Raw genomic sequence first — 56404 nt, forward strand, 5'->3', positions numbered from 1 at the left:
CTGGAGAGCGAGTTGCGCAACAAGCATATCGACTGGATCTGCAACGCCAAGGTGGACAAGGTCGAGGCGGGGATGATGTACGTCACCGAGTACGACGAGAACGGACAGGAAAAGAAAAAGCACGAACTGCCCTTCAAGCACAGCATGATGCTGCCGGCCTTCAAAGGGGTGGATGCGGTGTTCGGGATCGACAAGCTGACCAACCCGCGCGGCTTCATCCTGGTGGACGAGCACCAGCGCAACCCGACCTATAAGAACATCTACTCCATCGGCGTGTGCATCGCCATCCCGCCACTGGAGCAGACCCCGGTGCCGACGGGGGTGCCGAAGACCGGTTACATGATCGAATCCATGGTGACGGCGACGGCGCACAACATCCGGGCGGAGCTGGACGGCAAGGAGCCCACCGAGAAGGGCACCTGGAACGCGCTGTGCCTGGCGGACTTCGGTGACACCGGGGTGGCGTTTTTGGCGATGCCGCAGATTCCGCCGCGCAATGTGCAGTGGGCGTCGCGGGGCCGCTGGGTGCACCTGGCGAAGATCGCCTACGAGAAGTACTTCATGCGCAAGGTGCGCAAGGGCATCAGCGAGCCCACCTACGAGCGCCTCACCCTCAAGGCCATGGGCATCATGCGCCTGAAAAAGTAAAAGGCCCCCCGGGCTCATTGAACGGCAGCGTGCTTGAGCGATACGCCTACGCTGCCGTAGGCCTCTTAATACGCTGGCATGACGCACGATTTCCGCGCTGCGCTAAGCGCGCTATCGCAAGAAGCTGAAACGGGTCGAGGGCGGCAAGCCCGAAGCCGTTTGGGCAAGGACGATAATTTGACGATGCACGATGGCATCCATCGAAAACGAAGACGAGCCGAAAAAATGACTTTCTCGAACGTCGGAGTTCACTGGCGGCGGGGAGCACGAGGCGTGATGCTCCTGCTGCTGAGCGGCATGGCCTGCCAGGTGGAGGCAGCGCCCAAGGCCGCGCCGGTTGCGAGCCCAAGGCCTGCCGCAGCGCGATCCCAGGCGCTCGGACTCGACCAGCTTCTCGAACTGGCCTACGCGCACAATCCCGATATCCAGGCCGCGGCCGAGCGCATCGGGCAGGCACAGGCGCAGGTGGCCGAGGCTCTGGCGGCATTTTATCCCAGGCTCACCGGCCGCATGGGCTATAGCTATTCCAATGACCCCGCCATGGCATTCTCCGCCATCGTGTCGCAAAGGCGGTTCAACAACGGCCACTTCCAGGACATCAACAATCCGGGCTTCGTGGAAAATTTCCGGCCGGAGCTGGTGGGCAGCATCTCCTTGTTTCGGGGCGGGCAGGATTACTACCGCAAGAAGGCTGCCGAACTGGGCGTCGAGGCGGCCGAGTTACAGCGTTCGGCGCTGCGCAATCAGCTCTCCGCCTCCGTGACCTCGGCCTACTATGCGGTGTTGGCGGCGCCCCGCCACGTGGAGGTCGCGCGCCAGTCCATCGAAGCGGTGAGTAGCGAACTTGAACACGCCAAACTGATGCACCGCGAGGGCGCTTTGTTGCGCTCCGACGTACTCTCCCTGGAGGTCCGCATGGCACAGGCTAGGGAGGCGGAGCTGAGGGCGCGCAATGCCGTGGTGCTGACCCGGTCGGGCCTGAAGACCCTGCTTGGCATGGGGGCCGGCGAACCCTTGGAACTGCGCGAGGCCCCGCCAGATGCGAAACAACCCGCCGCTGACGGCCTCGACGCGCTCCTCACCCAGGCTTTGGCGCAGAGGCCCGAGATGCAGGCGGCGGCGCGTCAGGTGGAGATGCGCGAAAAGGAACTGCGGGCCGAGATGGGCGGCCATCTGCCCCGGGTCAATGCCTACGCTGCGTATGGTCTCAACGAGCGTTCGCCGGAATTCAACTTCAACAAGGACAACCTGACCATGGGCATCAATGCGGAAGTGGATCTGTTCAGCGGCGGCGTCACCTCGGCGCGGGTCGAGGGCGCGCGCCGCAAGCTGGCCGAGGCGGAAGCCATCCGGGAGAAGACACGCCTGGAAATAGAGGACGAAATCCAGAGGGCCCAGGCCAGTCTGCAGGAGGCGCAGGAGCGCAAGCAGGTGGCGGAGGCCGCGACCTCCGCTGCCCTGGCTGCTTTCGGTCTGGTGCACGAGCAATATAGGGGCGGCGCGGCCACTGTCACACGCTATCTTGAAGCAGAGGCGGACCGCGGACAGGCGCAGATGCGTGACATCACGGCCGGCTTCGACGTACAGGTGGCGCAAGCCAACTTGAAGAAAGCCACAGGATTCTGGAAGTAGAAACATGAGCTCGGAACAGCACTCCAACACGCAGATGTTCTATGCCCTGGGTTCGATTGCGGGACTGATCCTGCTCCTGGTGTGGATGCAGGGCGGCTTTTCCTCCAAGACACCGCCCGGGACCGTCCAGGCTGCCGAGCGCGCGGCCCTGCCGGCCGGCGCTGGAAAGGCGAAGGTGGTCCGCCAGGACGTGGATGAGATCATGGCCTGGCCGGGCACCCTGAGCGCCCGCATCACGGCCCAACTGGCTCCAAAGGTTGCGGCACGGATTATGGAGGTCAAGGTTCATGCCGGCGATGTGGTTAAGACGGGCCAGGTGCTCGTCACGCTGGATGAGAGGGAACTGCAGTCGCGGCTGGCGCAGGCGCGTTCGGCTTTAGTGGCGGCCGAGGCGCAGGCCGTCCGTGCCGGCGCGGAAGCGCGGCGAGTTCGCAGCTTGTTCGACAAGGAAGCTGCCACCCAACAGTCTCTGGAGGCGGCTCAGGCGGCCGCGCGCACCGCTGAGGCGCAGGTGGCGGAAGCGCGCGCCGGGATCGGCGCGGCCCAGTCCCTGGCGGCCGAGACCGTATTGCGCGCGCCCTTCGACGGAGCTGTCGTAACACGTCAGCGGGAGCCCGGCGATATGGCCCTGCCGGGTACGCCTGTGCTGACCCTGCAGTCAAATCAGAAGCTTCGTGTGGAAGCAGCTATTCCGGCAAGCTGCGCCGATTCCGTTGCAGTCGGGCAAACGCTAGTCGCCCGGGTCGGCGAGCAGCGCGTTCCCGTCAATGTCGAGGAGGTGGCGCCGGCGGTGGATGAGGCCAGTCGCACGGTGCTGGTCAAAGCCGGGCTGGAAGGTCCGGCACAGGCTCAACCCGGCGCCTTCGTCTGGCTAGAACAGGCCTGCCAGCGCCGGAGTGCCTTGCTGGTTCCTATCGCCGCCATTTCCCGCAGCGGCCAGTTGGAAAGCGTGCGCCTGCTGGTGGATGGCCAGCCCCGCTTGCGGCAGGTTCGCATCGGTAAGCTGAATGACGGCATGGCGGAGGTGCTCTCCGGCCTCAAGGAGGGCGATCAGGTGCTGGTGGGGGCTGGCCGATGAGCAGGACGCGTGACACGCTTGAGCAACGGATCGGCCTGAAGGGAGCCTGAGATGACGACCGAACCGGTAAAACGCGGCTTCACCGCGGAGATCGTCCGCGTCTTCATTACCTCCAAACTTTCCCTGCTGCTGCTCATTGCCTCGCTTCTGGCGGGACTGGCCGCTCTGTTGCTGACACCACGCGAGGAAGAGCCGCAGATCGTAGTCCCGGTCGCCGATGTGCTGGTGCGCGCGCCGGGCGCCTCGGCCGAGGAGGTGGAAAAGCTGGTGGCCACGCCGCTGGAGTCGCGCCTGCGCGAGGTGGACGGGGTGGAATATGTCTATTCGGCGTCCCGCGAGGGCGAGGCCCTGGTGACGGTGCGCTTCTACGTGGGCGAAGACCGCGAGGACAGCCTGGTCAAAGTCTGGAACAAGCTGATGTCGAACCAGGACATCATCCCGCCGGTGGTCAAAGACTGGGTGGTCAAGCCGGTGGAGATCGACGATGTCCCCATCGTCACCCTGACCCTGTCCTCGGACAACCCCGTCTACGACGCTCCGGCCCTCCGCCGGCTGGCCGACGAATTGCGGGACAAGCTGGGCGTTGTCGAGGACACCGGCAAGATCACGGTCTACGGGGGGCAGCCGCGTCGCATCAGCATCTATCCTGACGCCGCGCGGTTGGCGGCTCATGGCATGAGCCTCCTGGAACTCATGCAATCCCTGGCGGCCGCCAATGTCAGCCTGCAGGCGGGGCGCTTCGATTCGGCCAACCGGGTGGTGCAGTTCGATGCCGGTCCCAATTTCCAGTCTGCCGACGACGTCGCTGGGACGGTGCTGAAGGCGCCCGGAGGATGGCCCGTGTACCTGCGCGATGTGGCCGAGCTGCGCGATGGACCCGCCGAGGCCGAGACCTATACGCGCATCGGCTTTGGACCCGCGGCAAAGGACAGTAAGCATGTTGGGGAGAGTTCGCCAGCTACGCTTGGAGACGAACGTCAAGCGGTGACCCTGGCGGTGGCCAAGCGCAAGGGCGCCAACGCGGTGGCGGTGGCCGAGGATGCCATAGGTACCGTTGAGGGGCTGTACGGCGAGCTGATTCCCGAAGACGTCACGGTGACGGTCACGCGGGATTATGGCGAGACGGCCAACCACAAGGTGAATGAACTGGTGAAGCATCTGTTCATCGCCATCGCCACCATCATCGTGCTGCTGGCGCTGGCGCTGGGCCCGAAAGAGTCCTTCATTGTGGCCCTGGCGGTGCCCATGACCCTGGGCGTGACCCTGCTGTTCGACCTGATGTTCGGCTACACCATCAATCGCGTCACCCTGTTTGCCCTGATCCTTTCCCTGGGATTGCTGGTGGATGATCCCATCGTGGACGTGGAGAATATCTTCCGTCACTTCCAGTTGCGCAAGGAACCGCCCCTGGAAGCAGCCCTGACTGCCGTGGATGAGGTGCGGCCGCCCACCATCTTCGCGACGTTCACCGTCATCGTGTCGTTCCTGCCGCTGTTCTACATCACCGGCATGATGGGGCCTTACATGGCGCCCATGGCTTTCAACGTGCCCATCGCCATGCTTATGTCCCTGCTGGTGGCGTTTACGGTCACCCCGTGGGCCAGTTACTACCTGCTCAAGAGCGAATATGGCAAGCACGGTGACGAGCCTTTCGACCTGAAGTCGAACTGGGCCTACAAATTGTACGACTGGTCCTTGGGCGGGCTGATCCGCAAGCCCGGCCGCGCCAAGCTGTTCCTGTGGGGCATGGTCATCGCCTTCGCCGCCTCGGCCATGCTGGCGGTGACCCGCGCGGTGCCGCTCAAGCTGCTCCCCTTCGACAACAAGAACGAGCTGCAGCTGGTGATCGACATGCCCCGCGGCACCACTCTGGAAGAGACCGATGGCGTGGCGCGCGCCCTGGGAGAATACCTGGCAACGGTCAACGAGGTCACGGATTTTGAAGCCTACGTGGGCCTGGCCTCGCCCATGGATTTCAACGGCATGGTGCGGCATTACTATCTGCGTTCCGGCGGGCACCTGGGCGAGATACGCATCAGCCTGCTCCCCAAGGAGAAACGCGAGCAACAGTCCCACCAGATTGCCCTGCGTATCCGTCCCGATGTGGATCGCATCGCCAAGCGCTTCGGCGCCAAGGTCAAGATCGTCGAGACGCCGCCGGGACCGCCGGTGCTTTCGACCTTTGTTGCCGAGGTCTACGGGCCGCTGGATGCCGATTACAACCATCTGGCCACGGTCACCGAAGGGGTGAAGGCGGATTTCGAGAAGATCGACGGTGTGGTGGATGTGGACGACCTGGTGGACGAGCCGCAGGACAAGGTCCGGTTCACCTTGGACCGTGCCAAGGCGGCCTTGCACGGCGTGAGCGTCAAGGATGTGACCGAAACCCTGAACATTGCCTTGGGCGGCGGCATGGGGGGTGTCGTCCATGCGCCTTCGGAACGCTTTCCGCTGGAAATCACGGTGCGCCTCTCGCGTGCGCAAAGGTCAGCGACCGAAGATTTGTTGGCGCTGCGGGTACGAGGTGCCGATGGTGTGCTGATTCCCCTCGGCGAACTCGGGAGCGTCCGGGATGAGCACGTGGACCGCGCCATCTACCATAAAAACCTGAAGCGTTTGAATTACGTGACCGCGGAGATGGCAGGTCGCAGCCCCGTGGAAGCGGTGTTCGACTACTGGGATATCGAGGAGGCAAAGCCCCTGCCCAAGGGTTACTCAGTGGATTTGGCCGGGGAAGGGGAGTGGAAGATCACCGTCGACGTGTTTCGCGACCTGGGGCTGGCTTTCGGCGCGGCCCTGCTGATGATTTACGTATTGCTGGTGGCGCAGACTGGTTCGCTGGGGATTCCTCTGGTGATCATGGTGGCGATACCGCTCACCATCATCGGCATCATGCCGGGCTTCTGGTTCCTAAACCTGTTTACCACGGACGTGGCCGGCTACGCCAATCCCATCCTGTTTACCGCGACCGGCATGATCGGCATGATTGCCCTGGCCGGCATCGTGGTGCGCAACTCCATCATCCTCATCGATTTCATCGAGCGACTGCGCGAGGATGGCAAGGAACTGGTGGAGGCGCTCATTGAGGCCGGGGCTACGCGCCTTCGGCCAATTTTCCTGACGGCGGGGGCCGCCATGTTCGGTTCCTTCGTCATTACCCTGGACCCCATCTTCGCGGGTCTGGCCTGGAGTTTTATCTTCGGCATCTTCGCTTCCACGGCCTTTTCTTTGCTTGTCGTGCCCGTGGTCTATTATCTCCTCAACCGGCCCGCCGGCGGCACTGCGTGATGTGAGTCCGCCAGGGACGGCAGATGGCGGCAGGGTGCTGAGCTTGAAGCTTACCCTCGATGAGGGGTTACCCGTCCCGGGCTTACACGAGAAGTCGATGTATGGCCTTTAGGCCGTGCCAGGCGGGCAGGCTACAGACATGGCTGAGTCGGTGGCATCGGTCGCAGCAGAGCGGGCAAAAAAATCCCTCCGACTGAACCTGCGGGCGGTGACGCCGGCAAGGGCAGATCGGAGGGTCGTTAGCAGTCTCACACCTACGAGGTCGAGCGCTATCGTCACACACCATCCCAGAGGATTAAGAAAACCGTTTTGGGACATCCTGGATGGAAGGAGTTCCCGAAAGACTTGGGCACAGTATAGTGATCGGGCAGGCGCGGCAGTTTGATCCAAATCAAGGTCAGGACAATTAGCGCTTGCTGATGGATCGGCGCGATGCCACCTCGCCTGCTCCGCGGCACCATTTCTACACGCAAGAGACCGTCGGGAAGGGACCCGGCGCATGAACGGCTTGCTTAGCTGATGGAAAGAAATGACGTAGAATGTGTTGGAAGCTCGTTGATTATTTCAATAATTAAAATAGTTGGGGACCTGCCTCCATGGACAAACTGACCAGCATGATCGTATTCACCAAGGTGGCCAAGGCGGGCAGTTTTGCCGCGGCCGCCAAGGAACTCGACTTGTCCCGCGCCATGGCGACCAAGCACGTCATGCAGTTGGAGAACAGTCTGGGCATACGCCTGCTCAACCGGACCACCCGCAATCTGAGCCTGACCGAAGTTGGGGTGGTGTACCTGGAGCGGTGTCTGCAGATCCTTGACGACATCGAGGAAACAGAGCTTGCGGTGACCCGTCTGCAGACGGAACCTCGCGGGACCTTGAAAGTGAATGCGGCGCCCTTCTTCGGCGCCTACCATCTGGCACCCGCCATCGCGGCCTACAACCAGGTCTATCCGGACGTGAACGTGGAGCTGGTGTTGCAGTCCGGCTATGTGGATCTGATCGAGGAGGGCTTCGATCTCGCCATACACCTGGACGATCTGCACGACTCCAGCCTGATCGCCCGCAAGCTCGGCGGTTCCCAGCGGGTCGTGTGCGGTGCGCCCAGCTATTTCAAGAACCGCAGCGTCCCCGAGACGCCCAACGACCTGAAACTGCACAACTGCCTGGTCAACTCCAGCATGCCGCCAAGGGATCAGTGGCAGTTTCTGGAATCGGAGACCGGCAAGACGACGGTGGTGAAGGTGGCCGGCACCATGGAGGCGAACGTGGCTGACGCCCTGCGCATCGCGGCGATCAGCGGGCTGGGCCTGGTGTTGCTGCCTACCTACATGGTGGGGCAGGACCTGCGCAAGGGTCGGCTGCAGGCGGTTCTCACCAACTTTATCCCCTCGCCCCTGGAAATTCACGCGGTCTACCCCCATCGCAAACACCTGTCTGCGAAGGTCCGTACTTTTGTCGACTTCCTCCACGAGCGTTTCCACCCCACGCCTTACTGGGAGGATTGGGCGCTGGAGCCCGGCGCTATGCGCGAGGAACCCTGAGGCGCGGATCGCCTCTAAGACAGGGTTGTTCAACAAACCTTGTCGGAGCTTGCATCACGATGACTCAGCACGATCGGAAAATGGCCGTGGTCAAGGAAATGATCGCCCTGTTCTGCATGTTGGCCACGGTTGGCGCGGCCTATCATGGCAAATTTGTCCCGGCGATGGCCTATGTGACCATCTTTCTGTTGCTGTACAACGAAAAGAAACTGCGCCGCTGGCTGCGACAGCGACGCTATTGACCGTATAATGCTTTCATGGCCCTTGAAGTTGAACGAAAATTTCTGCTTGGAAGCGATGCCTGGCGCCGAGAGGTTCAGCGCTCCGAGCGCTTGCGCCAAGGCTATCTGAACCATGAAAAGGATTGCTCCATCCGGGTTCGTACCTGCGGCGAGCAGGCCTGGCTGAACATCAAGAGCGTGACCATCGGCGCGCAGCGCCAGGAATTTGAGTACGAGATTCCTTTGGCGGATGCCTGCCTGATGCTGGATACCCTCAGCCGCAAACCCTTGATTGAGAAGGTACGGCATATCGTGCAGGTCGGCGGGCATACCTGGGAGATCGACGAGTTCGAAGGCGAAAATGCTGGATTGACGGTGGCGGAGATCGAACTGGAGCATCCGGATGAGCCATTCGAGCGACCGTCCTGGCTGGGCCAGGAAGTGACCGAGGATGTACGCTACTACAACACCTCACTTGCGCAGCACCCTTTCAAGGCCTGGGAGACGCAGGCGGCGGCTGGGCTGTCATGACGCTGACCCTGTTCATTGGCATGGTGCTGGTGATGATCGGCGCCGCTGCCGTGGTCGGATCCCGCCTGCCCAAGACCCATGTGGCTTCAAGCCGCATCCGCCTGCGTGCGAGCCCTGAGGAGGTCTGGTCGACCATCACAGATTTTGCGTGCCATCCCGATTGGCGTCCCGGTCTGAGCGCAGTGGAGCCGGGTCCTGAAGTGGCAGGGCATCCCAGTTGGTTCGAAGTGTGTGCCCGCAATATCCGCGTGCAGTTCGCCATGACCGAGAGCGACCCGCCGCGTCGCATGGCCACCCGGTTGGTGGGCGACAAATTGCCCATCAACAGCACCTGGGTGTATGAACTGCGGCCAGAGCGAGAGGGTACCGTGGTTACCATCACGGAGAACGATCAGATCTACAGCCCGCTTTTCAGGTTCTTTGCCCGCTTCATCATCTCGTATCACGGCACCATGGATGTGTTTCTGATTGCCTTGGCGCGCAAATTCGGCGAGACCGTTTATCCGGAGCACCTGAGCGCCAGGCAGGAGACCCCCTCCTAGACTCCTGAGGGATTCGCCGGCAATCCTGTGGACTTGCGGGCGAACGCTATCGGCATGAATACCACCCTGATCGGCATCTTTGCCTATATCCTGTTGCAACTGCTGGTCGGGGTGCTGGTCTCCAAGCGCATCGCGTCGGAGGACGATTACCTGCTCGCGGGTCGCCGTCTCGGCCTGGGGCTGGGTACTTTCACCGTGTTTGCCACCTGGTTCGGGGCGGAGACCTGCATCGGCGCTGCCGGCGCCGTGTATCGTACCGGTTTGTCAGGTGGCTCGGCCGACCCGTTCGGGTATGCGGCCTGTCTGCTGCTGATGGGAGTGTTGTTCGCCGTTCCCCTGTGGCGCATGCGCCTCACTACGCTGGCGGACTTGTTCCGGCTGCGTTATTCGCCGCGCGTCGAAAAGCTGGTCGTGCTGATGGTGGCCCCCACGTCGATCATGTGGGCCGGGGCGCAGATCCGTGCCTTCGGCCAGATCATTTCGGCCTCGTCCCAGTTCCAGGTGGACGCGGCGATTACGCTGGCGGCCGGTGTGGTCATCGTATACACCGTCTATGGTGGCCTGCTGGCGGACGTGGTGACGGATCTGGTGCAAGGCGTAGCCCTGATCCTGGGGCTGGTGGTCCTGTTTGTCGTGGTGATGCAGGCACAGGGGGGCGTATCCGCCGCGTTTGCGGCGCTTGAGCCCGCGCGGCTGAACCCCCTGGAAGGCAATGGGCGCAGCCTTATGGAGGTACTGGAGGCCTGGGCCATACCCGTAACCGGCTCCCTGTTCGCGCAGGAACTAGTGGCGCGCATCGTGGCGAGCCGGTCACCTCAGGTGGCGAGCCTGTCCAGCGTGGCGGGGGGCGCCGTTTACCTGCTGGTTGGATTGATTCCCGTGGCCTTGGGCCTGGTCGGGTTTCAAATGATGCCCGAGTTGCAGGAACCGGAGCAGATACTGCCACTGCTGGCGCAAAAGCATCTGGGCAGCGACTTGTATATCCTGTTTGCGGGCGCCTTGATCTCGGCGATCTTGTCCACCGTGGACAGCGCTCTGCTGGCGGCCTCCGCGCTCGTGTCCCATAACGTTGTGCTGCCCCTCGCCCGGGATGTTTCGGAAGCGGGCAAAGTGCGGATTGCACGGTACTGCGTGGTGTTGTTCGGCCTGGTGGCCTATTCCCTGGCCTTGGTCAGCGAAGGGGTGCACGAACTGGTCGAGCAGGCCTCCGCATTTGGCGGCGCGGGTGTTTTCGTGGTGGTGTTGTTTGCCCTCACGACCCGCGTCGGTGATTCGGTCTGCGCCACGGGTGCATTGATCGCCGGCGTCACCGCCTGGCATCTGGGGCGCTATGCCTTGAGCCTGGAGACGCCCTATCTGTTCTCGATGGCCCTTTCGGCGGCAACCTATCTTGTGCTGTTGGCGCGGGGCCCGATTTTCAAAAGTTCGTGAGCCATGTTTGATTCCCAAAAACTGTTGAAGCGCGGCGATTTCCTCAAGGTGGCCACGGTCTTTCAGGGCGGGCTGGTGGTAGCCGCTTATGTGCTTGCCTGGCTGGCGGATATCGACCCGTTGGCGCATCTGGTGATGGATTTTCGGGGCCTGCTGATTGGTCTGTGTGCCACCGTGCCTTTGTTTTTGGCGTTTCAGGTCTGTTACTGGCTGCCTCTGCCCGAACTCCGCCGGATCCGGCATTTCCTGCTGGAGAAGATGGGGCCGCTGCTAGACGCCTGCAGTTTGCGGGATATGACCTACCTGGGTCTGCTGGCGGGGGTGACGGAGGAGATCCTGTTCCGCGGCGTGTTGCAGCCGCTCATCGAGTCTTCCTGGGGTTGGGAGGCAGGTTTGATCTTCAGCAACCTGCTGTTCGCTGTTGCTCACTGGATTACGCCCGTGTACGCCTTGCTGGCGGGGCTGACCGGGCTTTATCTGGGCTTGGCGATGGATTTCGGCGGTGAAAGGAACCTGTTGATTCCTATTGTAATTCATGCCGTGTACGACATGCTGGCCTTCGTCAAGGTGGTGAGGACCTATCGGGAAGGCCACAGCGCCGCCTTTTAGGGCGCGCCTGGCGCGTTGAAAAAATGACTAGGGCCGGAGGGGATGGGACAGATAGAGCAGAAAGTGAGGGAGGTTTTGTGTAGCGGATGTGGGAATGATGCTGTAATGCCGGACCCTAGTACTCCAGTCGAAGAGGTTATGCACTGACTATGATCCAAGTTGCGTGCCATGCAAAAACTTATATAGATTTCATATGAGTAGAATCTACCCGACTGATTGCGGCGGCGCATTTGGAGGCATTTCACCCAATGACTAGGCGAAACCCCTCAGAATCGAGCTGGATGCAGAAAAATCAGTATGTTGCAGGAGCTGCACGGCGTCATGGCGGCGCCCTGGTGTTCAGTGAGCGCGATGCCGAGGGTGTTCTGGAAGTGGTGGATGCCTTCGGCGTGCGGTCATTGCACTTCGGCACCTCGCCGCGTCAGAGCGCCATGGCCCTGGACAATCCGGAGCGTCTGGAACTCGCCTATGTCCGTGCCATGCTCGCGGCCCTGATATTTGTGCCCGTGCCGCATCGGGTCTTGCTGCTCGGCTTGGGCGGAGGCTCTCTCGCGCGATTTCTGATCTCGCAGTTCGACCAGTGCTCTGTGGATGCGGTGGAACGCCGACCCGGTGTGGTCGACATTGCCAGGACTTATTTCGGCCTGCCCCGCGATGCGCGCCTGAGCATTGAAGTGGCGGAGGCGGTGGAGCACACGGAATCCCTGGCGCGGGTGCTAGAAGCGGCCTACGACTTGATCCTAGTGGATGCCTATGACCATCAGGGGATGGACTCATCCGTCAACGCCGAGGAGTTCTTTTCCGCCTGTGCTCGCCTGCTGCGTCCGACCGGCGTGGTGTCCATCAATCTGTGGGGTTCGCACAATGCCAGCCTGCGGCAATCCACCGACCTGTTGAAGCACTGTTTTCCGGGCAAGGCCTATCGCCTGCCGGTGCCCAACAAGGGCAATGTGATCGGTCTGGGGCTTGGCAGGGAACTGCCCAAGCCGGACCCTGTCATGCTCCTGCCCAGAGCCAAGGCGCTGGAAATCCAAATGGGTATCGAGATGCCCTATTTTCTGCGGAACCTGAAGAGCCTGTGAGCCGCCGGCGGGCCGCTGATCTGATCCTCAGGCGGTCATGCGCCTTAGAAACTCTCCCATGACCGCCTCGTAGAGTTTATCGCCCAGCACCTCATCCTCGATGCCAGCGTCGATGTTGGGGTTGTCGTTGATTTCGATGACATAGACACCGCGCTCATTCTGTTTCAGGTCGACTCCGTAGAGCCCATCGCCAATCAGGCGCGCGAGGCTGACGGCCACTTCGACCACGGGCGCCGGAACGTCTTCGACCCGCCAGGTCTTGAAGCCGCCTTCGATGGTCTTGCCCGAAGCGGAATGCTTCACCACCTGCCAGTGCTTGCGCGACATGAAATATTGGCAGGCGAACAGTGGCTGGCCGTTGAGTATGCCGATGCGCCAGTCGAACGCAGTAAAGAGGAATTCCTGGGCAAGGATCAGGTCCGATTCGCGGAACAGGTTTTCGGCGTGCAATTTGAATTCGCTGGCGTCCTTGGCTTTCACCACTCCGCGGGAGAAGGATCCGTCGGGGATCTTCAGCACCAGGGGAAAGCCCAGTTCGCGCGGCGGTGCCAGCTTGCCGCCCTTGTGCAGAATCGTGGTGCGGGGGGCCGGAATCTGATGCGCGGTCAATAGTTCTGCGAGATAGACCTTGTTGGTGCATTTCAGAATGGAGTCCGGGTCGTCGATGACCGCCATGCCTTCGATCTGCGCTTTCTTGGCGAAGCGGTAGGTATAGTGGTCGATATTGGTGGTCTCGCGGATGAACAGGCCATCGTATTCGGCCAGGCGCACGTAGTCCTTTTTCTCGATCAGTTCCACGTTGATGCCCAACCGCTTCCCGGCGCGGACGAACTTCTGCAGCGCCCCACGGTTGGAGGGCGGCATGGCCTCCCTGGGGTTGTGGAGGAGCGCAAGGTCGTAACGGGCCGCGTTGCGCGCGCGCGGCGTGCGCCAGGGCTTGCTGATGTAGCCGGAAAAGGCCTCGATAAAGAACGCTTTGCGCTCGCCCTTGACCCAACCATTGAGATGCATGGGCTTGACCCGCTCCACGTGCCATTTACCCTCGAAGCCGAACTCGACCTTGAGCAGCGGACAGCGGAACAGGTCGAACAGCTGGCGCGCCAATTCCTGCATTTCCGGATGCTCACAGCGTCCGAAGAAGATGGGCAGCTCGAAATTCTGCTCGGGTCCTGCCGCATGGCTCTTGAGGCTTTTCTGGATCAGGCCTTCGAGGTCCTCGATGTTGAGACTGTAGATGGACTTGCTGCTGAGGTTGGTGATGGTCTTGACGCTGGGAATCACCTTATGGCTGCGCGGCTCTGCCAACAGCGAGCAGAAATAGCCGGTGCTCAGGTAGGTGTAACTGCGACACAGGTTGATGACGCGTGTGTCCCTGGTTTTCAGGTACTCTGCCTGCGACAGGTAGTCGCGGGCCGTGACCACCTGCACCGGTGGAAAATCGGCCTGCCAGTCCTTAAGGCTTTCGACGACGACGATATGGTTGGCCATGAGCGGGTTCAGTGACGGGATGTGCTTGGGGTCGGTCTGGCGCGGATGATGACGACGGCCTTCTGGCCGGTCTTGCCATAGCGGGCCATGCGCTGGAAATCCTGCTTGAGGATGGGCAGGCAGATGCAGTCGGTCAGGGTCTTGCCGGCGCTGCTGTCCACATAGGGATCATGCACGTAGACATAGCGCTCGTCGTAGCCGGTAATTACCACCCAGTGCGGAAATTTCTCCTGATACATCCGGTAGGAGCTGATCAGCACCAGTGGGATGCCGCCCTCCTCCATCTTGGCTTGCAGGTCCGAGATGTTGAGAGCCCCATACACAAGCTTGACCGGCAGCCCCTTGAGTTCTTCCACGAAATCCTCCTGCACCAGGCTGATGACCACGCGCTTCTCAGGGTCGCGGACCGAATTGATGAACAGGGCGCCGTCATCGTTGACGAAGACTTCCACATCGAAGTTCCGCTTGAAGGCGGACAGGGCCAGGCCGTAGGGGCCGCAGCCGCCGTGACCGGAGGTCATGAACACGGTGGTGGATTCGCGCCAGATGCGCAGTTCCAGCTTGCGGTCCAACTCCAGTTCCGGGCGCAAGGCTTTCATGGCCATCATCAGCGTGGCAGGGCCGCAGGTGAAATCCAGGGTTTGCTGGTAATAAGGAACGCGCGCCAGTTCCTGCTGCAGGTGCGGCGCCAGCATCTTTTCGAAGCGCAGGGCGTCGGCGTGGTCCTCGTAGTAGTCAGGGACCATCTCCAGGTAGCGGTAGCCGGACTTCTCGAACAGCCGGAGGGAGGCCTGGTTGTCCCGTCTGACCTCCAACCGCAGGCTCACGCAGTCGTGTGCCAGCGCGAGCTGTTCGGCGGCCCGCACCAGTTCCTCGCCCAGACCTTGCCGCCGGAACGGCGGGTCGACCGCATAGGAATAGAGGCGCGCCAGGGAGGTGCCGGCATGAAACAGGAGCATGGCATAACCGCGCACGGTACCTTGGACTTCGTCCAGGAAGGTCGCGGCATTGGCCTTGGTCAGCAGGTAGCGAAAATTGCGGCGGGAAATGCGGTCGCTCTCGAAACAGCGGTTCTCGATGGCCACCAGCGCGTCCAGGTCTTCGACGGCTGCATTGCGGATCATGGGGTCTGCATCTAGAAGGTCATGTGTCAGGTCGGTGTAACCCTCATTTTAGCCCTCGCCGGGCCGCAGTGGCGGTTTTCAGCCTGAAAACGAGGCCCTGGTTCGGGGCGGCGCGCTTCTGCCTTCGCGGTATATGGCTTACACTAAAACATCATCCGTCCAGGCTGTTTACCTGCCGATGCTCGACGCGCTAACCCGCCTAGTGAAAACCGCAGCCCGCGAGGAATTGCTTCCCCGCTTTCAGACCGCGGAACGCCATTTCAAGACCGATGGCAGTATCGTGACCGAAGCCGATCTGGCCATGCAGCAGCGGCTCGGCGCGGAACTCAGTGCCCTGGAACCGCGGCACCGCTTGCTCGGCGAGGAGATGACGGAGGACGAACAGCGCCAGCTGATTCAGGACGGGGATCAGGGGCTTTGGTGTCTGGATCCTCTGGACGGCACCAGCAACTTTGCGGCCGGCGTGCCGTTTTTCGGCGTTTCCCTGGCTTTGCTGATCCAGCGCCAACCGGCGCTAGGGCTGATTTACGACCCTTTGCGGGATGAATGCTTCACGGCGCAAAGCGGAGAGGGAGCCTGGCTGAACGGGAAGCGGCTGCGCTGTCGGCCGGCCGGTCTGGCACTGCGGCGGGCGCTGGCCGTGGTGGATTTCAAGCGCCTGGGGGCGTTGAGCGCGGAATTGGCCGTGCGTCCTCCCTACAGTTCGCAACGCAACTTCGGCTCGGTGGCGCTGGAATGGTGCTGGCTCGCCGCCAGCCGCTACCACATCTATCTGCACGGGCGCCAGAAGCTTTGGGATTACGCCGCCGGCGCGCTGATCCTCAAGGAAGCGGGCGGTCTGGCCGAAACACTGTCCGGCGAACCACTGTTCCAGGCTGATCTGCAGCCCCGGTCGGCAGTGGCCGCCTGCGACGCAGCGCTGTTCGGAGAATGGAAGGACTGGCTAGCCTCCCATACCCGTCTCGAGGCGCGCAATTGAACTCTCCCACCCTACATGAGGAACGCGTGGATATGGACCTCCAAAAGCTGATCAAGCAAGCTCAGGATCTGATCTCCTTGCCCGAAATCTATTACCGGGCCCAGGAACTGCTGGACGATCCCAGCAGCGATGCCGCAACCCTGGCCCGCGTCATCGAAACCGACACAGGGCTCAGCGTGCGGCTGCTGCGCATGGCCAATAGCCCCTTTTACAGCCCCTCGGGGCGTATCGACCGGATTTCCTACGCGGTAACCCTGCTCGGCAATAGCGCGTTGCGCGATCTCATTCTTTCCACGGTCATACTGCGCGCCTTCAAGAATATTTCCACCCGCCTGGTAGATCTGACCAGTTTCTGGCACCACAGCCTGTACTGCGGCCTCGCCGCCCGGCAGTTGTCAAAGCTCAAGGGTGTCCTGCATGGCGAGCGCATGCTGGTGGCGGGCGTGGTGCACGACGTGGGGCAACTCCTGCTGTACCAGATGCAACCGGAGTTGGCCAAGCAGGCGCTGATGCAGGCTGCGGAAACCGACGACGGCATGTACCGGGCGGAGCAGGAGGTGTTCGGCTTTACCCACTGCGACGTGGGGGCGGCCCTGTTGGAGAGCTGGAACTTGCCCGCGGGTCTCAGGGAGATGGTGGCGTTTCACCACGAGCCGGCTCGGGCCGGTCAGCACAGCCTGGACGCGGCCCTGCTGCATATCGGCAATTTCGTCGCCAACCGCATCGAGCCCGGCCGCCAGATTCCGGAGTGTCTCCCGGTCATCGATCCGATGGCCTGGGAAATCACCGGGCTGACCGAGGAGGTGTTGGAGCCGGTGATCAACACCGCCAACGACCAGTTTCTGGAAGCGCTGGATATGCTGATGCCGGGCAAGACCGCCGGCCGCCGTTGACTTGTCCCCGGCACGCAGGGAAGCGCCTGATTCCTCTAAGGGATTTTGGAATTGAGCGCCGTCCATGTAAAATGCACGCCACCAAAACCGCACCTGGTGCCATGGCGCTTGAACCTGGTTGAGCGTTGAGGCGGTTCATTGAGTACCGCACAGCGGCCTTCGGCGGACGCTGCAGAATTCCGCTGAGAGGTGGGCGTCGGCGCATTCGTGTCCGATTCAGGCGGTGTGTCCCTGAACCACGGGAGTAGCGCGAGCGCGGTTTCCCGGCGGGTGATTATTCCTGGAAGGACGCCTCAATCACTCGTGGGCGTTTGGCATTTTTCACTTCCAGATAACAAAACCCAACAGGATTCAAAGAGATGACGTTCGTAGTGACCGAAAATTGCATCAAGTGCAAATACACCGACTGTGTGGACGTATGCCCGGTCGACTGCTTTCACGAAGGTCCGAACTTCCTGGTGATCGATCCCGACGAGTGCATCGACTGTACCCTGTGTGAGCCGGAATGCCCGGCCAACGCCATTTACTCAGAGGACGAAGTGCCGGCAGGCATGGAGCAATTCATTCAGCTCAATGCCGAGCTTTCCAAAACGTGGCCGAGCATCACCGAAGTCAAGGATGCTCTGCCTGACGCGGACGAGTGGAAGGGCAAGCCGGACAAATTGCAGCACCTGCAGAAATAGCCCACGCGCGGCAAAACAGCAACCGCGGGTGGTTCCCGCGGTTCCTTTGCAAGCGCCGGTGCCGGCCCGGCGTCCGCGATTGGAACAACATGAAACTCCAGCAGCTTCGCTACATCTGGGAGATCTCACAGCACGAGCTCAATGTGTCTGCCACGGCGGACAGCCTGTTCACCTCCCAGCCCGGCATCAGTAAACAGGTCCGCCAGCTCGAGGACGAGCTGGGAATGCGCATCTTCGCCCGCAACGGCAAGCACCTGACCGAAGTCACCGAGGCTGGCAAGCAGATCATCGCGCTGGCCGGCGAGATTCTGGGCAAGGTCCAGGATATTCGCCATATTGCGCAGGAGCACAAGAACGACAAGATTGGCGCGCTGTCCATCGCCACGACGCACACCCAGGCGCGTTACGCCCTGCCCGCCATCGTGCAGGAATTCATGCGCCGCTATCCCGGCATCAAGCTGAACATGCATCAGGGCACCCCCACGCAGATCGCGGAGCTGGCCTCCCGCGGCCTGGTCGACATGGCGATCGCCACGGAAGGCATGGAGTTGTTCGAAAACCTGGTGATGCTGCCCTGCTATGAATGGAACCGCTGTGTCCTGGTGCCGCGGGGCCACCCGCTGACGCTGGCCAAGGAGCTTCGTCTGGAGGATGTGGCCGCCTATCCCATCATCACGTACGTGTTCGGTTTCACGGGACGCTCACAACTGGACCAGGCTTTTGAAAAGCGGCGCATACATCCCCAGGTGGCCCTGACGGCGGTGGATGCGGACGTGATCAAGACCTACGTGCGCCTGGGGTTGGGGGTGGGCATCGTGGCGCGCATGGCCTACGACCCTGTTGCCGACCGCGACCTGGTGCCCTTGGACGCCGGTCACCTGTTTGGCCGCAGTGTCACCAAGATCGGCTTGCGCCGGGACATGTTCGTGCGCGGGTTCATCTTCGATTTCATTCAACTGTTTGCGCCCCACCTGAACCGTGAATTGGTGGAACAGGCTCTTGCCCTCCGCGAGAAACGCGATCTGGATAGCCTATTCCGCGATCTCGAACTGCCTGTGCGCTAGATGCAAGGCGCGGTGCAGCGTGTTCTCGCCAGGTCCGACGGTGGGGTCCTGGCGAATGGGCACGGTTCTCGATTTACCAGCTCATGTTCGCGCCGCCAGCCGCGTTGACGGTGATGAGGAAGGCCTGGTAGTTGTCGCCTTCGAAGAATGAGCCAGGTACGTCGATTTTGGCGTATTTCGTCCCTTTGCGGCAGAACTCGCGGCGGTAGCTGGTGTCCGCCGTGAGCGGATCGAACAGGGGCCCGAAATAACCCTGAACGCCTTCGACCCCGATGGACGCGCTGGCGTGGACGTTGGCGCCGTAGGCGCGTTCGATCTCGCCGCAGTAGCGGTAGTCCATGGCCACGACAAACGTGAGTGTGTGCCCCGTACTGTTGTCGATGTAGAGAAATCCTTTGGCGAATGCATCGCTGAGAGACTCGGCCGGCCCGTATTTCCGCTTGAGGGCAACTTCTCCCTCGGCTTTGGCGCTGACCCTGATGACTTCGTCGCCACCACAGGCGCCGCGGCGGCCCTTGCGCCAGTCATTATCGTCCCAGTCGTCTTTCTGGTAGCGCCAGGCGTAGGATGATCGGCCCCCGAGGCCAAGCGAGGCGCCGTAATTGCCAAAGAACAGGTTCTGGCCGTCGCCCAGGGGAAGGTCGTTAAGGTCTTGCCATTGGATGAGGCCTCCCGAGATGACCGCCGCGTGCGACTTGGCTTTTGCCTTTGCTTTGCCGCTCGCGAACTGAATCGGCTGGTTATCACCGCCAGGCAGCCAGTCATCGTCGAAATCCCCCTGCAAGGAGAGATACTCCGTATCGAATCGGGGATCACCGTAGGGGACGACGTATTCCTTGTATTCCCTCCCATCTTCTTTCTGCACCGTCTTAACGATGCTGATGATGCACACCCGCGCGTCCGCCTCGGCCTCGTACTCGGCCTCATCGCCGCCGGCTGTGGCTGAAACCGGGAGCGCCAATGCCGCTGCGCTTATCAAGGCGGCCATTCCCAGGTTTTGAGTTTTCATAAAACCTCCTTCATTGAACCAGAAGTAAAAAAATCGGTGACGAGCATACCGTCTCGGAATAGCCTTCCCTGGCGCCGGTCACATGCAACCCCCCTTACTGCAGCAAGGAGGTCCGGAATAGCCGGCCCCAGGGAAAGTTCGCTCCGATCTGGCATTGCCGCCGGGCAGTTCTGCGTGCCCGTGCGGCGACGGCCCGCAGGGTGGCGGGCGGGGTGGCGCTGGTGCGCAGCGTATTGAAATCCGCCTCGGTGATGATGCGGTTGGTCACCCGATCACGGTATGTATTGATCACGTCCAGCACGCAGGAACAGGTAAAGACATCCCGCGGGCGCGCCCGTGGCGCTGCATCCACCGCTCGGGTTTGGGTGACGCAGTCGCCGGTCCATTGATTGACGGTCGCCGCGCGGAAGCGCGCGTTGGTGCTCGGCACCGGCAGTTCGGCTTCCGCTGGCGTCACGGTTTCCTCCTGTTCGGCGGCCGGCGGGGGCGGCACGACTTCGGCTTGAGTGAGCGTCGAAAATAGCAGCGCCAGTAACAAGGTCGTCAGGTATCTCATGGCTGCATTACCTCGATGTCAGAATTCTCATGTTTCATGCTCCTAAAGGCTCATCAATGCCGGACTCATGGGTTGACGCGCAGGATGCCCCAGATGCCAGCGTCGAAACCGAAGGACGCCTGATCGCGGAACAGATAATCGCCGACGGCCCCTTCAGGCCCGCCCGCTTGCCCAAGCACCATGTTGAAATGATTGGCGGGCCCATGTCCGGCTTGAGCCCCGTACCATTCACTGGTCGGGTTTGTGCCAATGGCTGCCGAACCGACACTGCCTGAAGCTACATAAGGTGCTTCGGACCAGGCGTGGCCATGGACCTGGAATGCGTGGTTGCGCGGGTGACCTCCCGGCTGAAGGACGCGGAAACGCACTTCCTGCCCTCGGATGGCTGTGAAAACCGGTGTTTGCGGATCGTTGTTGCCGGTAATGCTGTTATGCAGCACGTCGCTGAGTTCTTCATCGTTGTTCAGCTCGAAAGCCCTGGCAGGGGTATAGCCGCGGCGGAACCAGAGGGGTTCGCTGCGGTAATTCACCGCCTTGTTGCCGGAGTCCTCCGCATCGTCGGAAACCAGGGAGGGAATCGGGAAGCCGGTGGCGTCTCGCAGCTGGATATCGTCCTGCATCAGGACCACCAGGTCGCGGAAGCTTCCCGCGTTGTTGGGTTTGGTGACGGTGGCCGCCGTGCGGGTGCTGGTGTCGGTCACCCAGGTCGACCCATACGGTTCAACGATAAGGGCGCCGATCAGTCCCTTGTGCGAGTGCTTGATGGGCTCGGCTGGCATCAAATTGGTGGCGCCGAACTCGACCGGGGTTGCTACCAGCTGATTGCTGCCGTTGACCGCAAGATGACCGGCATACCAGCGGTACTTGAACGCCCGGTTGGGGCCCGCGGTCTGCGTGGCATACTGGTTCTTGCCCACATTCACGCCGTTGTAGCGCCCTACGTCGAAGGCAAGCAGCTGCGGGTGAAGGCCCACATTGACCGAGGTATTGACTTCATTCAAGTTGAAGCCTTCCACGATCATGGGCGCCAGATTGTGGGCGTCTGGGTCCGTCAGGCTCGTCGGCAGGGTGTTGCGGAGCGTGACCTCGACGCAGTCTCCCGCCGCCGCCCGAAGGATCAGGGGCTCAATGGGCGCGTTGGATTTCAGGCGATACTGGTAGCTGCTTCCGACTTGCACGACCTCCACGTCTTCTTCCAGCGCGAGGACCAGGGCATAGGGGTCGTGCAGCGGGCCGGGATGTCCAGGAAAATTGCCGACGCGGTTGTTGTAGACCAGGCTGCGCTGTCCGCCCAGTGCCGTAACCTGGGGCAGGGCGGTGTTGGCGGCGAGGGCGTAAACCATGTAGCTCCGCAGGTTGGCGCCCACCGGACAGACGCCATTGAAGCTGGACGCATTGGTGACCTTGGACTGATAGCTGCCCGAGGCCGGCACAGCGTTGTTGGGCAGCTGCTTAAGGTCCGTCTGAGCCTTGTCGTAGGCGCGCATGATGCCCCAGACACCATTCCAGAAGCCGTCGGTGGATGAATCGACGGTGTACAGATAATCCTGGAACTGGGCGGCTGTCACCCCTGTCTCGGTAGGGACGATGGAGCCCAGGAACTCGAAGTGCTCGGAAATGCCATTCATCTTGGCATTCCGCCAGCCGGAGTTGGGGTCGTTGGGCTGGTCCAGCCACTTGATGCCGTGAATCGTGGTGATATGGCCTTCCTCCTGGCCTCCGACCAGTGTCCGGATCTGGATCTTGTCGTTCTTGTAGGCGCGCAGCAGCGGCGTGAAGGGGTCTCCCGGCAAGGCCCCGGCGCGAGCCGGGTAGAATGAAGGCTGTGAATTCAGGGCCGTGATGGGACGGGTTACGTCAGAGCGCAGGGCGAAGGACAAATCGCCCGCCGTGCCGCTGGCCTGGGCGCAACTGGTGGTGGTCGCGCCAGTTATTCCGCAGTTGGCATTCTGCAGGATGCGCAGGGCGAGGGGCTCGTTGCGGTAATTGACGGTGAATGTGCCGGTGTCGGCCGCCGAGATGGCTTCCGGACAGGGAGGTTGGCCGCCGCCCGGGCACTCCGCCAGTTTCTCCACCAGCAAAGGCAGCTGCGGATTGGTTTCCTCCTTGGCGGGGGGATTGATCACGTTGACCGGATCGGGAACAGGATTCTGCCAAGTGCCGCCAGCTCCGGCCTTGTAGGCCGGCTGGAAGTCGGACATTTCCAGCAGAAACTCGCGGTAGCTGTTGCTCGAAGGGTTTGTGTGGATATCCGCCCGCCAACTGGTGGGCCCGCCGTCGCCGCGGCTGCCGAGGGTAACGCCTGTTTCCGAGTCCTTCCAGGTCGAGCCGGTCGGCTCGATCACCAGGCCGGCATACAGGCCCGCTTGCTGATGGGTGGAGGGGCCATAATGGTCATGGGTGTAGACCGTGCGCAGGGTGCGGTCATAGCCCGAGTTGCCCACCACGGAATCGGCGTACCAGCGCTGGGCGATAATCTGCGCTCCCAGGGCCAGGGGTTGACCCTCCGCATCGGTGACGGCCAGACCACTAAACTCCGAGCTGGTGGTCGGAGACAGCGGCGTCGCCGCCGGATTGTGCGTGGCGTTATAGGCGTTGATGGCGTTGATGCGCTCCCGCACCTCCTGCGGGGCAAACCCGGCGTCCTCATAGTTCCAGCCGTTGCCTGCTCCATCCGAAGCAGTCACGTCGAACTTCACCAGGTGGATATGCTGCCCGGTGATGTCCGTGGGGGTGCGAACCTGGAAGTCGTCCAGCTTGTATTCCTTGGGCAGCAGGTTGGCCAACTGATAGGTGATGCAGTCGCCGCTGTTAGCGCGGAAGAACAGGGGCTCCGGTGCCTTGGTGCCGTTGACGAAGGCCGCGACGTCCTGGAACAGGGACAGCATGCGGCTCTGAGGGAAATGCCAGCCGAGTTTGTTCAACTTCATGTCCAACTGTATGTGCGCGCCCTTGTAGGTTCTGGGCGTGCCTACGCCGGCGCCCTGGTCGTTCACGCAGGGGTCCGCGTATGGAGCGCCTGGCGCCCTTGGGCGCCCGTTGGTCACGAATTTCAGCGCGCTGCCCTCAGGGGTGAAGGAGTCGTGCACGCGCAGCTCGTGGAAATCCATGGCCACGTCCTCGATAGCCGTGCCTACCTCAGGCAGCCATGCGACTTGGAGCGTCTCGCTCTCCTTGCTCATGTCCAAGGGCCCAAGTGGGGGTGCGAGGGATTCGCCGCCCAGCACCACATGGCGCGGCAGCCCCCCGTCGAACAAGGTATCCAGGGGCGGATGGGGCGGGCGGTGTCCCGCCACGCCCGGAATGAAGAAGGGGTAGCCCGGGTTCTTGTGCGCTGCGACCGCCGCGGCCAGATCGTTCTCCTTGATCTGGCCGGTGGCCGGGTCGATGCTCACGACCGCCGGCATGGGGGCCATGGCGAGTGTCGGGATCGGAACCAGGGCGGGAATGGGAGTTCCGCTCTTGATCTCGTTGTCCGGCAAGGCGCGTGACTGGGCGGCGGGTTTGCCGTCGGCTAGCTCGTAAGGAGCCGTGTGGAAGCTGCCCCCACTCACTTCGAGCCGCGTTCCTGCTTCGAAGGTGTCGTGCACCCGCCACAGGGCCCACATGCCCTGGGCGAAGTGCGGGTAGAAGTGGCAGTGGAAGATGGAGTCGCCCACGGTCTGGTTGCGGTTGCCGCTGCCGTTATAGGTGATCTCATAGTTGTAGTGGCTGCCTGGCCCCACCGCCTGGCTGTCCATGTAAGCGGAGCCGTCGCTGTCCGGCGTGTACAGCCATTGATGGGCATGCAGATGAAAAATGTGGTGTTCCTTCGGCCCCGCATGAATATTGCGGAACTTGACGTGATCGCCCAGATAGCTGTGATGAACGTTGGAAGGATCGTCCGGGTAGAAAGCCTTGGTAGCTTTGGCCCCGAACAGCGCGGAATGAGAGGCGATGAAGCCGCTCGGGGAATGGTCATTGGCCTGTGCCGGAGTCATCTCGTAAAGCCCTTCGCTGGCGGGCACATCCACCACCATGGCCGGATCTCCCACGGCCCAGGATGTCAGGAAGAACTCCTCGTACTTGCACTCGTTGCAGTCTTTCATGGGGCCGACGCCCAGGCGGTTGGCCAGGACCTCCGAACCCGCGCCGCCGACGCCGTAGTTGATGGCGAAGCCGTCGCGCACACTATGCAGGGTGTGGGAAAGTACCGGATCTTCGTACAGGGCGTTGAACGCCTGGATGGCCTTGATTTCATCGTGGAAGATCACCGTGAATTCACGGAAAGGCTCTTCCCGGGGGCGGCTGGCCTTCGCGCCTGGGGCCTGGGCAACTGTCTTGTTTGGCTCTGAAACCGGGTTGGCCGGATAGTCATAGATCAGATTGCCCCGGTTTGGTCCGGTGATGACGGCGTTGAGGTCGGAGTGGACGATCTCGCTGCCGCTCAGCATGTTGACGATGGGCAGCCCCGATTTTCCTTCCTGGCTCCAGGGACTGCCGGCGGGATAAAGCGCCCCGTAATTGATCTGGGGATGTCCGTCGCCCATGCTTCCCGTGGAGGCCAGGCGCATCTCCTCCTCATTCAACTGGCTGCGATACCACTCCGAACCTGCGGGTTCCACGTTGACGGCGCCGAACAGTCCAAGAGCCAATCCGGCCCCGTTGCCTTCGCCGCCTGTGGTGGCCGCGGTGCTGTACAGGAGGTAGCCGCCCTCTCTCTCCGCGTACAGCGTGTAGGTGGCTGCCTGGCCGGGGGTCACCAGGCTGCTGTTATTTTTGCCTACGTTGGAGCCGTCCGAGTCGATCCCGCCAACCAGCGGTAAGCCGATGACGTGGACCGAGGCGGAGCGCGTGGCGGGCTGGTTGTCCAGAGGGGACGGCGCTAATAGGTTGGTGAAATGAATCTCCAGGCAGTCCCCCACGTTGGCGCGCAGCACCAGCGGGCGGGGTCTTTTGTCGGCGCGCAGGCGGACATGGCCAGGAATCGCCGCGCCCCCGGCGGACAATGGGAGCCCGGCATCGTCGACTACGTCACGCTTGAGTGCGTAGATCATGCCGGCCGGGTTGAAGGCACCCAGGCGGTTGTAGCTGAAAACCTGGTCCAGCGCTACAACATTGGCGGTGATGGTCCGGGCGCAGCTGACGGCGGCGGTGGCGGGGGCTGCGGCAGTGCTCAGCAGCAGGGCCAGGAGGGTGGCAGCACAAGGAACTCGGTCAATCACGGACGTATCCTCTTCATCAAAAATGGAGCACGCACGAAACAATGGCTTACCCCTCGCCACGTGGGACGGCGGGCGCGCCAGAAGAAGCTTTTGGATGCACACGGCCTATCCAAAAACGTGCCATGGCCCGTTTTGTGAGTTGATTCTGTCGTTTATCGGCGACGCTTGCTGTTCGGGTGGGTGGAGCGAGGATGTGCTGTAAAGAAAACTTTACAGGTGAGTGGTCTTAGTTTGGTGTTGGTAATTTCCGCAAATGCAGCTCGCGTGGTCGAGAAATAGTCAATAAGGGTGGTTACTTAGGTGATGAGACCGGCCTGGTTAATTCGTGTCGGCAGAGGAAGTTTCGATTGGAAACGACCGGACACTATGTCACAAAAATGATACGGTTAAGCCTGGGATAACGGGGATGAGTTGGGGGAAGGCTAAGCAATATACCTAATACTGTGATGGCGGCCAGGAGCGCCGGGACCCATTTTCCCTAACGTTCATGGGTTTATGAAATGCCCATAATGCCAGGAATTGCCGGGAGCGCGTGTGCGGGCGGAGTTTGGAACGCTTTTGCCATATGTCACAATAATGTGACATATAAGAAAAATTCATGGGAATAGCTTAGGGAGAAGCAGGCTGCGCGCAATCAGCCGGGCTGATCAGGAGAGATCACTTGGTGCCTGGAAGAACTTTCAGTGACCAGGGAGGGAGTGCGGAGAAGTCCACCTTAAGGGATGGAGCGCGCAACATCAGTAGGTAGTTTCCGGGGGTCGAAGGGCGCAGTTGCGCTTCATACATACCGTTCGCAGCCTCGGCCAGTAGCGTGCGATGTTGGGCAAGCCCAGGCGGCTGAAAGCTCAACAGTTCCAGATCGCGAATTCCGGTAAGCGCGCGGCCGGTGACGCCATCGGTGGCCTTTACCCGGACGGGGATCGTGTCACCCAATTGAATCTGACGTGTATGCATGACGAATTCCAGGCGCGGTTTGGGCGGCGGAGCTTCGGGTGCGGGGTTAGCGCTCACGGCCACCTCGAAGCAGTGCCACGTGCGGGGCTTGGGTACTAGCACGGCGACCTGATAGGTGCCGGCGGCGGGCGGCGTGACGATGCCGGCGTACTCGCCCGGGGCAGCTTCCTGGAGGCTGCGGTCCAGCACGACGACACCGCGCGGGGCGGCACCCTTCACCGCGAAATTGCCCTGCGGGGCGTTCATGCCTTCGCTGAAAAAATAAACGCTGCGGTCGCTCGCGTTGCTGACGAGCACGGAATTGCCTTCGGGCGTCACCGCCATGGCAGCCTGCGACTGCAGGTCCGGGGATTGTGCTGGCGGGGCGCTGCCGCCGGCGATGGAGGTTTGCGGGAGTTCCCCGTTCTGGTCCAGCCGGTCCAGCGGGATGGCCGTGAATCGCTCGGACCCGCCACCCCGGATGAACGCCATGGTTTGCGAGAAAATGATTTGATACGGGAGGGCCGGCGTGTCGAAGCGATGACGAATCGTCTGGGACGATGCGTCAAGGACATAGCCTTGGCTTTGCTTGTAGTTGAGGATGAAGCCCCAGCGACCCTCGGCGGTGATGCGCAGCATGCGAAGTCCCGGCTCCAGTTCGGCGACCCGCCGGATCGACGTCTTGCTCGGGTCCAGCGCGTACACGCCGCCGTTACCGGAATCGATCACAAAAAAGGCGCTGGCGAGTCGGGAGTAGGCCACGTCGACAGGGCTTTGGCCTGCTGGCAGCCGCTTGATCTCGCGTTGCCTATGCAGATCGATCAGGCTGACCGTGCCATCCCCGGAACCGGTGACGGCGGCGTAGCGTGCGCGATCATCGAAGGCGATCCGGTGTGTGCCAGGGCCAGTGGCATAGCGCGCGAGCACTTTTCCGGCAGCGGGGTCCAGCACCGTGACGCCGCCGCTCTTGTCTTCCGTATCGTTGGCGACCCAGAGGACGGGGCGGTCCGGTTGCCAGACCAGTTGCCGGGGGGCGGAGCCGGCGGCCAGGCTTCCTGCCACTTTCCAGGTGGCGGTATCGAGCACCGTGACGCGGTTGGCCCCAGGCGTACTGATCAAGACCTGCTTGCGGTCGGCGCTGATCACGGCGTCCTCGGCGCGCGCCGGGAGTCCCGGCATGGCCAGCGTGTTCTGGCCGCCATAGCCGCCCAAGGGATCGATCACCGTGAGGTTGGGAGAGTCGTTGAGGGTCAGTATGTACCAGGCGTTGAGGCTGATGTCGGGCCGGTAGGCCATGACCCCTTGCAGGTAGGATTGAATGCGGTCCTTGCAGACCAGCCCTTCGGCGCCCGGCTTGACCTGATCCATCCAGCCGGCCAGGGTGAGTCCCCTGAGCGGCTTGCCTGTGGCGGCATCTTCGAGCCGGAATTCAATCCTTGCTTCGGCTCCTGCTTGGAGTGCTCTCACGCCGGCATCCTGGAGCGGTACCGCCCGAAATGCCAGAGTGACGCCATCTTTTGTGACTTTCTGACCATAGTCGCCGGCCTTGGCGACGGCTGCGGCGGCGGCGAGACACAGGGCCGCCCAGGCGACCAGGGATGGCCGCAGGTTGGCACGGGGCAAGCCGCGGGGACTCATGGAAGATCGGGTCTGCATGCTCGCTCGAGATAGGTTGTCACCGCCATGATTCAATACCATCGCATGAATTCGCACACGGAGGTAGTGCCGCGCGCTTCGATTTGAACGCCGAAGGTAGGCAGTTCGGCGAGGGTCTGAGAAAATCCGGGGCTTAGCCGGTATCGGGCGGTCTGCCCCTCCCGGCTCAGCATAAAAAGGGACATCGAATGAATGTAAGCACGCTACGCGCGACTTTTCTCCCGCCCGAGCAGCATGAGGCGATGATCATGAAATGCGTCGCCTATACGGCGGGGCGCCGGGTGGCCGAGATCAGGCTGGAAGATATCAGCGAACTGCTGAAACGGCCTGACACCTTTGTCTGGCTGGGGTTGCGGGAGCCTGACCCCGCCATGCTGCAGAAGATCCAGGAGGAATTTTCCCTGCACGAACTGGCGGTGGAAGATACCCGTTCCGCCCATCAGCGGCCCAAGCTGGAAGAATACGGTGATACCCTGTTCCTGGTATTCCGGACTGCGGAATACGTCGATGACTGTGTGCAGATAGGCGAATCGCACGCGTTTGTCGGGCCGAATTTTCTGGTGACGGTGCGTCACGCCAACTCGCCCGGTTACAGCCGCGTGCGCGAACGCTGCGAGAGCATGCCCAAGAGCCTGGCGCATGGGCCGGGATTTGCCTTGTATTCGGTGATGGACTTCATCGTGGACAATTACATGCCGGTGGCGGATGCCTTGCGCCAGCGCCTGGAAAGCGTCGAGGAGGACATTTTCATGCGGAGGCCAAACCGGGCGATCCTGGAAGACCTGTATGAACTGAAGCGCGAAATGCTGCAGTTGCGCGACGCGGTTTCGCCGCTGCTGGATATCAGCAACGAACTCATGCGCTCCCATGGCAAGATCGTGCCCAAGGAGATTCGCTTCTATTACCGGGACGTGCACGATCATGTCAGGCGAATCAGCCAGGCCCTGGACAGCATGCGCGAGATGCTGACCACCGCCATGCAGGTGCATCTGGCACTGATAACCGTCGGGCAGAACGAGATCGTGAAGCGCCTGGCGGGTTGGGGGGCCATCCTGGCCATTCCCACTATGGTATTCAGCCTGTATGGCATGAATTTCAAGGTGATGCCCGAGCTGGATTGGACCTACAGCTATCCTGTCACGCTCTGCGTCGTTGCCGTGGCATGCCTGTGGCTTTACCGCCGGCTGAAATTTTTCGGGTGGTTGTAACGGGTAGCCGGCCCTTCGGGTCACGGCTTCGTGCCCCCGGTGCAATGCCCATTTCCTTCCTCGGATCGACACGGTAGGTATAATCGGTGGCCATGAACAGACGTCAAATTCTGCAGCGCTCCATTCCGCTCGCCTTTCTTGCGGCGCTTCTCTACGGCGTCATGGCAACCGGCGCCTTCGCCAAGGATGATGACGACGGCATGGCCTTCAGCCGCGAGTGGCTGCGGCTGCAGGCGCAGATGCTCGCCCAGTCGCCCTATGTCGCGCCGGATTCCAGGCTCCCCGCCTGGATTGCCAACCTGGATTGGGACGCCTATCAGTCCATCCGCTTTAAAGCCGATGAATCCCTGTGGAAGGAGGACAATCTGCCGTTCCAGGCGCGCCTGTTCCACCTGGGGCTTTTTTTCAAGCACCCGATCAAGATCAACGAGGTGGTGGACGGCATTGCCCGGCCCGTCCACTATTCGCCGGAACTGTTCGAGTTCGGCAGCAAGCTGAAAGTGCCGAAAAAGCCCGGTGACCTGGGATTCGCGGGCTTCCGAGTGCATGCCAAGGAGGACTTCGAGCGCGATATGTTCGCCTTCCTCGGCGCCAGTTATTTCCGCGCCGTGGGGCGCACCAAGCAGTACGGGCTGTCGGCGCGGGGACTGGCCGTCGACACGGGGTTGAACCGCCCAGAGGAATTCCCGGAGTTCACCACGTTCTGGCTGGAGCGTCCCAAGGCCGATTCGGACTCGGTGACCCTCCATGCCCTGATGGACAGCCGCAGTGTCACCGGCGCCTACACCTTCGTGGTGAGCCCCGGCGACACCACCGTCATGCAGGTGGAGTCCCATCTGTTTCCGCGCAAGGCCATCGAGCGCATCGGCATCGCCCCGCTCACCGCCATGTTCCAGCACGGCGAGAACGACAAGCGCATGAGCGACGATTTCCGCCCCGAGATCCATGATTCCGACGGCCTGGCCCTTTGGACCGGAAACAACGAATGGATCTGGCGGCCCCTGGTGAACCCGCCCCATATGCACGTCAATTCCTTCTACGACGAGAACCCGCGCGGCTTCGGCTTGTTGCAGCGCGACCGTGACTTCGATCACTACCAGGACGACGGCGCCTATTACGATCGCAGACCCTCCTTGTGGATCGAACCGATCGGGGCCTGGGGTCCGGGATCGGTGCAACTGATCGAGATACCCACGGCGGACGAGACCTTCGACAATATCGTCGCCTTCTGGAACCCGGCAGCGCCGGTCGTGCCCGGTCAGGAGCTGAGCTTCCAGTACCGGATGTTCTGGGGTTCCACGCCGCCGCGGCAGTCCAGCGCGGCGCAGGTCATCAGCACCCGCATCGGCGTCGGCGGCATTCCCGGCCAGAAGAAGACTATTCCTGCGCGCAAGTTCGTCGTCGATTTCAGTGGTGGCCGTCTGGAACAACTGGGCAAGGATGCCAAGGTGGTGCCGGTGATCTCCGCATCGCACGGCACGATAACCGCGGAGGCGGCCCGTCCAATCAAGGAACTCAACGGCTGGCGCTGCAACTTTGACCTGATTCCCGACGGGCGCGAGCCGGTGAATTTGCGCCTATACCTCAAGGACGAGCAAGGCGCGCTCACGGAAACCTGGCTTTATCAGTGGACGCCGAACTGAGCCTGGCGCATTCTTGATGCTCGTGGCCAGTCTGATGTGAGGCGAAGCGGAGGGAGGAAGGAGATCAGGATTTCGGGTCGGCGAGGGATCGTGCGGAGAACAGAGACCTCGCATCCACCGACCGGCTGAACCACCGGCCAGGCGAAGGCGGTGCGTTTTCAGTAGGGAGGGGATATGAAACATGCTCGACTGATTTTGGCCGCCTCCATGTTGCTGGGGGTGCTGCTGTTCTTCGCCTTTGGCCTGCAGCGGTACTTCTCCCTGGAAGCACTGAAGGCGCAGTACGGGGATTTGGCCGGCTTTCGCAGCACCCAGCCCTGGGCGGCGGCCGGGCTTTACGTGCTCATCTACATTCTGGTCACCGGCCTGTCCTTGCCGGGCGCCGCGGTGCTGACCCTGGCGGGCGGGGCCCTGTTCGGCCTGCTGTGGGGGACCGTCATCGTCTCCTTCGCCTCTACCATCGGGGCGACCCTGGCCTTCCTGCTCGCGCGCTTCCTGTTTCGCGACTGGGTCAAGAACCGCTTTCCACGCCAATTTGCTGCGGTCGACGCCGGAATAGTGCGCGATGGCGCCTTCTACCTGCTTGCCCTGCGCCTGGTGCCGGCGGTGCCGTTTTTTCTGGTCAACCTGCTGGTCCCGTTGACGGCCTTGCCGGCACGCACCTTCTTCTGGGTCAGCCAGGTGGGCATGCTGCCGGGCACCCTGGTGTACGTCAATGCCGGCACCCAACTGGGGAAGCTCGATTCGCTCTCGGGCGTGCTATCGCCTGGACTGCTGGCGTCATTTACGCTCTTGGGCGTGTTTCCCCTACTGGCGCGGCGGCTCCTGGACCTGCTCAAGGCGCGCCGGGCCTACGCGCCTTGGCCCAAGCCGAAGCGCTTCGATCGCAATCTGCTGGTGATCGGCGCCGGCTCGGCGGGCTTGGTCGCATCCAACGTGGCGGCCAGCCTCGGGGCGAAAGTGACCCTGGTCGAAGAGGATCGCATGGGCGGTGACTGCCTCAACACCGGCTGTGTGCCCTCCAAGGCGCTGATCCGCTCTTCCCGGGTGCTGAGCCTGGCGCGCCGGGGCGCCGAATTCGGGTTGGACGTGGCCGAGCCGCGCGCGGATTTTCCCAGGATCATGGCAAGGCTGAGGCAGGTGATCGCGCAGATCGCACCCAATGACTCCGTGGAGCGCTATAAGGGGCTGGGTGTCGAAGTGATCCAGGGCCGGGCGCGGCTGGTGTCGCCCTGGGAAGTCGCGATCGTCTCCGAGGCCGGCGAAAGACATCTGACCGCCCGAAGCATCGTCATTGCCACCGGCGCCCGGCCCAGGGTGCCGGATATTCCGGGCCTGGATGCAGTCGCCTACCTGACCACGGATACGGTGTGGAACCTGGAGGCTTTGCCCGAGCACCTGGTGGTGCTGGGCGGCGGTCCGGTGGGGTGCGAACTGGCCCAGTGTTTTGCGCGCCTGGGGTCCCGGGTGACGCTCGTCGAGACGCTGCCACAGTTGCTTGCCCGAGAGGATGCTGACGTTGCTGATGGGCTCGCGAAGGCGCTGCGAGGCGACGGCGTGGACCTGCGTCTGGGGCATCGCGCGGTGGCCGTCGAGGGCGAAGGCAAGCGTGTGGTGATTGAAGGAGATGGCGAGCAGGTGAGCGTGCCATTTGACCACTTGCTGGTTGCCCTAGGGCGTGAGCCACGACTGGAGGGTCTGGGGCTCGAGGAACTGGGGCTGCTTGGAGAGGAAGGCGGGCTGTGCGACGAACGGATGCAGACCCGGTTTCCGAACATCTATGTCTGCGGCGATGCGGCGGGCCCGTTTCAGTTCACCCATGTGGCCGGTCATCAGGCCTGGCATGCGGCTTTCAATGCCCTGTTGGGGGATTGGTGGAAACTGCGGGTGGATTATGGGGTCATCCCCTGGGCCACGTTCTGTGATCCGGAGGTCGCGCGGGTCGGACTCAACGAGCGGGAGGCGAAATCCAAAGGCCTCGCCTACGAGTTGACCTGTCTGCCCATGCTGGATGTGGACCGCGCTGTGGCCGAGGGTGAAACCCAGGGCTTCATCAAAGTGCTGACGCCCCCCGGCAGCGACCGCATCCTGGGCGCCAGCATCGTCGGCCCGCGCGCCGGCGATCTGATCACGGAATTTACCCTGGCCATGCGGCACGGCCTGGGCTTGCGCAAGCTGCTCGCCACCATTCACGTGTATCCCAGCTACGCGGGCGCGGTTCAGCAGGTGGCCGCCCAATGGCGGCGGGCCCATACCCCCGGCGCAGCGCGACGCTGGCTGGAGCGCTATCTGCAGGGGCGCCTGGGGTGAATGTTCCGCCGCTCAGACTTTCCGTGATCATCCCGGTCTTGAACGAGGCCGCCCTTTTGGGTGACTATTTAGGTCAACTTCAGGGGCTACGCGACTGCGGGCACGAGCTTATCGTGGTCGACGGCGGCAGCAGCGACGGCACTGCGGCCTTGGCGGTCGGGCTGGCGGATCTCGTGCTGCAAGCCTCCCGGGGGCGCGCGTCGCAAATGAATGCCGGTGCGGCGGGGGCGCGGGGCGATGTGTTACTGTTCCTGCATGCGGACACCCGGCTTCCGGCGAACGCCGTTGAGCGTATTGGCTGGGGCCTGGCCGCCGGCAGCGGCTGGGGGCACTTCGATGTGAGCATTGAGGGCCGTCATTGGCTGTTGTCGGTCATCGCGGCCTGCATGAACCTGCGCTCGCGCCTCACCGGCATCGCCACGGGCGATCAGGCCTTGTTCGTTTCCGCCGACCGGTTTCGGGAAGCGGGCGGTTTTCCGGACATGGCACTGATGGAAGATATCGCCTTGTCGCGCCGGCTCAAAGCGCGGAGCCCCCCGGTTTGCCTGAGTGCGCGGGTCACTACCTCGGGCCGGCGCTGGGAGGAGCGGGGCGTGCTGCGCACCGTGTTGACGATGTGGGGCCTGCGTCTGGCCTATTTCTGCGGGGCTGATCCAGCCTGGCTGGCCAGATGCTACGGTTATGCCCCCCGCTGAGGCACAGCATGCCGCCATCGCGGTATTTGCCAAGGCCCCGGTGCCTGGGGTCGTCAAGACGCGGCTAATCCCCGTGCTCGGAGCGGAGCGGGCGGCCCGTCTGCAGGCTGCCATGATCCGGCGCGTCGTAACGGCCGCGGTGGAAGCCGGCCTGGGCCCTGTCTCCATGTGGTGCTGGCCGGATACCGCGCACCTGTTGTTTCAGGATTTGCACGCCAGGCTGGGTGTGGAGTTGCGGTCCCAATGCGACGGAGATCTGGGGCAGCGGATGTTGCACTGCTTCGCCAGCTTGTGCCGGGCCGGCCCGGCACTGCTGGTGGGAAGCGACTGCCCGACCCTGGACGGATGCGCGCTGCGCCGGGCTTCCGACAGCCTGCGTGCAGGCGCCGATGCGGTTTTTCTGCCCGCAGAGGACGGAGGTTACGTGCTGGCCGGTCTGCGCCACGCGGAGCCTTGCCTGTTTGAAGGCTTGCAATGGGGCGGCTCGAACGTCATGGCGGCGACGCGTGCGCGCCTGGAACGGCTTGCTTGGCGCTGGGCGGAGCCGCTGCGGCTGTGGGATGTAGACCGACCCGAGGACGTGGAGCGGCTGCGGGTGAGCGGTTTGATGAGCGAATGGTTTCTGGAGAATGGTGCATGAAACGTCTTTGGCTGATTGGGATGTGCTGGTTGGTGCCGCTGGGAGTGGCGGCGCTGCCTGAGCAGCCGGCGCCATTTTCCAAAGAGCGCGCGGGAGGCCCTTTGCCCGCCGGCTGGGTGCCCACGGTGTTGGCCAAGGTGCCGCGGGCTACCGCATTTTCCCTGGTTGAGGATGAGGGCCGGACCGTGGTGCAGGCCATCTCCGACGCCGCGGCATCGAGCCTGACTTTCAAGCTGCGTGCGGATCCCCACCAGACGCCCAAGCTGAGCTGGCGCTGGAAGGTGTCGCGGGTCATCGAGAAGAGCGACCTGGCCAGTAAGGAGGGCGATGACTATGCGGCACGCGTCTATGTGTTCTTCGACTACGATCCCAGCCGGCTGTCCTTCATGGATCGTGCCGCATTCGGGCTGGCGCGCGCCCTGTACGGCTCCGATCTGCCCGCCGCGACCCTCTGCTACGTCTGGGACAACCGCCATCCGGTGGGTACTAGCATGCCGAGCGCCTATACCAGCCGGGTGCGCATGGTGGTCGTGGAGAGCGGTGACGCCCAGGTGGGGCACTGGGTGGAGGAGGAACGCAATATTGCCGACGATTTCCGCAGCGCCTTTGGTGACTTCGCGCCGCCGGTGAGCGGTATCGCCATCGCCGCGGATACCGACAACACCGGCGAGAGCGTGGTGACTCGCTTCGGCGATTTGTATTTCCTGGCGCCCAAAGGGCAGCGGCCTACCACGGCCGCCGCGGCGAACTGATCGTGCCCGGTCGGGGCGGCGTGTCCATAGCAATCAAGCGAGGTCGAGACTGAACCATGCAAGCGCAACCAGCCCATGAGGCCGTGCAGGAGTACTACGGAAAGATTCTGAGCACGCAGCAGGATCTCAAGACCAGCGCCTGCTGTACGGGCGAGAGCCTGCCCCAGGACCTGCGCAGTCTGCTTAAGGAACTGCATCCGGAGGTGACGGAGAAGTTCTACGGCTGTGGTTCGCCCATTCCTTCATGCCTGGACGGCATGACGGTGCTTGACCTGGGCTGCGGTTCCGGGCGCGACTGCTTTCTCTTGTCGCGGCTGGTGGGGGAGGGCGGCCAAGTGATCGGCGTGGACATGACCGACGAGCAATTGGCCGTGGCCCGGCGCCATGTGGGCTACCACACCGAGAAGTTCGGCTACGCAAGGCCCAATGTGCGTTTTCTCAAGGGCTATATCGAGGATCTCGGCGTCCTCGGCATCGCCGATGCCAGCGTGGACGTGGTGATATCCAACTGCGTGCTCAACCTGTCGCCGGACAAGGAACGGGTTTTTGCAGAAATATGGCGGGTGCTCAAGCCCGGTGGCGAGCTTTATTTTTCCGATGTGTTCGCCGACCGGCGGGTGCCACCCCATCTGGCCGGCGATCCTGTGCTGCTGGGCGAATGCCTGGGGGGTGCCTTGTACCTGGAGGATTTCAGGCGCCTGATGGCGCGAATCGGTTGCCCAGATTACCGCGTGGTCAGCAGCAGCCCGATCGCCCTCAACAACCCGGACATCGAGCGCAAGGCCGGGATGATCGGGTTCTTTTCCCTGACGGTGCGCGCCTTCAAGCTGGAACTGGAAGACCGCTGCGAGGACTACGGCCAGGTCGCCTATTACCTGGGCAGCATACCCGGCTCGCCCCATGCCTTCCAACTCGACGATCATCACCTGCTGCAGACCGGGCGTCCCATGCCGGTGTGCGGGAATACCGCCGACATGCTGGGCAAGACCCGTTACACCCCGCACTTCCGGATTGCTGGCGATACCGCCGTGCATTACGGCCTGTTCGCTTGCGGCACGGCGCCTTTGGCGCAGTTCGCCGGCAAGGATCCGGCGGCCGGAGCCTGTTGCTGAGTCCTGGGGCCGGCCGGCTTAGTCAAGCTGTCACAAATATGGGATAATGCCAGCCTTTTGTTGGCTTCACGAGCCCTGTCCATGGTCAAGAAGGCTTTCCAATTCGAGGACTCCCTCGCCGAACTCGAACAACTGGTGGAGCGCATGGAACAGGGAAACCTCCCCCTGGAAGAATCCCTGAAGCTCTTCGAGCGGGGCGTGCATCTGGCTCGGGGATGCCAGAAGGCACTCAAGGAAGCGGAGCAGAAGGTGCAGATCCTTCTGGAAGAGAACGGCGAGCCTATCCTGAAAGCGTTTAATGATGAACCGTGAACAATCCCTGAAAGATTTCATGCTGGCGTGTCAGGCCAGGGTCGAAGAGGCTCTGGATGCGCGTCTGCCGGCGGCTGGGAAGTTGCCTGAGCGTCTGCATCAGGCCATGCGTTACTCCACCCTGGGCGGCGGCAAGCGCCTCCGTCCCTTGCTGGTCTACGCGACAGGGCAGGCTCTGGGGGTAGGCCTGGACGTACTGGATGGCCCCGCCTGCGCTGTGGAGTTCATCCACGTCTATTCCCTGATCCATGACGACTTGCCGGCCATGGACAACGACGACCTGCGCCGCGGCAAGCCCACCTGCCACAAGGCCTTTGACGAGGCCACCGCCATCCTGGCGGGCGACGCCCTGCAGGCCCTGGCATTTCAGGTGTTGGCTCAAGATCCCAGCATCGCGGTGCCTGCGGAAAGCCGATTGGCCATGGTGGATGCCTTGACCGTCGCCAGCGGTTCCTGCGGCATGGTGGGCGGGCAGGCCATCGATCTGGATTCCGTGGGCAAAGCCCTGGATCTGCCGGGTCTCGAAGCCATGCACATCCGCAAGACCGGCGCGTTGATCCGAGCGAGCGTGCGCCTGGCGGCCCTGGCCAAGCCCGACCTGGAAGAGACCCTGGCGGACCGGCTGGATCACTATGCCAAATGCATGGGCCTGGCCTTCCAGATCCAGGACGATATCCTCGATGTGGAAAGCGACACCCAGACCTTGGGCAAGACCCAAGGCAAGGACCGCGACAACAACAAGCCCACCTATCCGGCGCTGCTGGGCCTCAACGGGGCCAGGGAGAAGGCGGCGGAACTGCACGAGGAGGCCCAGCAGAGCCTGTCCGCCCTGGGTGCGGAGGCTGACCACCTTCGGGCCCTGGCCTCGTTCATCGTGCAGCGTCAAAGCTGACACGGGCGGCACGCAAGCGCTTGAATGGCAAGCTTCTGCATGGTGCCCGACACGCAAGGCCGGCGCGGGCGGCGGCGGCATTCTCTCCTTGAAAGCTGCCCCCCGGAGTCTCATAATTGCCCAACACATCTTCTGACCGACAACATCGGTAAGCATACCGAGGCGGAAGTCGGGGCCCACGTTTCTGGAATGTCCACTCAATGACTGATTCGACGAATTCTTTGCTGCAAGGAATCAACAGCCCTTCCGATCTGCGTCTCCTCAGCGAAGAGCAGCTCCCGCAAGTCGCGGAGGAATTGCGGGCCTTTCTCCTGGAAAGCGTGAGCCAATCCGGTGGCCACCTGGCAGCCGGCCTGGGCACTGTCGAACTGACCATCGCCCTGCACTACGTGTTCAATACCCCGGATGACAAGCTGGTCTGGGACGTGGGACACCAAGCCTATCCCCACAAGATTCTGACCGGTCGCCGCGACCGCATGCCGACCATCCGGCAAAAGGACGGCGTCTCGGCCTTCCCGTCCCGGGAGGAGAGCATCTACGACACCTTCGGCGTCGGCCATTCCAGTACGTCTATCAGCGCTGCCCTGGGCATGGCCATCGCGTCGGCCCTGGACAACAGCGACCGCCACGCCGTGGCCATCATCGGCGATGGGGGCATGACCGGAGGCATGGCCTTCGAAGCGCTCAATCACGCCGGGGTGCTCGACGCCAACCTGCTGGTGGTGCTCAACGACAACGAGATGTCCATCTCGCCCAATGTGGGCGCCCTCAACAACTATCTGGCGAAGATACTCTCCAGCAAGTTCTACTCGAGCGTGCGCGAGGGCAGCCGCCAGTTGCTCAGCCGCAGCATGCCCAGTGTCTGGGAACTGGCGCGGCGCGCAGAGGAACACGTGAAAGGCATGGTGGCTCCGGGAACCCTGTTCGAGGAACTGGGCTTCAACTACATCGGCCCCATCGACGGGCACGATCTGGATGTCCTCATCACCACCCTGCGCAATTTGCGCGAGCTGCCGCCGGGGCCGCGCTTCCTGCATGTGGTGACCAAGAAGGGCAAGGGCTATCTGCCCGCGGAACTGGACCCGGTCGCCTACCACGGCGTCGGCACCTTCGATCCCAGCAAGGATCATCTGCCCAAGGCCAAGCCCAGCAGCCCCAGCTACACCGAGGTATTCGGCAAGTGGCTGTGCGACGCGGCGGCCAAGGAACCCAAGTTGCTGGGCATCACCCCCGCCATGCGCGAGGGTTCCGGCCTGCAGGAGTTCGCCGAGCGTTTTCCGGACCGTTATTTCGATGTGGGCATCGCCGAGCAGCATGCGGTCACGCTGGCGGCCGGCCAGGCGTGTGAAGGCTACCATCCGGTGGTGGCGATCTATTCCACCTTCCTGCAGCGCGCCTATGATCAACTGATCCACGACGTGGTCCTGCAGCGCCTGCCCGTGCTGTTTGCCATCGACCGTGCCGGACTGGTGGGCCCCGATGGGCCGACCCACGCCGGCAGTTTCGATTTCAGCTACATGCGCTGCCTTCCCGGCATGGTGATCATGGCGCCCGCCGACGAAAACGAATGCCGCCAGATGCTCTACACCGGCTTCAGGCACGAGGGACCGGCTGCGGTGCGCTACCCCCGAGGCAAGGGTCCGGGCGTGCCCATCGAGGAGTCACTGTCGGTGCTGCCCATAGGCAAGGCGGAAATCAAGCGGCATGGCAAAGGGGTGGCGATTCTGGCCTTCGGCAGCATGGTGACGCCCAGCCTGGCCGTGGGAACCGACTTGAATGCGACCGTGGTGAATATGCGCTTCGTGAAGCCATTGGACCGCGAGTTGGTGCTGGAACTGGCCCATAGTCACGATTACATCGTCACCGTGGAGGAAAACATGGTGGCGGGCGGCGCGGGTTCCGCCGTCAACGAGTTACTGCTGGCGGAGCAAATACTCTTGCCCATTCTCAACCTGGGACTGCCCGATACCTTCGTCGAGCAGGGCAGCCGTGATGAATGCCTGGCTCTCTGCGGCTTGAATCCGGCGGGCATCCAGGCTTCCATCGAGACCTTCCTGGCCCGGCAGCCCGGCATTCGGCAACCCCAGCCGCGCGCCGCCAAGGTCAAGGCCAAACATTGATGGAAAGCCTGCAGGCCGGTATCCGCGACATTCCGGACTTTCCCAAACCCGGCATCGTCTTCAAGGACATCACCCCGCTGGTCAAAGACCCGGCAGCGCTGCGGCTGGCGGTTCAGCAGCTCATGCAGCCGTTTGTCGGTCAGGACATCACCGCCGTGGCCGGCATGGAAGCGCGGGGCTTCATCTTTGGCTCCCTGGTGGCCTGGGAAATGGGCCTGGGCTTCGTGCCATTGCGCAAGCCCGGCAAACTGCCCTACGACGTGCAGAGCGTGGCCTATGATCTGGAATACGGTTCGGCCGCCCTTGAGGTGCATATCGACGCCCTGGGACCCGGCGACCGGGTGCTGCTGGTGGACGATCTGCTGGCCACCGGCGGAACGGCCCGCGCAAGCTGCGAACTGATCGAAAACCTGGGCGCATCGGTGGTTGGCTGCGCCTTTGTGGTCGAACTGGATTTTCTCAATGGCCGGGAGCGCCTGAACGGCTACCCGGTGCATTCGCTGCTGCATTATTGAGCCGCGACTGGACCCGCACGAGACTGCGCGACCGATCGTCGGTTTGAGCTTCCGCCGCCGAATGGTCTGGCTCTGAAGCCTGTTTGATTTTTCCGGTCAATCGCAGGGGGCGCCCTCGATTGCGTCTATCCTGGTCCATTTCGCCTTCCCGCGGAAACCTATGGCCCACCCTCACTTCAAGCCTAAGCCGCTCTATACGTTCTGTCTGTGTCTGGCCCTGTTGCTGGTTTCTGTCAGCGCAGCCCAGGCTGCCGACCCGCGCTATTCAAGGTCATGGAGCGATGCCGACAGTGGCGACGAGCAGGAGGGTTCGTTTGATGAGCGCGCCCATGACCTGCAGAACTGGCTCAGGCAGCGGGAGGCGGAGCGTCGCGATTCCTGGGGCAATGACGTGGTGACGCCGGAAAACCCGGCGCTGCGGCGCGCGCCCAGGTATTTCGGCGATCGCAACTACGACGATCAAGGCTATCGGCGGCTCAACGATAACACCCGCTTCCGTTTGCGCGGAGATGAGGACTGGCGGTTTGGTGCCGGCGGTCACGCGGGCTCGCTGCGCGAGGCCGGCCGGCCCCTTGAGGAAGATCGGGGCGATGATGCCGCAGCCTCAGATGATGCGGACAGCGTTGCAGGCCTCTCGCATCGAACCCTACACAAATCCGTCAAAAAGCGGAAGCGGAAGCGCCGCTAGGGAGCCTCGGATCTATTCCGTGTTTCGCCTACGCGGATCGCGGATTGAAGGCTTACGCTACCCAAGGTTCCGACCGGTGCGAGGATGACCTGCGGCCTCAGTATTTCAACAAGGTGGCAAGATGGGCCCGCAAGGTCTGCTGAATTTCCCGCACCCGATCGTCGTCGAGGCTCAGAGGGCCGTCCTCAAGGTTTTCGACACTGCCATGATCGCGCGGCAGCGGGATTTCCAGAGTGTCCAGCCTTAAAAGAGCGGTGCCGCTCTCCTGTTCTGCGACGCCACTCAGGGCCTTGATTTGGGTGGCCGCATCCATCAATTGGTGAGCGAGTCCAAGATAGGTCTTGGCCAGTTCCGCGGCGCGCGTCCGCAGATACTCGGTCCGCAACAGCTTCAATTCCTCTTCCAATGGACTGTTTTCCTCAAACCCTGTCGGCTCGGCATGTTCCCGATGGCGCAGCAAGGCAAGCCGGTCCTGCAATTCCCTGAATTGTTTGGCGGCCCCAGCGTCCGGCGTTTCCCCGGATTCCAGGAAGTGGTTTTCTATCTCGGCAATCTGCAGCTTGAGTTCGCTGGCGCGCTCGCTGATGGCATCGGCACGGTCGCGTAGGCGGGCAATGGCTTCCGCCGGTTCGCTCTCGGCGGGCTGGGTTGCGACAGGCGCCAGGCGCGACTTGCTGGCAGCCAGGCGTCTCAGGTAGGCGGCTTCGGCACAGGCCGAATCATACTCGGCTTGAATGGCAACCAGGCGTTCGGCAAGGGTCATGGTTGGCACCCGTATCCACTGTTGTGCGGTGTTCATGGTCGCGCCTCGCAACCGCTGCGGTTCAAATGCGTCTCGCAGTTCATGGCGTCAAATACCTCCGGCTTGCGTTGAATTCGATTGACGAGGCGTCGGCGAGAGAGCCGAGGCGCGCGGAAGCGGCTTGCCTCCGCGCGCCTTCGGCCTGCGGAATCATTCCACCAGGAACTCGCGCATCATGCCCATGTCCTCGTGCTCCAGATTATGGCAGTGGACCATGTACACTCCCTTGTTTTTCATATAGGGCTTGATCAGGCGCACCTTCTCGCCCGGCATGACCAGGACCGTGTCCTTCCAGCCGGAGTCGATGAAGCCTTCGCGCACCGTTGCATAGTCGTCCGCTTCTTCCGCCCCGATGCTGCGGCTCAGGATCTGGAAGGGCTCCTCATGCAGGTGAATGGGGTGGGCCATGGACATCATCATGCCTCCGCCCATCCCACCACCCATCATACCCATGCCGCCGCCCATGCCTCCCATTCCCGAGCCTTGCTGCATGGACTTGCCGTCGCCGCCCCCGCCCCCGTGGTTCATGCCGCCCATCATACCCATGCCCATGCCGTGCCCCATCATGCCCATCCCCTGGCCTCCTCCGCCATGTTGCATACCGCCTTGCTCCTGGGCCGGCTTGGCCGGCTCGCCGCCGTGCTCGCCCGCCGGGGCGGCTTTGGCATCGCCGCCGCCGTGGCCGCCCGCGCCGCCGTGGGCGTGGAAGATTTCCACCAGTTGCAGAGTGTTTACCGGTATGCGCTCGCTCGGGAGGAAATCATTGGGCGCGTAGGGCCGGCCGTTGAGGAGCATGGCACCGGGCGCCTCGGAGATTCCCAGTGGCACTGGCTTGTCCGGATTGGCCACATCTTCCAGTTTCAGGCGGTTGATGGTGCAAAGCTGGGTCGGCAGCTTGGGGCTGTCGCTCACCTGGCGGGTGACACGCACCGTGAAAATGGGATAGTCGCTGCCCAGGGGCAGCTTGCTACCCATCATGCCGCCCATCATGCCCATGCCGCCACCGCCTCCCATGCCGCGGCCCATGCCATGTCCACCGCCCATGCCACCCATTTCGCCGCGCATCATCTGCTCGGCCATCTTGGGCAGGGCGCCCTTGAAGGGCCGGCTGCGCATGACCAGTTGCGAGCCGACCGCGCGCCCGCTGAAGTCAGCCCAGACATCGATGCGCTCGCCCGGCCCTAGCATCACGTAGGGCTTGTGCAACGGGCTTTCCAGCAGGCCGCCGTCCACGCCGAGCACGACCATGGGCGAGTTGTCATCCCAGGCCAGCTTGTAGATGCGCGCGTTCGAGCCGTTCATGATGCGCAGCCGGTAGGCGCGCGAGGCCACGTCCAGGCTCACGTCGGGCCGCCCGTTCACCAGAATGCGGTCGCCGTGGAAACCGGTCATGCGGTCGTGCATGTGGCGCACATAGACCAACTGGTTCTGGTCGTTGAAGCTGCGGTCCTGGATCACGATGGGGATTTCGTATTCCCCCGAGGGCAGACCCAGCTTGGCTTCCTCCTCGTCCGACACCAGGATGCCCCCGGCCAGGCCGTGGTAGACCTGTTTGCCGGTGATGCCGTGGGTGTGCGGATGATAGAGGATGAAGCTGGCGCGGTTGACCATTTCGAACTCATAGACAAAGGTCTGTCCCTTGTCCAGGGCATACATGGGGTGGCCATCCATCAGCGCCGGCACGTTGAGGCCGTGCCAGTGGGTGATGGTGGGTTCCTCCAGTTCGTTGCGCAGGTTGATGCGGATCTTCTGCCCGGTGCGGAAGCGCATGAGCGGGCCCAGGTAGGAGCCGGGCAGGGTGGTCAGCGTGTTTTCCGGGCCCTTGACGAGCTTGCCGATGTATTGCTGGACCCAGGTGTCGGGGCCGGGCAGGATGGACATCGCAGTCTGCCGGCAGATCAGGTCCAGTTCCACGTCCGGGTTGAAGTCCGGCGAGGCTTTGTTGGGGGCCATCTTGGGCATTTCAGCCATCCCCTCCATGGCGCGCAGCCAGACCGGCAGGCCGGCGTAGGCCAGGAGTCCAACTCCGGCCTGGGAGAGAAAACGGCGGCGGGAACGGTTGATGAAACGTTGCATAACTCCTCCTCGGACGAATTCGTCTCTTGCGATTTTTCTGTATCCCGATCGGTGCGGATCGCTGCGCTCCGCGGGGGTCGGGTCCCCGCCTGCCTGTTTCGTCTGCTTCCTCCGGTCAAGTCAGCGTTTCATGATGTGCGTCTCACGGTCTGCTCCCGTTGACCACACAAATAGCGTGCCGTGCTGGAGGCTGCTCCATCAGCCAGAAGGTTTCAGGAAATTCAGTCGGCTGGCGAACAGGAGCGGCTGTGCCCGGCCTCCTGACGTTTCATCCAGCCCAGGGAAGTATGGTTCATGGCCGCAATGAAACAAAGATGAAACTCCCGCGCCGAATCTGGCTTCGGACGATGCTTTGCAGGGCCGCATATGGCTTAGTGTAAGTCCAGCTTCATCGGCGTTTCTAGGAATGTTTCGACAAGGCACCTTCGGGTAAGCTATGTCCCCATAGATTCAATGAGTTGATTTCCTATTTCCGACAAAAATCCGATACATCGAAGCTTTTCATTTTGCGCAGGCACGCCCATGAATCAGGAAAAAACGTTCGTTCCCCTCAATATTGCCGTGCTCACGGTCTCAGATACCCGTAGCGAGGAGACCGACACCTCAGGTCGCCTGTTGGCGGAACGTCTGTGCGAGGCAGGACACCATCTGGCGGACAAACGCATCGTGCCGGATGACATTTACCGGATTCGCGCCGTGGTGTCGGCCTGGATAGCGGAGCCCCAGGTCCACGCGGTCGTCACCACCGGTGGTACCGGCGTGACGGGCCGCGATGGCACGCCGGAGGCGGTTGCGGTCCTGCTCGACAAGACCCTGGACGGCTTTGGCGAGGTATTTCGCGCCATCTCATTCGAGGAGATCGGCACCTCCACCGTGCAGTCGCGGGCGCTGGCCGGCGTGGCCAACGGAACCTATATCTTCTGCCTGCCGGGGTCTTCCGGCGCGTGCCGCACCGGTTGGGACCGCCTGATTCGCGCGCAACTGGACGCCACTACCCGGCCCTGCAACCTGGCCGAATTGATCCCGCGCCTGGGCGAGAAGAGGTGACTGTCCGCCTGAGTGCACGACTGTCCGAGGCTGCCGGAGAAGCCCTGCGGTCAGACTTGTGCGCGTTAACGAGGCATGTTCAGTTGCCATAGCCAGGTACCGAAGGTGGTTCCCAGCCACACGAGGGCGGCGCCGCTCAGGGCGTTGATGGCAAATACACTTAAAAGGCCGTGGAACTCGGGGCGGGCCTCCGAGAGGCGCAGAACCAGCCAGATCGTCGACGACACCGTCATCAGCCCTAGCAGCAGGATCAGCGTGATGGCGCGCCTTTGCGGCCCCACGTCCATCTGCTCGAAGGTAAAGCCGGACAGCGCGGCCAGGAGGAAAACCAGGACGAGGCCCAGGAGCAGGTGCAGATAGGGCAGGCCGTGACCCAGCCAGGGGTAGATGTTCTGCGAGAAGACCGCCCTGCCGCAGATCAGGCCGAACCAAACACCGGCGATGCAGAGCACGGTGCTCAGGAACATGTTCAGGAAAGCCTTGAGCAGGCTGCCCTCCTCGAACAGGTAGAGGGTTTCTATGGCGAAGGTGGAGAAGGTGGTATAGGCGCCCAGGAAGCCCACCAGGATGGCGGCGCGGTATTCCACGGCGAGGGCAAAGCGTTGCAGCATCAATTCAGTGAGCAGGCCCATGAGGAACGAGCCGCTGACATTCACGAACAGCGTGCCATGGGGAAAACTGCGGCCGAGGAGCGCGTAGACGCCGTTTGCGATCAGAAATCGTGCGACGGCGCCGACCGAGCCGCCCAGGGCGATGGCGATCAATTGCTTCATCATGCTGAGATTCGTCTTGAAGTTAAAAAACCGGGCCTATCTTGTCCGTCGTGGCTCGCTATACCGGCATGCCGCCTTTTCAATTGCTGTTTATAAACCAAACTTGGCGAATCGCTAAGAGCTCGCCGATATCGTCACCACTGCGGAAGGCGGCTAGTGTGAATTTTCGCTGGCTTACGCCCTGGGTGTCTTGGGCATGAGTAGGATCGCGGCTTTTTTCCAACGAGAGGTGGGTATGGCGGCGCGGAATGTTGACGCTAAAGCTTTGCAGGCAGACAGGGCAGACTATCGGGCGGTGCTGGCCAGCCTGCTGCTTTGCGCGCACGCTGCCGCAGCAGCAGTTCCCGACATGAATCCGGGTTCTTGGGAGGTGACGATGCAACTGGAATCCCCGGATAGTCCCGTGGCTATGCCGCCCGTCACCCAGACCCTGTGCCTGACGCGCCAGGATGTGGAGGCCGGCGGGGCGACCTTGGCTCCCGGCGGCCTGGGGCAGTCAGCCTCATGCAAACCTGAGCAGCTTGAAATCTCGGAAGGCAGCGCGACGTGGACCCTGAACTGCGATGGCCTGAGCGGCCAGGGTCGCATGAGCTTCAGCGGCGACAGTTACAGCGGCAGCGCCGAACTCAGTGTCGGTCTGGCCGGCCAATCGCAGCGCCTCAGGCAGACATTCAGCGGACGGCGCCTGGGCGATTGCCAGAAGTAGGGGAGCAGGCGCCCTGCCTGGCGCTGCAACGCGTCATTGTCTTACCGGCCGGCCATCCGGCGCCGACGCGAGAGGCTTGTCATCATGCCGATGCGTCTTCCCAGACTTCGGGCCGGATGCCATTGCTGTCGAGGAGTGCGTGCACCGCCGCGAGCGCCTCGGGCGTCACCTCGATCTCGCGCCGCCTGGGAATGAATCCCAGCCATTTCCCTGTTTCATACATACGTAGCCACAGACCCCATTGGTTGGCGCGGTCCGGGTCCTCCCCGCCATAGGCCAGGTTGTAGATGCCGATTTCCAGGCACTTTCCGTCCACCGCCTGGCATTCCACCGCCCAGCCCCAGTCTTCGTCGAAAAAGCGTCCGGGAAACTGGTGAGCGGCCAGGCCCGTGGCCAGGAACTCGGCCAGGTCACGCCCGTAAAAACGGTTACCGGCATTGTAATGTTCCGGCAAGTCGCTGCTGTAGTCGAATCGCTCTGTGGTGAAGCGGATATTGTGGTTTTCCATGGGCTGGCGCCAACTCTCAAGTCCGTCTCAATCTGAGGCCGGACTCTAGTCCCAAGGAATTTGGACGTCAAATCCGTGGCTGCTGCGGTGCGCCAAGAATCCGTCATCGCCTATGGCGAACCCTTGCTAAAACAAGGGGATGTGAATAGGAACGGAATGTGCATCGTGGATGGCAGCAACCGCAAACTGCCCGGTAATCGTCATGAAACGTCACGCCTTCAAAGCTATCCTGATCCTCTCGATTGTCCTCATTGGCGCACTGGTGATGTGGCTCGACCCGACCGGCGCCGTCTTCAACCTGCCCGGCTTGGTCGTCGTCGTCTGTGGCACTTTCGTGGCCACCGTGCTCGGCCAGTCCTACGGGGGGGTCATGGGGCTACTGAAGGATTTGCCGCGCAAATTATCGCGCGTGGCTCTGGTCGATGAGGTGGATTTGGAACTGTTCCTCAAGGCGTCGGAATTCCATCGCCAGGGCAGCGTCCGCTATGCCGAGGCCGTGACCCGCCAGCTCGGCGATCCCTTCTGGCGCGCCGGTATCCAGCAGGTGCTGGACCGTATCCCTTACGCCGATCTGAGCCGGGTGTTGCAATGGAAGATCGGCGCCCAGCGTGAGCGCGACCAATCGGAAATCCAGGTGTTCATGACCATGATGGCCTTCGCGCCGGCCTTCGGCATGCTCGGCACCCTGTTTGGCCTGATCAGCATGCTGTACGGGCTGGACATGAGCAGCCTGCGTAGCCTGGGTCAGCACATGGGTTTCGCCATGCTGACCACGGTGTATGGCCTAATCCTCGCCAACCTGGTGCTCAAGCCCATCGTGAGTCGGCTCGAACAGCGCTCCCGCGAACGCTTGGCCTGGCTGCATGTGCAGCAGGAGGCCATCCTCATGATGCACGAGAAATGCCATCCTCGCCTGATTCAGGACTATCTGGACGCCTACCTCGCGCCCGCCGAACGCCTGGAGCAGGTGGACGAATTGTCCCTGGGCGCCGTCAATCAGGTTTCCTGAAAAAGCCGGGGTCTGAGCCATGTTGCAACGCGACCGTCAGAATTCCCTGTTGGCCCAGGCCGAGTTGCGGCCCGCGGACGGCGATCCCTGGAAATCCGCCGGCGAAACCCGAGGCAACGATCAGGGCGTCTGGATCTTGAGCTACCTGGACGTGATGATGATCCTGTTCGCCTTCTTCGTGCTGATGTTCGCCTACCAGAAGGCCCTGGTACCGACGGACAAGCCCAGCGCCAAGCTCAGTGCCGCTAGCGCTACCAGCAAAGCTTCGACGAACAAGCCAAAAAAGAAGACGATGGCCGGGTCGAATGTCCCGGCCAAGAACAGCGCCGAGCCCGTGGTTTCCACCATGCGGGCGCAGTCGGCGCTGAGCAGTTTCAGCCGCCAACTGCCGCAGGAGGCCCCGCGGGATACAAATCCGGTTTACAAGACCGTGGCGAGGGACACCGTGTCCGCGGCAGCGCGCCTGACCATGGCACAATCCGGGCAGCGGATCGCCCAGGCGCTGGGGGCCGAGACCCAAGGTAGTCAGGTGGAGATCCTGACCGCCGGGCGCGGCGTGCAACTGGAACTGAGCGAAGCCATCCTTTTCGATCCTGCCAGCGCGGACTTGAAGGGCGGCGGCGAGGCGCTCCTGGAGCGGTTGCTGCCCGTCCTGCAGCAGCAAAGCGGCACCCTTTACGTGGAAGGCCATACGGACAACCGGCCCATCGCCAGTGCCCGTTTTCCCTCCAACTGGGAGTTGTCCACGGCGCGAGCCACGGCGGTCACGCGCTACCTGATTGCCCGTGGGATTAGTTCCGAGCGGATTCGGGCGGTGGGGCTGGCCGACACGCAACCCCGTTCCGGCAATGACAGTGCAGAGGCCCGCGCACGCAACCGCCGGGTGACCCTGGTGGTGGCCGACGATCAGCGCCCCCGCTGAGGACGCATGGGCAGGCGTGTCTCGGGGTCCTGGCGGTAATAAAGCCGGAGCTGTTGGAACACCTGCGGGTAGCGCTCGGCGACCAGATCTGGCCTCTCGAAGAAATATTCGCTGAGCACCGCAAAGAACTCAGCCGGGCTTTCCGTGGCGTAGTCATCGATATCGGGCTCCCGTCCCCGTTCGGCCACCCGCGCAAGGTCCTCGTAGGCGCTGGTGAAGGCCTGGCTCCATTCGCTTGGCCGCATACCGCGATGCAGCGCCGGATACCCGTCGGCGTCGCCGTTGCGCATATCCAGTTTGTGCGCCATTTCATGCACCACCACGTTGTAGCCATCGCCCCAACCGGACGCTTCGACGTCGCACCAGGACAGTACTACGGGGCCACGCTCCCAGGATTCTCCTCCCAGCCATTCCTCCCACTGGTGCAAGACGCCGGCTGTGTCAAACTCCTGGCGCGGGCGCACGAACTCCGCCGGGTACACGATGATGGTGGACCAGTCGTTGTAACTGTCGATTCCCAGATGGAGTATGGGCAGGCAGGCCTGAACCGCGATGCTCGTCTTCATCAACTCGTTCAGGTCCAGCCCCTGGACGGGCTCGAAGCGCTTCTCCCGGAGGAACACCGTTGTCAGTTCCCGCAGTAGCTGCTCATCCGCCGTGCTGAGTCCGGCCAGGATCGGGTGATCGTCAAGACAGCGCCGCCAGAGCCGGTCCGGCACGAGGCCCCGGCTCAGGATGCGGTTGCGCCTGATCTGCCGGAAGGGCCAGAGGTATAGCGGCATGGTCGGATCCGGCGGTGCATTTACTTGCGGAAAAACAGGTTGAAGATGAGTGTGAGCAGCAGGCTGGTCAGGAGCATGGATGTGATGGGAATGAACACGTAACCGCTTTTGCCTTCCCATCGGATGTCGCCTGGGAGCCGGCCGAACCACGTCATCAAGCCCGGACAGTAAGCCCAGATCAACCCTGCCAGGAACAGGCAGCCCCCCAGCAGCATCAGTCCCTTGCCCGGATTCATGCGTCTGTCTCGCTTCGCGCGGCCCGCTCGGGGCGCCACATCAAGCCGGTGGTGGCCAGCAAAGCCAGCAGGGCCAGACCCGCGGCCAGTGGGCGCAGATCCGCCGGCACAACCCGCCTCTGAGCCAACTCCTTGGCTTGCAGGGCGTCCAGCAAGTCATCGGGGGAAGTCAGGCGATGGTAGCCCAATCCGGTGCGCTGTGCCAGTTCCAGCAAATTGGCCTCGTCCAGGCGGGAGCGGAACAAGGTGGTGTCGTGGCTGCGTGCCTCGGGCGAGGCGGGAGAGGGGGCATAGTTCTGCAGGTCTGCGTAGTCCCAGTACCCCTGTGGGCGATTCTCACGGTCCAGCTTGGGAATAGCGACCGGCTGCGTCCCGCCGACTCCCACCAAAAGGCCCTTGATCTGCCCAGGCACACCGTGAAAAAAGGCGGCTTCGGCATCAGTGGGATATTGCTGGCCGTCGCTGAAGAACACCAGACGGATGTCGGGGTCGGCCTCGCCGATTTCCCGCAGGGCAGCGAACACCCCGTGACCGATGTGGCTGTCCGCCGCCCAGGCCATGCGCCAGTCGATCTGAGCCAGCACAGCGTCGATCACCGGGTAGTGCTCGCACAATTCAAGCGGTTTGAACAGGATCTGCGTGTGCTGGGTGGTGAACAGGCCCAGGCCGATTTCCGTGCCGCAGGGCATCTCGGCGAGCACTCGGCGCAGGGATTCCTTCACGAAACCGAGGCGGTCATTGGGCATGTCTGCCTGGTGGTAGTCTCGGGCGTTCATGCTTTGGGTGATGTCCAGGACCATCAGGTACCGGTGCATTCCTGAGCGCCAGGGGATGGTCGGGTGCAGCAGGCTGCCAGCGAGGATTGTCAGGGCCAGCGCCAGCGTCCAGAAACGCCAACCGGGTCGCCAATTCGGGATCGTCACGGCCCACCCCCAGGCAAACCAGGTAGGGTGGAGTAGACGCTGGACTTGCTGCCTTTAAAGTCCGACTTGGACTTTTCCTTCGGAGGAGGCGTCACGCGCCAGGCATATTCCAGGTTGTAGCGCGCATCCCAGTTCTCCGGGTTCAAGCGCAGCGCCTCACGGTAATTCTCCTTGGCCAGTTCTACCAAGGTATTGACGCGGGCGTATTCGAGCACGCCCACCGCATTCCAGAGTTTGGCGCCTTGGTCCAGATATAGGGTCGCCAGGTTGTGATGGGCGGATTCGCGAATCTGCGGATCGCCGGCTTCCAGCAGTCGGTGGTAGAGCGGGATGGCTGCCTGAGCCCTTCCCGTCTGCGCTAGGTGCGTGGCCTTGGCCAGCAGGAGGAGGGGCGGGGTTTCGTCCGTCTCCCGGATCGTCTCCGGCTGTGCCAGGAATGCCTGCAATTCTGCTGCGCGATGCCAGGCCCAGGCCTCGTAGGCCGCGCCGCCAAAACTGATAGCCGCCAGCAGATACCACCACGGCGGTAGGGCCAGCCGTTTCACTCGGGCCATTTCCGCACCTCCAGGGCCCGGAACACGGTCAGCACGAGCAGGGCTGCCAGCGCGGCGCCGAGGCAGTAGCCCGTCAAGTCGCGCCGCGGCTGCTTCTCCAGATAATGCAGGGGATCGTTCTCCAATTGCTCCAGGTCGCGGATTGCCTGCTGCACGGCCTCGGGGTTCTCGGCCTCGTAGGCCCGGTAGGGGACGCCCAGGCTCTGGAAATACTGGTGCAGGAAGAATTCCGGGGTGGTGCTCTCGTTGGGATTCCGTGGCGGCGCGGAAAGGCTCGCGCTCTTGGGATTGCGCAGGTATATCCAGTACAGCGACACCTTCTCGTCTTGAAACAACTGCCGGATCATGTCCCCGGTTTCGGCTTCCGTGCGCGCGGCGCCATCGGAAACCAGCAGGACAAGGCGCGAGCCCGTGACCGGACGGCCGCGAAAGTAATCCAGGGCCATCGCAAGCCCTGGCGCGATGTTGGTGACGCCGTGGCCGCGCCGCCCCAGGCTGGCGATGGCGGTCTGCACGGCCAGGCGGTCCTGGGTCAAGGGCATGACATAGATGGGCGCGGCGCTGAAGGCGACGAGGCCGAACAGATCCTTGTCCCTGCGCGCCACGAACTCGCCCAACAAACGGCTGGCCACCGCGTTCTTGCTGTCGTTGGCTTTTCCGCCCAGATAACGGCCCGAGAAGTTCTCGTTCATGCTGCTGCTGCGATCCAACAGGATGACGATGTGGGCGCCGGTGCCGATGCGTTCGCGCCATTGTTCCGCCTGATGGGGGCCGGCCATGGCGGTGGCGAGGCAGAGTGCCGCGAAGCTTCCCAGTGCGCGCAAGCCCCGGTCCAGCCACTGCGAGAACGGGTCTTGGGGCAGCAGCATGAGCGCGGGATGGTGGAGCCGCGTCTGACCGGTGCGGGTCGCCGGGATCACCGCCAGGACCGCCAGTCCCAAGGCCCAGGGGTGGGAAAACGCCAGGTTCATGCACGCCTCCCGGCCAGGCGCTGACATCGCCGGCAGATCTGCTCCAAGCGGGAGAGGGGAAACGCATCCGCGGTGTCGACGGTCCCGGGTATGAAGAACAGGCGATGGGACTGCGCGAACAGGGCCTCCAGTTCGCCGCGCAGTTCGGCCAGTTCCGGGCGTTCCTCCATCAGGCTCGGCAAGTGAGCTTCCAGCACGGTGCGCCCGGCGTATCGGTTGAGCGCCCGGTGAAAGGCCAGAAAAGCCTGCCTGGAGGTATCCGGCGCGGCCGGTGCCCGGCGCAGACGGCGAATTTCGCGGGCCGTCGCCAAGAAAGCGTGCGAGTCTCCCCTTGCGAAGAAGGGCGGCAAGCCCAGCTGCCAGGCGGCAAACAGCGCGAGGCTGGCCAGTGCTGCCAACCAGACTAGCAATCGTGCGCCATGAGCGGACGCGGGGAGGTCTGGCGCTGGATGCAGCGGACGTAGCGTGACCGTCTCATCCGCCGTGTCTTCGGGAATCAGCGGAGACAGGCTGAAGGCGAGGGGCGGGGTTTCAAAGGGCAGCGATTCAGAGCCTTTCCTGAGGCTCAGGCCTATTGGCGGAATCGTGAGGCTTTCCGGCTGCCTGACGCCCTTGAATACCTGGTAGTCGATGTCGATCAGGAACCTGGCTTGGCCGTCGTGTTGTTCCAGGCGCCAGCCGCTGCCGCGGACTTCCAGCCAGTTGTTGACGGGGCTGCCCGCTGCTGGCAGGAGATTGTCTTCCAGCTGAGTCCCGGGATCGGATTCCAGCACGATGCTTTGATGCACAACGGAGCCCATGACGGCGCCGAAGTCCCTATCCAGTCGCGAGTCTAGCGCGCGGGCATGCCCCTGGAAGCTGCTGAGGCAGGCCAGGAGAGGGAGCAGCATCCGCGCCGTTACCGGAAGTTGCAAGCCCGTTGCGCGCTTCATGCCTGGAAGAAATAACGGGTGAGGGCGTCGGCGTCAAACCGGTCTTCGATGAAGAAGGGTTCCCGTCCGTGGCTGACGAACAGATGGCGCAGTTCGGCGCGGCGTTCCGCGTAGGCCGCTCGGATGCGTGCCCGCAGGGAGGGGCGCATGAACAGTCGGCGCCGCTGGCCGGTTTCAGGATCGGCCCACTCTGTCCAGCCCCAGGCCGGCAGCCTGGCATACTCGGCGCTGTCCCACAGCACCAGGGGGACCACGTCATGGTGCAGCAGGGCCTGCAAGGTGTGCTCGATCGAGCCTGTCGCGGCATGGAAATCCGACAGCAAAAACACCAGCGCCTTGCGCCTGCCCATTTCAGCCGCACAGGCCGCCAGGCCGCCGAAGTGGCGCCCGGAGGGCCTGAGCTGGCTCAAGCGCGCGCGCAGGTCGCCGGCCAAGCCCTTGTGCCAGCGCAAGGGGATGGTCAGTTCCGGCAGGAGGGTCTCGCCGCAGCCGAAAAACCCGAAGGGATCTCCGGTGCGGTAGGCGGAAAAGGCGATGGCGGCGGCGAGCTCGGCCAGCATGTCGGTCTTGCTGCGAGTCCCCACGAAGCCCATGGAGGCGGACAGATCCGCCAGCAGGTAGACCGGAATGGCGCTGCTCTGGCGGAAACTTTTGACCATCAGGTGGCCGAAGGGATTGGCCAGGGTCGCGCGCACGTCGAGGTGGCGCGGGTCCGGCTGGGACAGCCAGGAAGCGTGTCCCTGGAATTCGAAACCATCGCCGACCGAGACGCCGGCATGATGGCCGGGGTGGGCGCCGAATGCGCGCCAGGGCACTTGGTAGTGGAATTCCCGGATCATCGCCGCCATCGGGTGCCGCCGGGCCCTGGACTCAAGGCGCCGCCACCTGGCGCAGGATCTCGGCAATGAAGGCGTCGATGAGCGCCGTCCGGCGCATTTCATAGACGGGCGTGAAGAAGACACGATGCGCCACCGTCTCGCGGAATACCGCCTGCAAATCCTCGGGAAGCAGATGGTCGCGGCCTTCAAGCCAGGCTCGGGTGCGAGCCGCGCGCATCATCATGCTCATGCCGCGGGCGCTGGCCCCGGCCAGCAGCAGGCGGTCCATGTCGACTCCTTCGAGGCTGACGCCAAATGCCTGGGGCTTGCGCGTTGCCAGCCAGAGGTTCAGGGCGTACTGCTGCAGGGTGTCGCTGGCGCGGACCTTGGTCTGTATGACGCGGGCAACATCGGCAATCTGCGAATACGGAAGGATGGCCGGCGGGATGGCGTCGATCAGGCGGTCCACGTCGTGGAAACGGGGGCTGAACATGAGTTCGCGCTGCAGGGCCGGATCCTCCGGCGTCTCGATGTGCAGTTCCATCAGGAAGCGATCCCGCGCCGCCGAGGGGATCTCGAAAGTTTCCTCCTTTTCCACCCGATTGCGGTCGGCGAAGACCAGCAGATGGGGAAAGCAGTACTCGCGGTTGAAGGCGCTGACGCTGCGTTCCGCCATGACCCTAAGCAGCAGGGAATGGACTTGCGGGCGGGCCCGGTTCACCTCGTTGAAGAAAAAGATCGAAAGGTCTTCCCCGTGCTTGAGGATGGGGCCTGGGTCCACCTGCGGTTTGCCCAGTTCGTTGATGTAGGTGTGGTAGACCAGGTCGTTGGGCATCAGGTCGATAGTGCCCTCGATGCGTTCGTAGGCGCCGCCGACGCCTCGGGCTACGGCCCGAAGCAAGGTGGTCTTGCCTACGCCGACGTCGCCTTCCAGCATGACATGTCCGCGGGCGAAGATGGCGAGGGTGATCAAGCGTACGGCTTGCTCCAGTCCCAGGACGGTCTGGTTGATGACGTTTTCGAAGCGGGCGGCGCGGGCGCGCCAGTCGGCGAGGAGCGTATCCTTCTGGTGCTCGGACATGGTCAGGGGCGTGGTGGAGAGAGGGCTTGATTCGATTTAGAGTGGGTTACGAAGATTAAACACCAAATCCAGTTTGCTTAGAATCCTGCTCAATGCGGGCCACCGGATTTTGATGGCGTCTCGTCGACTTCCACTGCCGTGGCAATCGCGTTCGTTGGAAACCCTCAGCCGCCGTCACAAATATGCTTCGAGCGGGACTTAGGAGTCGACACGAGCCCCATTCTCTGTGTACCATAAATGGCTTTTAACCTTGCGCTTTGACTCACCGGGTAAGCCTCTGGCAGGCACGTCTAGCGGGTGGTTTCGGATGGGGTGTTCGCCGGCCAGCAGCCTGATGAGCTATGCTGAGATCGGCATTTCAATGACAAAGATTTACGGGAAACATCAATGCAAGTACCTCTAGAGATTACGTTTCGTGGCTTTCCTCACTCCGATGCCGTCGAGACCAAGATCCGCGAGAAGGCGGCCAAGCTGGAGCAGTTCTACGATCACATCATTAGCTGCAAAGTCGCCGTCGAAACCGAGCACCATAATCAGCACCAGGGTAATCTTTACCATGTGCGCATCGATTTGAGCGTACCCAACAAGCATATCGTGGTCAGCCGCGAGCACCACGACAAGCAAGCCCATGAAGACGTCTACGTGGCGCTGCGCGACGCATTCGATGCAGCCAAGCGGCAATTGGAAGAATTCGCCCGCATGCAGCGCGGTGAAGTGAAACGTCACCAGGCGCCTGCCGCCACCGATACCAACTGGTAATCCCAGCGTTTGTGCGTCAGGCGGCGTAAGGCGCCGCCTGACGCCGTCCGTGCAGTCAGCGGACTGCTTACGCCGTTCCGAAATCTATGCTATAAAACCGCGGCTCACTAGCAGCTGTCAGGAATCAAGTGTTCCTGGCGTTTCTGGCGCGGTACTTTTCACATAGCAATGGTTCATTAAAATATGGAAAAACAACTGCATGGCGTTAAGCGGGTTTCAATGCTGAAGATCGGTGTCTGTGCGCTGGCCCTGGCGCTTACCGGACTGGCTGTTGTGGGCTGCGATAGCGGGCCTTCGGGTGGATCGTCCTCCAGCGAGTCGCCCATGGAAGCCAACATCAGCGGCAGCGTCGCCGACCACAAAGGTCCGGTGGCGGAAGGCAAGATCGAGGTGAAGGATAAATCCGGATCGATCGTTGCCAGCACC

General features: G+C 62.6%; 51 protein-coding genes (1 of these 51 cut by a window edge). 33 read left to right on the top strand and 18 right to left on the bottom strand.

Translation table 11 applies throughout. From position 1 onward, the window contains the following. The 11 genes from EK23_RS15655 to EK23_RS15705 form a co-directional block, all read left to right on the top strand. Positions 1 to 648: NAD(P)/FAD-dependent oxidoreductase (locus EK23_RS15655; RefSeq protein WP_045226338.1), on the top strand; the 648-nt coding region annotated here is incomplete at its 5' end. Between the two features lie 276 nt (positions 649 to 924). Further along, positions 925 to 2280, top strand: a complete 1356-nt coding sequence (locus tag EK23_RS15660; protein ID WP_052808244.1) for a TolC family protein — start codon at positions 925 to 927, stop codon at positions 2278 to 2280. 4 nt (positions 2281 to 2284) lie between these two features. Then, positions 2285 to 3358, top strand: a complete 1074-nt coding sequence (locus tag EK23_RS15665) for an efflux RND transporter periplasmic adaptor subunit (RefSeq protein ID WP_045226339.1) — start codon at positions 2285 to 2287, stop codon at positions 3356 to 3358. Between the two features lie 51 nt (positions 3359 to 3409). Then, complete coding sequence (locus EK23_RS15670; protein ID WP_045226340.1) at positions 3410 to 6646, top strand: efflux RND transporter permease subunit; 3237 nt, start codon at positions 3410 to 3412, stop codon at positions 6644 to 6646. Between the two features lie 596 nt (positions 6647 to 7242). Next, positions 7243 to 8187 (top strand): LysR family transcriptional regulator, encoded by a 945-nt coding sequence (locus EK23_RS15675; protein WP_045226341.1) that lies wholly within the window; start codon positions 7243 to 7245, stop codon positions 8185 to 8187. 59 nt (positions 8188 to 8246) lie between these two features. Continuing rightward, positions 8247 to 8429, top strand: coding sequence for a hypothetical protein (locus EK23_RS23360; protein WP_045226342.1), 183 nt, complete (start codon positions 8247 to 8249; stop codon positions 8427 to 8429). Positions 8430 to 8444: 15 nt separating this feature from the next. Then, positions 8445 to 8939, top strand: coding sequence for a CYTH domain-containing protein (locus EK23_RS15685; protein WP_045226343.1), 495 nt, complete (start codon positions 8445 to 8447; stop codon positions 8937 to 8939). Continuing rightward, positions 8936 to 9481: an SRPBCC family protein gene (locus tag EK23_RS15690; RefSeq protein ID WP_045226344.1), complete on the top strand. Its 546-nt coding sequence runs from the start codon at positions 8936 to 8938 to the stop codon at positions 9479 to 9481. The genes EK23_RS15685 and EK23_RS15690 overlap by 4 nt, the downstream gene beginning before the upstream one ends. Before the next feature lie 54 nt (positions 9482 to 9535). Then, positions 9536 to 10912, top strand: a complete 1377-nt coding sequence (locus tag EK23_RS15695; RefSeq protein ID WP_045226423.1) for a high affinity choline transporter 1 — start codon at positions 9536 to 9538, stop codon at positions 10910 to 10912. Between the two features lie 3 nt (positions 10913 to 10915). Then, complete coding sequence (locus tag EK23_RS15700; protein WP_045226345.1) at positions 10916 to 11521, top strand: CPBP family intramembrane glutamic endopeptidase; 606 nt, start codon at positions 10916 to 10918, stop codon at positions 11519 to 11521. 281 nt (positions 11522 to 11802) lie between these two features. Further along, on the top strand, positions 11803 to 12603 hold the full coding sequence (locus tag EK23_RS15705; protein WP_045226346.1) for a spermine/spermidine synthase domain-containing protein: 801 nt from the start codon (positions 11803 to 11805) through the stop codon (positions 12601 to 12603). A 27-nt stretch (positions 12604 to 12630) separates the two neighbouring features. Here EK23_RS15705 and EK23_RS15710 read toward each other — a convergent pair whose 3' ends face one another. Together EK23_RS15710 and EK23_RS15715 are read right to left on the bottom strand one after the other, a co-directional pair. Further along, on the bottom strand, positions 12631 to 14091 hold the full coding sequence (locus EK23_RS15710) for a RimK family ATP-grasp domain-containing protein (RefSeq protein WP_045226347.1): 1461 nt from the start codon (positions 14089 to 14091) through the stop codon (positions 12631 to 12633). Between the two features lie 8 nt (positions 14092 to 14099). Then, positions 14100 to 15215: a GNAT family N-acetyltransferase/peptidase C39 family protein gene (locus EK23_RS15715; protein WP_045226348.1), complete on the bottom strand. Its 1116-nt coding sequence runs from the start codon at positions 15213 to 15215 to the stop codon at positions 14100 to 14102. 178 nt (positions 15216 to 15393) lie between these two features. Here EK23_RS15715 and EK23_RS15720 point away from each other — a divergent pair, with 178 nt between their 5' ends. The 4 genes from EK23_RS15720 (at position 15394) to cysB (ending at position 18834) form a co-directional block, all read left to right on the top strand. Beyond that, on the top strand, positions 15394 to 16194 hold the full coding sequence (locus tag EK23_RS15720) for an inositol monophosphatase family protein (RefSeq protein WP_045226349.1): 801 nt from the start codon (positions 15394 to 15396) through the stop codon (positions 16192 to 16194). A gap of 32 nt (positions 16195 to 16226) precedes the next feature. After that, positions 16227 to 17087, top strand: a complete 861-nt coding sequence (locus EK23_RS15725; protein WP_045226350.1) for an HDOD domain-containing protein — start codon at positions 16227 to 16229, stop codon at positions 17085 to 17087. 359 nt (positions 17088 to 17446) lie between these two features. Beyond that, the gene (gene fdxA, locus EK23_RS15730) at positions 17447 to 17770 is read left to right on the top strand and encodes a ferredoxin FdxA (RefSeq protein ID WP_045226351.1); all 324 of its coding nucleotides are present in this window, start codon (positions 17447 to 17449) and stop codon (positions 17768 to 17770) included. A gap of 89 nt (positions 17771 to 17859) precedes the next feature. Next, on the top strand, positions 17860 to 18834 hold the full coding sequence (gene cysB, locus EK23_RS15735) for an HTH-type transcriptional regulator CysB (RefSeq protein WP_045226352.1): 975 nt from the start codon (positions 17860 to 17862) through the stop codon (positions 18832 to 18834). Between the two features lie 73 nt (positions 18835 to 18907). Here cysB and EK23_RS15740 read toward each other — a convergent pair whose 3' ends face one another. The 4 genes from EK23_RS15740 to EK23_RS15755 all read right to left on the bottom strand — a co-directional run bounded on the left by EK23_RS15740 (position 18908) and on the right by EK23_RS15755 (position 28192). Further along, complete coding sequence (locus tag EK23_RS15740) at positions 18908 to 19843, bottom strand: hypothetical protein (protein ID WP_045226353.1); 936 nt, start codon at positions 19841 to 19843, stop codon at positions 18908 to 18910. Positions 19844 to 19937: 94 nt separating this feature from the next. Then, entirely contained in the window at positions 19938 to 20399 is a 462-nt protein-coding gene (locus EK23_RS15745) for a hypothetical protein (protein WP_045226354.1), read from the bottom strand. 65 nt (positions 20400 to 20464) lie between these two features. Then, positions 20465 to 25603 (bottom strand): cupredoxin domain-containing protein, encoded by a 5139-nt coding sequence (locus EK23_RS15750; RefSeq protein ID WP_052808245.1) that lies wholly within the window; start codon positions 25601 to 25603, stop codon positions 20465 to 20467. A 657-nt stretch (positions 25604 to 26260) separates the two neighbouring features. Next, complete coding sequence (locus EK23_RS15755) at positions 26261 to 28192, bottom strand: hypothetical protein (protein ID WP_045226355.1); 1932 nt, start codon at positions 28190 to 28192, stop codon at positions 26261 to 26263. A gap of 188 nt (positions 28193 to 28380) precedes the next feature. Between EK23_RS15755 and corA the strand changes: the two genes are divergently transcribed. The 12 genes from corA (at position 28381) to EK23_RS15815 (ending at position 41079) form a co-directional block, all read left to right on the top strand. Beyond that, complete coding sequence (gene corA, locus EK23_RS15760; protein ID WP_200892174.1) at positions 28381 to 29400, top strand: magnesium/cobalt transporter CorA; 1020 nt, start codon at positions 28381 to 28383, stop codon at positions 29398 to 29400. Positions 29401 to 29492: 92 nt separating this feature from the next. Further along, positions 29493 to 31043 carry an OpgD/OpgG family glucan biosynthesis protein gene (locus EK23_RS15765; RefSeq protein WP_045226357.1) on the top strand — a complete coding sequence of 517 codons (1551 nt, stop codon included), beginning with the start codon at positions 29493 to 29495 and terminating at the stop codon, positions 31041 to 31043. A gap of 174 nt (positions 31044 to 31217) precedes the next feature. Then, positions 31218 to 33353, top strand: coding sequence for a dihydrolipoyl dehydrogenase family protein (locus tag EK23_RS15770; protein ID WP_045226358.1), 2136 nt, complete (start codon positions 31218 to 31220; stop codon positions 33351 to 33353). A gap of 23 nt (positions 33354 to 33376) precedes the next feature. After that, complete coding sequence (locus EK23_RS15775) at positions 33377 to 34048, top strand: TIGR04283 family arsenosugar biosynthesis glycosyltransferase (RefSeq protein ID WP_235282135.1); 672 nt, start codon at positions 33377 to 33379, stop codon at positions 34046 to 34048. Next, the gene (locus EK23_RS15780) at positions 34035 to 34688 is read left to right on the top strand and encodes a TIGR04282 family arsenosugar biosynthesis glycosyltransferase (RefSeq protein ID WP_045226359.1); all 654 of its coding nucleotides are present in this window, start codon (positions 34035 to 34037) and stop codon (positions 34686 to 34688) included. Before EK23_RS15775 ends, EK23_RS15780 begins: the two co-directional genes overlap by 14 nt. Beyond that, on the top strand, positions 34685 to 35440 hold the full coding sequence (locus EK23_RS15785; RefSeq protein ID WP_045226360.1) for a DUF3047 domain-containing protein: 756 nt from the start codon (positions 34685 to 34687) through the stop codon (positions 35438 to 35440). Before EK23_RS15780 ends, EK23_RS15785 begins: the two co-directional genes overlap by 4 nt. Positions 35441 to 35496: 56 nt before the next feature. Then, entirely contained in the window at positions 35497 to 36552 is a 1056-nt protein-coding gene (locus EK23_RS15790) for a methyltransferase domain-containing protein (protein WP_045226361.1), read from the top strand. An 81-nt stretch (positions 36553 to 36633) separates the two neighbouring features. Next, positions 36634 to 36864, top strand: a complete 231-nt coding sequence (locus EK23_RS15795) for an exodeoxyribonuclease VII small subunit (RefSeq protein ID WP_045226362.1) — start codon at positions 36634 to 36636, stop codon at positions 36862 to 36864. Then, complete coding sequence (gene ispA / locus EK23_RS15800) at positions 36854 to 37756, top strand: (2E,6E)-farnesyl diphosphate synthase (RefSeq protein WP_045226426.1); 903 nt, start codon at positions 36854 to 36856, stop codon at positions 37754 to 37756. Before EK23_RS15795 ends, ispA begins: the two co-directional genes overlap by 11 nt. A 200-nt stretch (positions 37757 to 37956) precedes the next feature. Continuing rightward, positions 37957 to 39876, top strand: coding sequence for a 1-deoxy-D-xylulose-5-phosphate synthase (gene dxs / locus EK23_RS15805; protein ID WP_045226363.1), 1920 nt, complete (start codon positions 37957 to 37959; stop codon positions 39874 to 39876). Beyond that, positions 39876 to 40391, top strand: a complete 516-nt coding sequence (locus tag EK23_RS15810; RefSeq protein ID WP_045226364.1) for an adenine phosphoribosyltransferase — start codon at positions 39876 to 39878, stop codon at positions 40389 to 40391. The genes dxs and EK23_RS15810 overlap by 1 nt, the downstream gene beginning before the upstream one ends. 160 nt (positions 40392 to 40551) lie before the next feature. After that, positions 40552 to 41079, top strand: coding sequence for a hypothetical protein (locus EK23_RS15815; RefSeq protein ID WP_045226365.1), 528 nt, complete (start codon positions 40552 to 40554; stop codon positions 41077 to 41079). A gap of 97 nt (positions 41080 to 41176) precedes the next feature. On the opposite strand, the gene EK23_RS15820 is transcribed toward EK23_RS15815, so the two are convergent. After that, a complete protein-coding gene (locus EK23_RS15820; RefSeq protein ID WP_145998697.1) occupies positions 41177 to 41878 on the bottom strand; it encodes a hypothetical protein in 702 nt (233 codons plus the stop codon). 153 nt (positions 41879 to 42031) lie between these two features. Continuing rightward, positions 42032 to 43957, bottom strand: coding sequence for a multicopper oxidase family protein (locus EK23_RS15825; protein WP_045226367.1), 1926 nt, complete (start codon positions 43955 to 43957; stop codon positions 42032 to 42034). 522 nt (positions 43958 to 44479) lie between these two features. Here EK23_RS15825 and moaB point away from each other — a divergent pair. Continuing rightward, positions 44480 to 45004 (top strand): molybdenum cofactor biosynthesis protein B, encoded by a 525-nt coding sequence (gene moaB, locus EK23_RS15830; protein WP_045226368.1) that lies wholly within the window; start codon positions 44480 to 44482, stop codon positions 45002 to 45004. Positions 45005 to 45069: 65 nt separating this feature from the next. On the opposite strand, the gene crcB is transcribed toward moaB, so the two are convergent. Continuing rightward, positions 45070 to 45780, bottom strand: coding sequence for a fluoride efflux transporter CrcB (crcB, locus tag EK23_RS15835; RefSeq protein WP_045226369.1), 711 nt, complete (start codon positions 45778 to 45780; stop codon positions 45070 to 45072). A 346-nt stretch (positions 45781 to 46126) separates the two neighbouring features. On the opposite strand from crcB, the gene EK23_RS15840 reads away from it, so the two are divergent. Next, positions 46127 to 46483, top strand: a complete 357-nt coding sequence (locus EK23_RS15840) for a DUF3617 domain-containing protein (protein ID WP_158002528.1) — start codon at positions 46127 to 46129, stop codon at positions 46481 to 46483. An 82-nt stretch (positions 46484 to 46565) separates the two neighbouring features. Here the strand turns inward: EK23_RS15840 and EK23_RS15845 are convergent, their stop codons facing one another. Continuing rightward, entirely contained in the window at positions 46566 to 46991 is a 426-nt protein-coding gene (locus EK23_RS15845) for a hypothetical protein (protein WP_045226371.1), read from the bottom strand. 202 nt (positions 46992 to 47193) lie between these two features. Between EK23_RS15845 and EK23_RS15850 the strand changes: the two genes are divergently transcribed. Then, positions 47194 to 48000: a motility protein A gene (locus tag EK23_RS15850; RefSeq protein ID WP_045226372.1), complete on the top strand. Its 807-nt coding sequence runs from the start codon at positions 47194 to 47196 to the stop codon at positions 47998 to 48000. Positions 48001 to 48019: 19 nt separating this feature from the next. Beyond that, the gene (locus EK23_RS15855) at positions 48020 to 48922 is read left to right on the top strand and encodes an OmpA family protein (RefSeq protein WP_045226373.1); all 903 of its coding nucleotides are present in this window, start codon (positions 48020 to 48022) and stop codon (positions 48920 to 48922) included. Here EK23_RS15855 and EK23_RS15860 read toward each other — a convergent pair. The 8 genes from EK23_RS15860 to EK23_RS15895 are packed head-to-tail and all read right to left on the bottom strand — an operon-like array spanning position 48907 to position 55219. Further along, complete coding sequence (locus EK23_RS15860; protein ID WP_045226374.1) at positions 48907 to 49704, bottom strand: M90 family metallopeptidase; 798 nt, start codon at positions 49702 to 49704, stop codon at positions 48907 to 48909. The two genes, EK23_RS15855 and EK23_RS15860, sit on opposite strands and share 16 nt — an antisense overlap. 20 nt (positions 49705 to 49724) lie before the next feature. Continuing rightward, positions 49725 to 49940 (bottom strand): DUF2905 family protein, encoded by a 216-nt coding sequence (locus EK23_RS15865; RefSeq protein WP_045226375.1) that lies wholly within the window; start codon positions 49938 to 49940, stop codon positions 49725 to 49727. After that, positions 49937 to 50863: a vWA domain-containing protein gene (locus tag EK23_RS15870; protein WP_145998698.1), complete on the bottom strand. Its 927-nt coding sequence runs from the start codon at positions 50861 to 50863 to the stop codon at positions 49937 to 49939. Before EK23_RS15870 ends, EK23_RS15865 begins: the two co-directional genes overlap by 4 nt. Continuing rightward, positions 50860 to 51417: a tetratricopeptide repeat protein gene (locus EK23_RS15875; protein ID WP_052808248.1), complete on the bottom strand. Its 558-nt coding sequence runs from the start codon at positions 51415 to 51417 to the stop codon at positions 50860 to 50862. Before EK23_RS15875 ends, EK23_RS15870 begins: the two co-directional genes overlap by 4 nt. Further along, a complete protein-coding gene (locus tag EK23_RS15880; RefSeq protein WP_045226376.1) occupies positions 51405 to 52388 on the bottom strand; it encodes a vWA domain-containing protein in 984 nt (327 codons plus the stop codon). Before EK23_RS15880 ends, EK23_RS15875 begins: the two co-directional genes overlap by 13 nt. After that, on the bottom strand, positions 52385 to 53278 hold the full coding sequence (locus EK23_RS15885) for a hypothetical protein (RefSeq protein ID WP_045226377.1): 894 nt from the start codon (positions 53276 to 53278) through the stop codon (positions 52385 to 52387). Before EK23_RS15885 ends, EK23_RS15880 begins: the two co-directional genes overlap by 4 nt. A 38-nt stretch (positions 53279 to 53316) precedes the next feature. Then, entirely contained in the window at positions 53317 to 54168 is an 852-nt protein-coding gene (locus EK23_RS15890; protein WP_045226378.1) for a DUF58 domain-containing protein, read from the bottom strand. Positions 54169 to 54190: 22 nt separating this feature from the next. Further along, positions 54191 to 55219 (bottom strand): AAA family ATPase, encoded by a 1029-nt coding sequence (locus EK23_RS15895; protein ID WP_045226379.1) that lies wholly within the window; start codon positions 55217 to 55219, stop codon positions 54191 to 54193. A 387-nt stretch (positions 55220 to 55606) separates the two neighbouring features. Between EK23_RS15895 and EK23_RS15900 the strand changes: the two genes are divergently transcribed. Continuing rightward, the gene (locus tag EK23_RS15900) at positions 55607 to 55978 is read left to right on the top strand and encodes an HPF/RaiA family ribosome-associated protein (protein WP_045226380.1); all 372 of its coding nucleotides are present in this window, start codon (positions 55607 to 55609) and stop codon (positions 55976 to 55978) included. A gap of 183 nt (positions 55979 to 56161) precedes the next feature. Next, positions 56162 to 56404, top strand: the 5' end (the start) of a protein-coding gene (locus EK23_RS15905; RefSeq protein ID WP_145998699.1) for a hypothetical protein. 399 nt of this gene lie beyond the right edge of the window; the window shows 243 of its 642 coding nt (coding positions 1-243); its start codon is at positions 56162 to 56164; its stop codon lies off the right edge, out of view.

The organism is Methyloterricola oryzae (assembly GCF_000934725.1).
Lineage (GTDB): Bacteria > Pseudomonadota > Gammaproteobacteria > Methylococcales > Methylococcaceae > Methyloterricola > Methyloterricola oryzae.

Excerpts from the sequence above, each read along its gene's own strand:
- EK23_RS15660 (WP_052808244.1), top strand. The coding sequence starts at position 925 with ATGCTCCTGCTGCTGAGCGGCATGGCCTGCCAGGTGGAGGCAGCGCCC.
- EK23_RS15665 (WP_045226339.1), top strand. The coding sequence starts at position 2,285 with ATGAGCTCGGAACAGCACTCCAACACGCAGATGTTCTATGCCCTGGGT.
- EK23_RS15670 (WP_045226340.1), top strand. The coding sequence starts at position 3,410 with ATGACGACCGAACCGGTAAAACGCGGCTTCACCGCGGAGATCGTCCGC.
- EK23_RS15675 (WP_045226341.1), top strand. The coding sequence starts at position 7,243 with ATGGACAAACTGACCAGCATGATCGTATTCACCAAGGTGGCCAAGGCG.
- EK23_RS23360 (WP_045226342.1), top strand. The coding sequence starts at position 8,247 with ATGACTCAGCACGATCGGAAAATGGCCGTGGTCAAGGAAATGATCGCC.
- EK23_RS15685 (WP_045226343.1), top strand. The coding sequence starts at position 8,445 with ATGGCCCTTGAAGTTGAACGAAAATTTCTGCTTGGAAGCGATGCCTGG.
- EK23_RS15690 (WP_045226344.1), top strand. The coding sequence starts at position 8,936 with ATGACGCTGACCCTGTTCATTGGCATGGTGCTGGTGATGATCGGCGCC.
- EK23_RS15695 (WP_045226423.1), top strand. The coding sequence starts at position 9,536 with ATGAATACCACCCTGATCGGCATCTTTGCCTATATCCTGTTGCAACTG.
- EK23_RS15700 (WP_045226345.1), top strand. The coding sequence starts at position 10,916 with ATGTTTGATTCCCAAAAACTGTTGAAGCGCGGCGATTTCCTCAAGGTG.
- EK23_RS15705 (WP_045226346.1), top strand. The coding sequence starts at position 11,803 with ATGCAGAAAAATCAGTATGTTGCAGGAGCTGCACGGCGTCATGGCGGC.
- EK23_RS15710 (WP_045226347.1), bottom strand. The coding sequence starts at position 14,091 with ATGGCCAACCATATCGTCGTCGTCGAAAGCCTTAAGGACTGGCAGGCC.
- EK23_RS15715 (WP_045226348.1), bottom strand. The coding sequence starts at position 15,215 with ATGATCCGCAATGCAGCCGTCGAAGACCTGGACGCGCTGGTGGCCATC.
- EK23_RS15720 (WP_045226349.1), top strand. The coding sequence starts at position 15,394 with ATGCTCGACGCGCTAACCCGCCTAGTGAAAACCGCAGCCCGCGAGGAA.
- EK23_RS15725 (WP_045226350.1), top strand. The coding sequence starts at position 16,227 with ATGGACCTCCAAAAGCTGATCAAGCAAGCTCAGGATCTGATCTCCTTG.
- fdxA (WP_045226351.1), top strand. The coding sequence starts at position 17,447 with ATGACGTTCGTAGTGACCGAAAATTGCATCAAGTGCAAATACACCGAC.
- cysB (WP_045226352.1), top strand. The coding sequence starts at position 17,860 with ATGAAACTCCAGCAGCTTCGCTACATCTGGGAGATCTCACAGCACGAG.
- EK23_RS15740 (WP_045226353.1), bottom strand. The coding sequence starts at position 19,843 with ATGAAAACTCAAAACCTGGGAATGGCCGCCTTGATAAGCGCAGCGGCA.
- EK23_RS15745 (WP_045226354.1), bottom strand. The coding sequence starts at position 20,399 with ATGAGATACCTGACGACCTTGTTACTGGCGCTGCTATTTTCGACGCTC.
- EK23_RS15755 (WP_045226355.1), bottom strand. The coding sequence starts at position 28,192 with ATGCAGACCCGATCTTCCATGAGTCCCCGCGGCTTGCCCCGTGCCAAC.
- corA (WP_200892174.1), top strand. The coding sequence starts at position 28,381 with ATGAATGTAAGCACGCTACGCGCGACTTTTCTCCCGCCCGAGCAGCAT.
- EK23_RS15765 (WP_045226357.1), top strand. The coding sequence starts at position 29,493 with ATGAACAGACGTCAAATTCTGCAGCGCTCCATTCCGCTCGCCTTTCTT.
- EK23_RS15770 (WP_045226358.1), top strand. The coding sequence starts at position 31,218 with ATGAAACATGCTCGACTGATTTTGGCCGCCTCCATGTTGCTGGGGGTG.
- EK23_RS15780 (WP_045226359.1), top strand. The coding sequence starts at position 34,035 with ATGCCCCCCGCTGAGGCACAGCATGCCGCCATCGCGGTATTTGCCAAG.
- EK23_RS15785 (WP_045226360.1), top strand. The coding sequence starts at position 34,685 with ATGAAACGTCTTTGGCTGATTGGGATGTGCTGGTTGGTGCCGCTGGGA.
- EK23_RS15790 (WP_045226361.1), top strand. The coding sequence starts at position 35,497 with ATGCAAGCGCAACCAGCCCATGAGGCCGTGCAGGAGTACTACGGAAAG.
- EK23_RS15795 (WP_045226362.1), top strand. The coding sequence starts at position 36,634 with ATGGTCAAGAAGGCTTTCCAATTCGAGGACTCCCTCGCCGAACTCGAA.
- ispA (WP_045226426.1), top strand. The coding sequence starts at position 36,854 with ATGAACCGTGAACAATCCCTGAAAGATTTCATGCTGGCGTGTCAGGCC.
- dxs (WP_045226363.1), top strand. The coding sequence starts at position 37,957 with ATGACTGATTCGACGAATTCTTTGCTGCAAGGAATCAACAGCCCTTCC.
- EK23_RS15810 (WP_045226364.1), top strand. The coding sequence starts at position 39,876 with ATGGAAAGCCTGCAGGCCGGTATCCGCGACATTCCGGACTTTCCCAAA.
- EK23_RS15815 (WP_045226365.1), top strand. The coding sequence starts at position 40,552 with ATGGCCCACCCTCACTTCAAGCCTAAGCCGCTCTATACGTTCTGTCTG.
- EK23_RS15820 (WP_145998697.1), bottom strand. The coding sequence starts at position 41,878 with ATGAACACCGCACAACAGTGGATACGGGTGCCAACCATGACCCTTGCC.
- EK23_RS15825 (WP_045226367.1), bottom strand. The coding sequence starts at position 43,957 with ATGCAACGTTTCATCAACCGTTCCCGCCGCCGTTTTCTCTCCCAGGCC.
- moaB (WP_045226368.1), top strand. The coding sequence starts at position 44,480 with ATGAATCAGGAAAAAACGTTCGTTCCCCTCAATATTGCCGTGCTCACG.
- crcB (WP_045226369.1), bottom strand. The coding sequence starts at position 45,780 with ATGATGAAGCAATTGATCGCCATCGCCCTGGGCGGCTCGGTCGGCGCC.
- EK23_RS15840 (WP_158002528.1), top strand. The coding sequence starts at position 46,127 with ATGAATCCGGGTTCTTGGGAGGTGACGATGCAACTGGAATCCCCGGAT.
- EK23_RS15845 (WP_045226371.1), bottom strand. The coding sequence starts at position 46,991 with ATGGAAAACCACAATATCCGCTTCACCACAGAGCGATTCGACTACAGC.
- EK23_RS15850 (WP_045226372.1), top strand. The coding sequence starts at position 47,194 with ATGAAACGTCACGCCTTCAAAGCTATCCTGATCCTCTCGATTGTCCTC.
- EK23_RS15855 (WP_045226373.1), top strand. The coding sequence starts at position 48,020 with ATGTTGCAACGCGACCGTCAGAATTCCCTGTTGGCCCAGGCCGAGTTG.
- EK23_RS15860 (WP_045226374.1), bottom strand. The coding sequence starts at position 49,704 with ATGCCGCTATACCTCTGGCCCTTCCGGCAGATCAGGCGCAACCGCATC.
- EK23_RS15865 (WP_045226375.1), bottom strand. The coding sequence starts at position 49,940 with ATGAATCCGGGCAAGGGACTGATGCTGCTGGGGGGCTGCCTGTTCCTG.
- EK23_RS15875 (WP_052808248.1), bottom strand. The coding sequence starts at position 51,417 with ATGGCCCGAGTGAAACGGCTGGCCCTACCGCCGTGGTGGTATCTGCTG.
- EK23_RS15880 (WP_045226376.1), bottom strand. The coding sequence starts at position 52,388 with ATGAACCTGGCGTTTTCCCACCCCTGGGCCTTGGGACTGGCGGTCCTG.
- EK23_RS15885 (WP_045226377.1), bottom strand. The coding sequence starts at position 53,278 with ATGCTGCTCCCTCTCCTGGCCTGCCTCAGCAGCTTCCAGGGGCATGCC.
- EK23_RS15890 (WP_045226378.1), bottom strand. The coding sequence starts at position 54,168 with ATGGCGGCGATGATCCGGGAATTCCACTACCAAGTGCCCTGGCGCGCA.
- EK23_RS15895 (WP_045226379.1), bottom strand. The coding sequence starts at position 55,219 with ATGTCCGAGCACCAGAAGGATACGCTCCTCGCCGACTGGCGCGCCCGC.
- EK23_RS15900 (WP_045226380.1), top strand. The coding sequence starts at position 55,607 with ATGCAAGTACCTCTAGAGATTACGTTTCGTGGCTTTCCTCACTCCGAT.